General features: G+C 37.5%; 39 protein-coding genes and 2 pseudogenes. 14 read left to right on the forward strand and 27 right to left on the reverse strand.

The window, feature by feature from the left end; genetic code table 11:
- A partial coding sequence (locus FTV37_RS14405; protein ID WP_180026601.1) for a transposase occupies nucleotides 1-197 on the forward strand: 197 nt, incomplete at its 5' end.
- 229 nt (nucleotides 198-426) lie between these two features.
- Here FTV37_RS14405 and FTV37_RS14410 read toward each other — a convergent pair.
- The 13 genes from FTV37_RS14410 to FTV37_RS14470 form a co-directional block, all read right to left on the reverse strand.
- Nucleotides 427-1,314 (reverse strand): DMT family transporter, encoded by an 888-nt coding sequence (locus tag FTV37_RS14410; protein WP_180064158.1) that lies wholly within the window; start codon nucleotides 1,312-1,314, stop codon nucleotides 427-429.
- 241 nt (nucleotides 1,315-1,555) lie between these two features.
- Nucleotides 1,556-3,184, reverse strand: coding sequence for a long-chain-fatty-acid--CoA ligase (locus FTV37_RS14415; RefSeq protein WP_180064159.1), 1,629 nt, complete (start codon nucleotides 3,182-3,184; stop codon nucleotides 1,556-1,558).
- Between the two features lie 408 nt (nucleotides 3,185-3,592).
- Nucleotides 3,593-4,339, reverse strand: coding sequence for an OmpA family protein (locus tag FTV37_RS14420; RefSeq protein ID WP_257224353.1), 747 nt, complete (start codon nucleotides 4,337-4,339; stop codon nucleotides 3,593-3,595).
- A gap of 20 nt (nucleotides 4,340-4,359) precedes the next feature.
- Nucleotides 4,360-5,319 carry a type VI secretion system-associated protein TagF gene (gene tagF / locus FTV37_RS14425; protein WP_078190765.1) on the reverse strand — a complete coding sequence of 320 codons (960 nt, stop codon included), beginning with the start codon at nucleotides 5,317-5,319 and terminating at the stop codon, nucleotides 4,360-4,362.
- A gap of 57 nt (nucleotides 5,320-5,376) precedes the next feature.
- A complete protein-coding gene (gene tssM, locus FTV37_RS14430; protein WP_180012034.1) occupies nucleotides 5,377-9,207 on the reverse strand; it encodes a type VI secretion system membrane subunit TssM in 3,831 nt (1,276 codons plus the stop codon).
- A 28-nt stretch (nucleotides 9,208-9,235) separates the two neighbouring features.
- Nucleotides 9,236-10,681 carry a hypothetical protein gene (locus FTV37_RS14435; RefSeq protein ID WP_180064161.1) on the reverse strand — a complete coding sequence of 482 codons (1,446 nt, stop codon included), beginning with the start codon at nucleotides 10,679-10,681 and terminating at the stop codon, nucleotides 9,236-9,238.
- Between the two features lie 2 nt (nucleotides 10,682-10,683).
- Nucleotides 10,684-11,676: a type VI secretion system baseplate subunit TssG gene (gene tssG, locus FTV37_RS14440; protein ID WP_180005370.1), complete on the reverse strand. Its 993-nt coding sequence runs from the start codon at nucleotides 11,674-11,676 to the stop codon at nucleotides 10,684-10,686.
- Nucleotides 11,640-13,448: a type VI secretion system baseplate subunit TssF gene (tssF, locus tag FTV37_RS14445; RefSeq protein ID WP_180064162.1), complete on the reverse strand. Its 1,809-nt coding sequence runs from the start codon at nucleotides 13,446-13,448 to the stop codon at nucleotides 11,640-11,642. Before tssF ends, tssG begins: the two co-directional genes overlap by 37 nt.
- A gap of 15 nt (nucleotides 13,449-13,463) precedes the next feature.
- Complete coding sequence (gene tssE, locus FTV37_RS14450) at nucleotides 13,464-13,940, reverse strand: type VI secretion system baseplate subunit TssE (protein ID WP_078190770.1); 477 nt, start codon at nucleotides 13,938-13,940, stop codon at nucleotides 13,464-13,466.
- 70 nt (nucleotides 13,941-14,010) lie between these two features.
- On the reverse strand, nucleotides 14,011-14,514 hold the full coding sequence (locus FTV37_RS14455; RefSeq protein ID WP_078190771.1) for a type VI secretion system tube protein Hcp: 504 nt from the start codon (nucleotides 14,512-14,514) through the stop codon (nucleotides 14,011-14,013).
- A 47-nt stretch (nucleotides 14,515-14,561) separates the two neighbouring features.
- Nucleotides 14,562-16,046, reverse strand: a complete 1,485-nt coding sequence (gene tssC, locus FTV37_RS14460; protein ID WP_180064163.1) for a type VI secretion system contractile sheath large subunit — start codon at nucleotides 16,044-16,046, stop codon at nucleotides 14,562-14,564.
- Complete coding sequence (tssB, locus tag FTV37_RS14465; RefSeq protein WP_078193364.1) at nucleotides 16,039-16,542, reverse strand: type VI secretion system contractile sheath small subunit; 504 nt, start codon at nucleotides 16,540-16,542, stop codon at nucleotides 16,039-16,041. Before tssB ends, tssC begins: the two co-directional genes overlap by 8 nt.
- A 15-nt stretch (nucleotides 16,543-16,557) precedes the next feature.
- A complete protein-coding gene (locus FTV37_RS14470) occupies nucleotides 16,558-17,253 on the reverse strand; it encodes a hypothetical protein (RefSeq protein ID WP_180064164.1) in 696 nt (231 codons plus the stop codon).
- A 373-nt stretch (nucleotides 17,254-17,626) separates the two neighbouring features.
- Here FTV37_RS14470 and tssH point away from each other — a divergent pair, with 373 nt between their 5' ends.
- Genes tssH through FTV37_RS14500 form a run of 6 tightly spaced genes read left to right on the forward strand, consistent with a single transcriptional unit; the run spans nucleotide 17,627 to nucleotide 25,269 of the window.
- Complete coding sequence (gene tssH, locus FTV37_RS14475) at nucleotides 17,627-20,299, forward strand: type VI secretion system ATPase TssH (RefSeq protein WP_180064165.1); 2,673 nt, start codon at nucleotides 17,627-17,629, stop codon at nucleotides 20,297-20,299.
- Between the two features lie 19 nt (nucleotides 20,300-20,318).
- A complete protein-coding gene (gene tssA / locus FTV37_RS14480; protein ID WP_180064166.1) occupies nucleotides 20,319-21,449 on the forward strand; it encodes a type VI secretion system protein TssA in 1,131 nt (376 codons plus the stop codon).
- Between the two features lie 5 nt (nucleotides 21,450-21,454).
- A complete protein-coding gene (gene tssK, locus FTV37_RS14485; RefSeq protein WP_168379484.1) occupies nucleotides 21,455-22,819 on the forward strand; it encodes a type VI secretion system baseplate subunit TssK in 1,365 nt (454 codons plus the stop codon).
- A 9-nt stretch (nucleotides 22,820-22,828) separates the two neighbouring features.
- Nucleotides 22,829-23,632, forward strand: a complete 804-nt coding sequence (gene icmH / locus FTV37_RS14490) for a type IVB secretion system protein IcmH/DotU (protein ID WP_180064167.1) — start codon at nucleotides 22,829-22,831, stop codon at nucleotides 23,630-23,632.
- 12 nt (nucleotides 23,633-23,644) lie between these two features.
- Nucleotides 23,645-24,316: a hypothetical protein gene (locus tag FTV37_RS14495; protein WP_168379486.1), complete on the forward strand. Its 672-nt coding sequence runs from the start codon at nucleotides 23,645-23,647 to the stop codon at nucleotides 24,314-24,316.
- Nucleotides 24,313-25,269: a M15 family metallopeptidase gene (locus tag FTV37_RS14500; protein WP_180005377.1), complete on the forward strand. Its 957-nt coding sequence runs from the start codon at nucleotides 24,313-24,315 to the stop codon at nucleotides 25,267-25,269. The genes FTV37_RS14495 and FTV37_RS14500 overlap by 4 nt, the downstream gene beginning before the upstream one ends.
- Before the next feature lie 45 nt (nucleotides 25,270-25,314).
- Here the strand turns inward: FTV37_RS14500 and FTV37_RS14505 are convergent, their stop codons facing one another.
- The 10 genes from FTV37_RS14505 to FTV37_RS14550 form a co-directional block, all read right to left on the reverse strand.
- Entirely contained in the window at nucleotides 25,315-26,076 is a 762-nt protein-coding gene (locus FTV37_RS14505) for an alpha/beta fold hydrolase (RefSeq protein ID WP_168379488.1), read from the reverse strand.
- A 175-nt stretch (nucleotides 26,077-26,251) separates the two neighbouring features.
- Nucleotides 26,252-27,136, reverse strand: coding sequence for an MBL fold metallo-hydrolase (locus tag FTV37_RS14510; RefSeq protein WP_180064168.1), 885 nt, complete (start codon nucleotides 27,134-27,136; stop codon nucleotides 26,252-26,254).
- Nucleotides 27,136-27,555 carry a DUF6691 family protein gene (locus FTV37_RS14515; RefSeq protein WP_180008166.1) on the reverse strand — a complete coding sequence of 140 codons (420 nt, stop codon included), beginning with the start codon at nucleotides 27,553-27,555 and terminating at the stop codon, nucleotides 27,136-27,138. The genes FTV37_RS14510 and FTV37_RS14515 overlap by 1 nt, the downstream gene beginning before the upstream one ends.
- Nucleotides 27,556-27,557: 2 nt before the next feature.
- On the reverse strand, nucleotides 27,558-27,971 hold the full coding sequence (locus FTV37_RS14520) for a YeeE/YedE family protein (RefSeq protein WP_180005525.1): 414 nt from the start codon (nucleotides 27,969-27,971) through the stop codon (nucleotides 27,558-27,560).
- A gap of 241 nt (nucleotides 27,972-28,212) precedes the next feature.
- Nucleotides 28,213-28,458, reverse strand: a complete 246-nt coding sequence (locus tag FTV37_RS14525) for a hypothetical protein (RefSeq protein ID WP_180008109.1) — start codon at nucleotides 28,456-28,458, stop codon at nucleotides 28,213-28,215.
- Between the two features lie 40 nt (nucleotides 28,459-28,498).
- The gene (locus tag FTV37_RS14530; protein WP_180064176.1) at nucleotides 28,499-29,230 is read right to left on the reverse strand and encodes a zeta toxin family protein; all 732 of its coding nucleotides are present in this window, start codon (nucleotides 29,228-29,230) and stop codon (nucleotides 28,499-28,501) included.
- 27 nt (nucleotides 29,231-29,257) lie between these two features.
- On the reverse strand, nucleotides 29,258-29,518 hold the full coding sequence (locus FTV37_RS14535; RefSeq protein ID WP_180064169.1) for a hypothetical protein: 261 nt from the start codon (nucleotides 29,516-29,518) through the stop codon (nucleotides 29,258-29,260).
- Nucleotides 29,519-29,786: 268 nt separating this feature from the next.
- Nucleotides 29,787-30,179: a hypothetical protein gene (locus FTV37_RS14540; protein ID WP_257224352.1), complete on the reverse strand. Its 393-nt coding sequence runs from the start codon at nucleotides 30,177-30,179 to the stop codon at nucleotides 29,787-29,789.
- Nucleotides 30,180-30,182: 3 nt separating this feature from the next.
- The gene (locus FTV37_RS14545; protein WP_228200225.1) at nucleotides 30,183-30,539 is read right to left on the reverse strand and encodes a hypothetical protein; all 357 of its coding nucleotides are present in this window, start codon (nucleotides 30,537-30,539) and stop codon (nucleotides 30,183-30,185) included.
- Nucleotides 30,540-30,671: 132 nt separating this feature from the next.
- Nucleotides 30,672-31,181 (reverse strand): hypothetical protein, encoded by a 510-nt coding sequence (locus FTV37_RS14550; protein ID WP_180064170.1) that lies wholly within the window; start codon nucleotides 31,179-31,181, stop codon nucleotides 30,672-30,674.
- Nucleotides 31,182-32,212: 1,031 nt separating this feature from the next.
- Here FTV37_RS14550 and aroQ point away from each other — a divergent pair.
- From aroQ to accC, 3 genes are read left to right on the forward strand one after another with little or no spacing between them, the layout of a single operon-like run.
- Nucleotides 32,213-32,668 (forward strand): type II 3-dehydroquinate dehydratase, encoded by a 456-nt coding sequence (gene aroQ, locus FTV37_RS14555; RefSeq protein ID WP_078190789.1) that lies wholly within the window; start codon nucleotides 32,213-32,215, stop codon nucleotides 32,666-32,668.
- 15 nt (nucleotides 32,669-32,683) lie between these two features.
- A complete protein-coding gene (accB, locus tag FTV37_RS14560) occupies nucleotides 32,684-33,100 on the forward strand; it encodes an acetyl-CoA carboxylase biotin carboxyl carrier protein (protein WP_078190790.1) in 417 nt (138 codons plus the stop codon).
- Nucleotides 33,101-33,117: 17 nt separating this feature from the next.
- Complete coding sequence (gene accC, locus FTV37_RS14565) at nucleotides 33,118-34,479, forward strand: acetyl-CoA carboxylase biotin carboxylase subunit (RefSeq protein WP_180005521.1); 1,362 nt, start codon at nucleotides 33,118-33,120, stop codon at nucleotides 34,477-34,479.
- 71 nt (nucleotides 34,480-34,550) lie between these two features.
- On the opposite strand, the gene FTV37_RS14570 is transcribed toward accC, so the two are convergent.
- Nucleotides 34,551-35,033, reverse strand: a complete 483-nt coding sequence (locus tag FTV37_RS14570; protein WP_180064171.1) for a hypothetical protein — start codon at nucleotides 35,031-35,033, stop codon at nucleotides 34,551-34,553.
- 251 nt (nucleotides 35,034-35,284) lie between these two features.
- On the opposite strand from FTV37_RS14570, the pseudogene FTV37_RS14575 reads away from it, so the two are divergent.
- Nucleotides 35,285-36,716 (forward strand): annotated as a pseudogene (locus FTV37_RS14575) (diguanylate cyclase).
- A 24-nt stretch (nucleotides 36,717-36,740) separates the two neighbouring features.
- Here FTV37_RS14575 and FTV37_RS14580 read toward each other — a convergent pair.
- Nucleotides 36,741-37,901, reverse strand: coding sequence for an MFS transporter (locus tag FTV37_RS14580; protein ID WP_180064172.1), 1,161 nt, complete (start codon nucleotides 37,899-37,901; stop codon nucleotides 36,741-36,743).
- Between the two features lie 281 nt (nucleotides 37,902-38,182).
- Nucleotides 38,183-39,580: an iron-containing redox enzyme family protein gene (locus FTV37_RS14585; protein ID WP_180064173.1), complete on the reverse strand. Its 1,398-nt coding sequence runs from the start codon at nucleotides 39,578-39,580 to the stop codon at nucleotides 38,183-38,185.
- 248 nt (nucleotides 39,581-39,828) lie between these two features.
- Between FTV37_RS14585 and FTV37_RS14590 the strand changes: the two genes are divergently transcribed.
- The 3 genes from FTV37_RS14590 (at nucleotide 39,829) to FTV37_RS14600 (ending at nucleotide 41,259) form a co-directional block, all read left to right on the forward strand.
- Nucleotides 39,829-40,302 carry a CinA family protein gene (locus FTV37_RS14590; protein WP_180064174.1) on the forward strand — a complete coding sequence of 158 codons (474 nt, stop codon included), beginning with the start codon at nucleotides 39,829-39,831 and terminating at the stop codon, nucleotides 40,300-40,302.
- A 189-nt stretch (nucleotides 40,303-40,491) separates the two neighbouring features.
- Complete coding sequence (locus tag FTV37_RS14595) at nucleotides 40,492-40,878, forward strand: hypothetical protein (RefSeq protein WP_180064175.1); 387 nt, start codon at nucleotides 40,492-40,494, stop codon at nucleotides 40,876-40,878.
- A gap of 84 nt (nucleotides 40,879-40,962) precedes the next feature.
- Nucleotides 40,963-41,259 carry a hypothetical protein gene (locus FTV37_RS14600; protein WP_078193446.1) on the forward strand — a complete coding sequence of 99 codons (297 nt, stop codon included), beginning with the start codon at nucleotides 40,963-40,965 and terminating at the stop codon, nucleotides 41,257-41,259.
- 113 nt (nucleotides 41,260-41,372) lie between these two features.
- Here the strand turns inward: FTV37_RS14600 and FTV37_RS14605 are convergent.
- Nucleotides 41,373-41,462 (reverse strand): annotated as a pseudogene (locus tag FTV37_RS14605) (IS5/IS1182 family transposase); the annotation flags it as partial.

Genomic DNA, 41,462 nt, shown 5'->3' on the forward strand with positions numbered 1-41,462 from the left:
CCGAACTAAAAATCTATAATCAGGAAATCAATAAAAGAAGAATTGGAATTGAGCATGTATTTGGCAGTTTGAAAACCTTCAAAATTCTTGCTGAGCGATATCGCAATCGAGGCAAAAGACTAGCATTGAGATTCAATCTAATTGCTGGAATTTATAACTTGGAGCTGAGTGAAAAACGACTTATGAAAGAAATCTAATAATAATAATAATAAAATTAACGCTAAAATTCGAAAAATAAATATATAAATTGGACAAATTGAGCATTTTCAATCATGTTCAAAGTTTAATCATCCTTTAAATCATAAACAATTCCATGATAAATATCTTAGTAAACATTAATTTTTCTCATATTTTAATTAAAAAAATATTCGAAAATCTGACTTAAATTTGGCCTTTATTTTCCTTCATGACTGTTTAAAGCACATATTAAGCCCAAATCACCATAATCGCCGCAATCACCACTAAGGCTAATCCCCAATGATCGGTTCTTGCGAGTTTTTCCTTAAAGAAATAGGCAGAGATTAATAGGCTAAATAAGATTTCGATTTGACCTAGGGTTTTGACAATCGCAACCGTTTGCATACTCATAGCAGTAAACCAGCCCAAGGATGCTAGAAAGCTACAGACACTAACGCGAAAGGTCAGACCGACTCTATCCCACATGGCAATGAGCGTTTTGCGGCTAAATAGACTGAGGTACAGCAGCATAATCACACATTGAAAGCCAATTACACTCAACAACACCCATGCCGCACGATGCAAAGTCGGTAAATCACTTAGCTCTAAACTGGCTTCACGAACCAATAAAGAGGTAATTGCAAAACTTAATCCACTTCCTACACCGATGCATAACGTTGGCAGAGATAATTTTTGTCGTTGAGAACCTTTGCTTAAAAGAAAAACGGCAACACCACCAACCAAAACACCAATCCAACCAAATAAACTTAAATGTTCACTTAAGAAAATTACCCCAACAATGGCCGCAAAGATCGCTTCACTTTTCGCTAAACCGACGCCGATGGCATAATTCTTTTGTTTAAAAAGCAAGACCATTAAAATCGTCGCTAAAATTTGACTTAGCCCTGCAATCACCACATAAACCCAAAACATAGGTGTAAATGTGGTCACCTGAGTCACAGGCTGTTGCTGGTACAACACGAACAAATAAATACAGGCAAATGGGAGCCCAAAAATAAACCGTGCAAGGGTGACACCATACACATCAACAGTGGTACTGAGTTGCTTTTGAAATGCATTGCGCCATGACTGCATAAAAGCAGCCATTAAAGTGAATAAGATCCAAACTGGAAACATAAGAAAGGTGGTTTAACGGTGGATGCCTCATCAATTTACGCTTTTATTGAATTGAATGCGACCCAACACGGCTAGATTATTCATTGAACTTGGTTATAGATTCGTTGAAAAAAATTTATTTAAAAACCTGATATTAAGAACTTGGTATGTATCGAAAGGTAAGTTTTTATAAAAAAATGCAAAGGCATATCACCTTTGCGTTTTGCACTTTACCAACATTTAGTTAGTGACTTACATTAAGTTAGCTTTCTAGTAATACAGCACCAAATTGCTCACGTAGATCTTTTTTCAGCATTTTACCTGTTCCACTCAAAGGAATAGCATCCACGAAAATCACTTTATCTGGCACCTGCCATTTAGCAACTTTATCTGCATAATAATCCAAAATTTCTGTATCAGATAAATCGACATCTGGCTTTTTAATCGCAATCAATACAGGTCGCTCATCCCATTTCGGATGAGTCGCTGCAATCACTGCTGCCATTGCAATTTTAGGATGTCCCATAGCCAAGTTTTCTAACTCAACAGAAGAAATCCATTCGCCGCCCGATTTGATCAAATCTTTTGAACGGTCACTAATTTTTAAGAAACCATCTTCATTCAGGGTTGCAATATCCCCGGTATCAAACCAACCATCTGAGGTTAATGCAGACTCTGTTTTGCCAAAGTAATTGCCAATAATCCAATGCCCTTGGATCTGTAAATTACCTGTCGTTTCACCATCACGTGCAACTTCATATGTACCGTTTTCTTCATCGGTAATACGTAAATCGACCCCAAATGGTGGACGACCTTGTGACAAACGCACTTGTAATTGTTCTTCTTCAGATAATAACAAATGTTTGGCTTTAAACTGGTTTGAAGAACCTAATGGACTGGTTTCGGTCATGCCCCAAGCATGAATCGTTTCACAGTTAAATTGCTCTTTAAACACTTTCAACATCGCAGGTGGGCAAGCAGATCCACCAACCACATTACGCACTAAACTTTCGAGCTGACTACCTGCTTGTTGCGCAGCATTGATTAAACCCTGCCAAATCGTTGGAACACCCAATGCAACGGATACTTTATAGTCATCAATCATTTGCGTCAGGCTTGCTCCATCTAAACCTGGGCCTGGCAGCACTAAGGTGCAACCCACCATAGCCGCAGCATATGGCGTACCCCATGCATTGACATGGAACATCGGCACAACAGGCATCATAATATCTCGCGCTGAGATATTTAATGAATCTGGCATACAAATCGCATAACTGTGTAAGACTGTTGAACGATGACTATACAACACACCTTTAGGATTGCCTGTGGTACCCGAGGTATAACATAAAGAACTAGCCGATAATTCATCTAATTCTGGCCATGTATAGTCTGCAGATTGCCCCGCGATAAGTTCGTCATAAAATTTAACATCTGGCACAGCTTCGACAATCGCTGCATCTGGTGCATCTAAGCAAATAAAGTGCTCAACAGATTTTAATAAAGGTTTTACTGCTTTGATTAAAGGCAAAAAAGTTTTATCAAATAACATGACACGATCAGATGCATCATTGATGATAAAAACTAATTGTTCAGGAAATAGTCGAGGATTGATGGTGTGACAAACATAGCCACTACCAGAAATAGCGTACCAAGACTCTAAGTGGCGATGGTTATTCCAAGCGATCGTCGCAACACGATCCCCTAAATTTAAACCGAGTGATGCGAGAACATTCGCAAAACGTTTTGAATTTTTATGAACATCACCCCAAGTAGTTTTCGTAATCGTCGTGTCTGTATTTTTTGAAATTACTAAACTATCCGCATGATAGCGACCCGCATGTTCAATCATGCTACTAATCAAAAGCGGTTTAAACATCATATTACCAAGCATTCTTTGCTCCCACATTCATCCATATTGAGTTGTTGTTTTCCGCACTGTCCTGCAGATTTTTTAAAACTTTACGCCATGTCAAAAGTGATTATTCTTTAACGACAAGATTGAAAGCAGTAGATATGAAACGCATATCCAAAACTGATTCTTATGTTTTAACCTTAATTGATTTTAGAATCCACTGTTTTATTGCTCAAAATATGAATGCTTTAGTGGTATAGAATGCAAAAATTAATAGCTTCAGCCCAATTCAAAATATATTCTTAATGTGCGCGCACACCACTGCTTTAAAGAAATTTTTTTGTTCAAATATTAAATAATTGACTGAATCAGATTGGCATAAAAAAACCCAGTCTACATATACTGGGTTCATTCATCGCATTAGCCGTTGTAGTTAAGTTACAATAGTTACAGTACTTCAAACTCAATACGACGGTTTTTCTTACGACCTTCAGGCGTAGCATTGTCTGCTACAGGCTTATTTGAGCCCATCCCTTCAGTACTTAAGTTCGCCGTCGCAATATTTTTTGAAATCAGGTAGTTTTTAACCGCATTAGCACGTTCTTGGCTTAAACTTAAGTTTTTCTCAGGATTCCCCGAGCTGTCTGTGTGACCAATAATTCGTACTTTTTTCCCACCGACGCGATTCAGTGCGACAACCATTTCATCTAAGATTTGTACCCCAGATGGCGCTAAAATCGCGCTTCCAGATTCAAATTCGATAATACGATTACGTAAAGCCGCATCAATAATAGCCTGTTCAGCCTGATTGACAGAAAGCTGTGCATTGAAACGAAAAGGTGCTGTGACCAAAGACTGAAACTTGGTGGTCGTTGGTTGGATATCATTTTGATTTGACATCTTGCCACTTAAATCGACTTGCGTTCCACGTACAGAGAGTTTCCCCTGTTTTACTTTTTTTAAGTCATCATTAATCATTTGGCTTACGCTATTGCCCCAACCATTGGGTGCTGTAACCGCTCGAACCTGAATTTTATCAACCACATTTGCCTGACCATAGGTCAAATAGGCTTTATTTAATATTTCTTGCTTGGTTGCTTCATTCGGTACAGCACCTTCAATCACAATAGGCTCTGCCCAAAGCAAAGTCGAACAACCTAAAATGCACACACTCGCAAGAAATTTGGGCAACATTGGTAAGATTCTTTGCATCATTATTCTTCTATAAAAGTCTGTCTAAAAAGTTTAATGCCATGAATAAGGCTGATCTGACGCTCACTCAAAGACTGTTCCAAAACGGCTAAGCCTGCATTTTGTTCAAGATAAGGATCAATCCAACTGGCATCGATCAGGGAAACCCAATGATCACTTTGCATATTTTGGGTGAAAACATCACTGAGTGCAGTAATATCAGCACCTTGAAAACCAAACAGTAAAACTGGCGAATCACTGTGTAGGATGCCAATGAGTAACTCAGCATCCTGGTTTTCGACAAAGCGACTAATTAAATTGACCCAAAAAGCCGCAATTTCGTAACAGTAACTAATATTATTGATCGGTAAGATCAACACTTTATTCAACCGAGACGTACCCTGATGAATAATCGGTTGTAGCAGCAAACCGAGACCAATCATGCTTTGCGCCAACTGATAAGGCGTAAAATTCAATAAACGTGCAAATGAATGCAAAGTATGATGCTCATAAAAAGAAGAGGTTTCTTCTGTCCCGAACACTTGAATTTCGTTATTCAGTTTGCCTAATTTATCGAGCAAAATATCGGGATCGCGAATAGAACGCATCACTCGGTTACGCTGATATAAGTCAATTAAGGTTTGTTTATAACGATAAGGTGCATACAAAATATTATCGAAAGGATCATCGATTTCTAGCAGATGAGCCAGCACCATTGGAAATTGACGCTTTGAACTGTCTTCACTGCTAATCAAATTGGCAACCAAAAAACGCTTATCTTTTGGACTGGCAATAAAGAAATCTAATGAAGGCAGTGAGTTATACGCTGCATTAAAATTGTCTGAACGCATAGCGAACTCAAGCGCCTCCGTGATCCACTGATCGATTAACTGAATCAGTGAATATTGTTCACGGCTCTTTAAGAAGTCACCACGAGCTGGACATTTTCCATAATACAGCGGTGTCGTTCTCACTTCATACATCGTCACACTCCTTGTTCTTTTGCACGAATGCCACCGCTCTTATTTTTAAATTCATCATCATGGTGTTGCTGTTCCTTGTACAACACTCATCGGTGAAGTCGCTGGCGCTACAAGCGCTTGTCCTGCAGGCATCGTTTGCGCTGCGACGACACGAACACCTTTATTCGTCACCACTTGATCAACAAGAGTCATACCTGAATAGCCTGAACCTGTAGTTGGGCCAGATGCGTTACCACTAATCAAACGGAAGTTCACTTTAACAAACACTTTTGGATTTTGTTTGCTACGCCACACCATTTCAAATGAATTACCATTTTGTGTACGCTGAGCGCCTTCAACCAATCGGTTAATACCATATTCACCCGGCTCATCAAAAATCGTATGCGTTTGACCTTCCAAGTCAATTGCAGTAATACGTGCACCCGGAATTGCCCCTTTATTTGGCCAAACGAAGTTCACCCATTGCTGAACACCGTTTTCATACACCATACGCTGACCATCAATATCAATGGTATATGAAAGCAACTGTGTATTTTCTAATGGGAAGAACTGGAAGTTCGATTGATTGGTTGCCGCAGGTGCTGCTTGACTCAATTCCCCTGTAGCAACGCCATTACTTGGCGCAACATAGCGTTGGAAGTTCGCTACAAATTGTGGATTTAAACCAATGCCCAAATCTTTCCATGTTTTCGTGGTTAAGGTATAGCCACGACGAATCACCAATGGATCTAAATATTCTTTTACAAAGCGAGCGATACTTCCGTTTTCACCAAAAATTTGGCTAATTTCATTACTGGTTGCTTGTAAAGTTGCATTGCTATTAAATGGATATTTAGGCGCAAGATTAGTTGTAAATGGTTGATACGCCTGCATTGCCCACAACTTATTAATTTCGTTTTGAGCTGGAATCAAAAGAACTTCAAATGACTGAGTCACCGGCTGCATAAAGAGTTTTTGAATCAACTGTTGATCTAATTCATTTAGACCCACAGACATTTTTTCATCCACAAATTTTTGCGTGCTATTAAAGACAGAGCTTTGATCATTGATGGTTTGTTTCACCAATGTCATGCTTGCAGGGCCCATATCACCACCACTCTTTAAGTCATTGAACTTACTACGTACTTGACTCAAAGACAGCATGTATTCATCTAAAATAGATTTGTTTTGCTGATCATCACGCTTACGAACCAATTGATAGAACACATCAAATTCTTTTGCAATAACACCTTGACCGGCTTTTGAAGCCACTTGCTGTGCCTGCTGCGCATCATCACGGCTAAGGACTTTACGTTTAAACCACGCAATAAAGCCTTTCTGAGGTGCAGCCAGTTCTGCTTGAACAATTGGATTATCCCAACTGGTTTCTTTCGCAATACGGTCAACCACTTTACGAATTGGCGAATTTTCAGGTTCACCTAAAATATCGATAAAACGTGACTGCTGAGCGACATCTGCGCCTTTGCCATAATGCACAGCATTTAAGAATTTACGCCATTCAGCGATATATTCCTGCTTATAAAGTTCGGTTAACTGTTTACTGATCTGATCTGGACTGCCACTAAATGTCAGGTCATCAGAACGATTGGTATTGAGTACCCAATCTTGAGTATCCGTCGGATTATTCGCTGCTTGGTTAATCGCATCTTTTACATAATCATTCCATGCTTGGTAAGTAAAGATACCCGGCAAGGCATAACTACCCAACATGCTATTTTGGCCTGTTTCACCTAAAATTTGCTTCACTGTCACTGCAGGGAAACGTACTGAACCACGCATTTTAATTTCATTATAAACGCGGTCACGTGCAGGAATGCCCATAGTAACAGCCGTCAATAATTGACGTGTTTGATCAACCAATAAAGGATCAGATTCCATTTGCGGGAACGCAGGATCAGCAGCTAAAGTCATCGCATAAGATAAAACTTGTTCGGCTTTTTGAATCATTTCCCCACGTGGCATTTGACCACGATTTGAATCTAACCATGAACGCCAGAAACGAGTAACTTGGTCACTCAAATGGCTCGATTCCATATATTTATGATTGCTCATCATCAAATACGCCTTCAGTGCATTATATGCATCCTGAGGATTAGTATCCGATGGTTCTAAATAGGGCTGATTTGATTTCACCGCTTGAGTGATTTGCACATTGACGTGATTTTCTTTCAACGTCGCTTCATTGGCTTTAACGCGTTGTAAGTACTGCGCCATATTTTGCTGAGATGGTGCTAAAACAATTTGTTGAATACCTCGTAAATACTCAACTTTGAGTTTTTCACGAATCTTATTCCCTTGGTATAAACCAAAGCTGTATTTTAATGGACGATCTTCATCAAAATGATCGAGTTGTTGTAAATGCCCTTGTAATATCAGTAATGCATCCAATTGAGTTGAAAGTTCACTTCCGCTACGGCTTTCCATTTGCACAACTTTATCTAGGTCTGCCTGAACTTCCGCCACGAGTTGTTGGTTATTACGATACGACCAAACCCACAACCCAAGCACCACAGCAACCAATAACAATGCAGCAATAAATGCCATAAAGCGCTGACGTTTACGTGCAGGATTAATATGTTGTTTAACCAGATTTTTATCTTTTAAAATGACGGTTGAAAATAGTCCTTTTAAGAAATAACCATGATCTTGCGAAACAGAATTCGTAGGAATGCCAAACTCACTATCCGTACTTTTCACCAAATGAAAATCTTCAGCGATTTGCTCGGTCATTGGACTTTCAATCACACCTTCTTGCAACGCACTGGTGAAATAGAACCCACGGAATACTGGTTTAAACTGATAAGGGTTGTCTTGAAACAACGTACCAATAAACGTTTTTAACACTGGCTTTAAACTTTTAAACTCAAGTGGAAATGTCATTACACTTGGAGAAATATTTTGCGAATGACGACGACTCAAGTGCGTAGTACTGACGCTCTTCAAACCATCATATAAAATTGAATAATGCTTTTCGAACATCTCAACAGCATGTTCGGATGAGTCTGGATCATAAGGTAGCGTTGCACCCCAAACTTGATCAAATTCATCCTTATCATAACAATCAAAAAATTCAGTAAAGCCGGCAATCAAATCCATTTTTGAAAAAACGATATACACTGGCGCAAAAATTTCTAAACGTTCAGTCAAATCCTGTATACGTGCGCGTAAGTTTTTGGCTAATTTGATTGATTTTTCAGGGCTTTGACTGACAAGCTCAGCCACAGAAACAATCACGATTAAACCGTTAATTGGTGCTTTAGAACGGTTTTTTTTGAGAATATTTAAGAAACCTAACCATTCTGAATGGTCTTCGGCATAAACAGAATATCGACCTGCGGTATCGAGTAACACACCATCTGTAGAGAAAAACCAATCGCAGTTACGAGTACCACTTAGACCTGCCGACACCATTTTCTGATGAGTTTCTTCAAATGGAAATCTAAGACCAGAATTATAAATCGCTGAACTTTTACCCGCTGCTGGGTTACCAATCACCATGTACCAAGGTAATTCATATAGGGCTGCATTCCCCTTTTTGTCGCCGAGTTTTGATTTACGGATAAGTTGAATCGAGTCTTTCATTTGCTGATTGATCAGCGCAAGTTCTTCTTTATTTTTTTGTTTACCGTATTCAGCTTCATTATCCTTGGCAATCGCCTCAGCAAGTTCTTCGCCTTGCTGTTTATGACGATAATGCTGTACTAATTCATATATACCCCACAGAATTAATCCGAGAATATAAACAGCAACCACAATGTAAAAAGTCTTTTGCGGAATCGAATTATGCATAGCCACAATGGCCACAAAAAATGACAAAGCCACCATCGCTTTAGGATTGGTGACGTACTGCCAAACATAACCGAGGATCGTATAAAATAGTGTGTTCACAATGTTCTCAATTTCGTCTTAATTCTAATTAAACAGTTTCTTGTTCAAGTTCATCTTCTACTGAAAATGCTTGAATAAAAGCAAATGTCGATTCTTGGTCTGTGCTATAAATCATGGCAGTTAACTCTTCTGGCAAGTGCATACCCAACATGAATCCAAAAATTTTTGCCAATTGCTGGGTATTTCCAAGATTCTGTTTTGTATATAAAAAATGATAGGTTTCAATCGCGGTTTCATTAAATTTATACTGTAATTTTTTCACCACTTTCATATCCGTTGCATCATCTAACATCAATAAAAAGGGTTGTTCTTGATCATACTGATCTAAATTATTCAGTGCTTTAAGCTCTAAATGACGTTTCAACTCAGGCTCATGTGCCACCACTTGTAGCACTTTATTTGGAGTTAAACCTCGAACTTGAACGTCTGAAGCAGCCAAACACCAACTCGATGCAAACTCTGCAGCAATGTATTTTTCTTGTAACCACATCTTTTCATCAATCCATTCTTGGTCGATTTCAGAGTCAGCATTCAGAATCAAACTGACTTCAAACTTTTGTTTTGAAATCATCTCTAAAATGCTTAACCATTCTGAATAAGCGACTTGAGTGCCGATAAAATGTGGCTCGATATGAATTTGTTCGGGAATGATCGAAAATCCGTCAGATAGATACTGCTGAATAATTTGAGCATAATCATCATTCCATTGATGAATCAAATTATCAGCAAGCAAAATATGGACATTTAAACGATTTAAACGTGAAACTTGCTGTGCATTGTTCGCCAAATGTTCTGGATGTTCATCTTGCGTATAGTCTGGGTCCACCCAACCCGGATGCATACGATACTGATATGCCAATTCACTATCATAAAAGAGTGCTGATTGCTTCAGATGCTCAGCAATTAAAAATAGACTTTCAACGTGTTGCTCTAGTTGTTGCTGAATAAGTGACTGGATTCGTTTTTCACGCATGGTGATGGCACTATATTCATCATCCGCTTCTTCACTAGTAAGTTCATCTAAATCTTTGATTCGAAATGAAAGAACAGGCAAACCGTATGCATTGAATAATTTATCATCGAGTTCAGGACTTTTGAATTGTTGAATATCTTGGATAATTTGTTCGTTTTCACCAAAACTATGCCAAGCCGCTGAAGAATAAACATTTAAACGAAATTGCTGTACATCGACAGGCTTCGGTTTTGCTTGTTCAATGGCGTCAATTTGTTGTTGCTCAGCTTGTTCTTCTGCACGTTTTTCAGCTTCAAGTTTTTTTTCTTTTTGATGTTGAATGCCCTTATAAATCAAATAAGGAGACAAAGTAATTGCACATAAAGCGACAGGAAGAATTAGAAAATAGGTGACCAGATCAAAAGCTGTCGGGTCATAGCCTGTATCTCGCCAGTAAAAAATCACGAAAGCAGTACACAAAACAAAAAGCGTACTAAAGGTCCCAATTATTAATTTCAGCATTATTATAAATTCCCCATTAAGGCATAACAGGTTTCTGTATTATCGACCTGTTTATTCGGCTGTAAAAATGCTCCCTGAGCTAAACCAATTCCGCTCAAAGAATTTAAACACACCGGTTTTATTTCTTCTTTTTGTAAAATTAAGCGCACATCCACCATTAATGTTGGACTGCACCAAGTTTGAATCATTTGTTTTAATTTTAGGCTGCGTGCCTGATTCGGTAAAAATGTTAAATAATCTTCATGATTTAAAGGTCCAATCACGATTTCAATTTTTTCGTCAATCTGTTGAATCTTCTCACCACAAAAAGTATTCAGCCCCAATAAGCTCGGCTGAGATCCACCTAAACATGTTCTCTGATCTTCTTCAAATACAAAAGTTTCAGGGATAAATTCTCGAATATCAAATTTCTGCTTAAAGATACAATTCAGCATGGTTTTTAATGCATAAGCTGTATTGTTTTGCCCCTGCATTAAACCTGAGAATTCAGCAAAATAATCATCTAAATCTGGCTGATCATGCTGGCTACGGATATAACCATTTAATGCATGTAAAATATCAAGATAGTGATTATCCTGCTCGATTTCATAACGAATAGGTAAATGATAATTTAAACTGGCATCAACATAATGTGCTGTTAATTTATGATTAAACAGCCCTAAAAACTTTTGTGTTTCGTGTCGCTGATGTCGCCCGCTGAGCTTAATCTTATTGGTATAGCTATAAGGTAATGCACCTTGAATACCCGTTAAACCCACCATTAAATTTGTCAGTTCAACTTTCTCATCGTTGAACTCTAAACTTTCAATTTCAGTGTTCGGGAAGTTCAAATTAAGTGAACTATTAAACTCAAAGTCATTAGCCCAATGGACTTGAGCTGCTCCATAAGGTGCATGTCTTAACAAACGAGTAGCTTGAACAAACTCGTAGGCTTTCGGTTCTTGGAAAAGTCCGTCAATTACAGAGCTTTCTTGCCACCAACGTTCTGCACGCATTGGTATAACTCCTGTTGACTATTTGCATCAAAAACCGAGACATCGACAAAGCTGTTCATATTGACTTTTAAATTAAAGATATGGGCTAGCAATTGACTAAATATATACAGGCTATGCCCTCTAAATATATCCGCATCGATATCGAGCTGTACTTTTAAACCTCTGACAAATAATGGAAACGGTTTACTATCTACAAGTTTCTGTGTGGTAGAAAACTGAATATTTTTTATGGAGTCGATAATAATTTGGTTTTCTTTTGATTTAGGTAAATTATACAATTCCAAAAGTTCTTTAATATGAGAGACCGTATCGCCTTTCATTAAAGACATATTATTCAAAGATAAATGTGAAATGACCCGCCACTGTTCTTGTTTATTTTGCTCAAAATAATACGGTAACGACGGTCGTTTGAGCATCAGGGCACGACGGGCCAAATTACTATCATTCAGAGTTAATGCATTTTGATCTTTATTATAACTTTCGTAAGGTAACTCACGATTACTACATAGTAGTTCAGTACTAATAAAATCGGACTGAGTACTATGCGGGTCTAAAGCACGAGATATGATTGAATAGTTTAATTCCTGATGTTTATTCTTCATCTGCTGCGGATTTAAACTATAAAAAAACTGGACTTTATCCTGATGATAATGACTCATTGCAAAAAAAGGCAGTACCGGATAATACACTTCATCTTGGTTACTTTTTTCACGCACCATATTCATTTTTAAAATGCTATAGGCTTGAAAATATTCAGGATGGTGTGCATCTGTCACCAATGGATATTCCATTCGCTTATGATTAATCTTTTGCGGCTCTGCTTGTTTATTGAAAAGATTAACAATTGGTGTAGCAAACAATTTAAAATTTGCCGCATTTAATTCTGAATAATTTCGAATCGCCGCTTGATCATTTAAATTGAGTTTAAAGTGCATTTGAACATCAAATTCACTATGTTCTAAACTTAAAAACTTAATGAAATCTAAATTTAGATTTAAAAAATTGAATTTTTCAGGAACACAAAAATATTCCATCAATAAACGATATGCATGATGCGTATGCTGATCGATAGGTAGAACACTTTGAACTTCATCAAAGCCCATAATTTCAAATGGATTGGCAATATCAAAAATGTGCTGCCCCACACGAATCGAAAAACTCGTAGTCGATTTAAAAATACTATCCAAAACCTGCAAAGGAAAATTAGAAATAGCGTCTAAAAAGATCGGCAAAGTTTCATTTTTGAGTAAAGCGTGCTTATTCGAAAAAATTTCAAATCCTAAGCTCAATGTGGCATTTTGATTTAAATGCATATGTGCCGATGGATGAGTTTTGAAATTGAGCTGTTTTAATTGAATCGGCAATAATGTTACTTCTTGTACCGTCTGATATTCACATTGAACACCGCGCGTACTTTTGGCTTTTAGACTGGTCGCCTTTGGAATAACGTGTCGATCTGTTAATTGCTTAATTTTATTTATATCTTCGAAGCTCACCACAGAACATGCAGGAAATGGTTTTAAATATTGAGGAAACATCACCTCAAAAATTGATCGGGTAAAAACGTCATAACTATCTGCAAGTTTTTTATCAATCCGTGCAGAAATTAAAGAAAAGGCTTGAATTAAACGCTCAATATGCGGGTCATCTATTTGTTCTTGGTTTAAAGACAAACGCTGGGCGATTTTGGGGTATTTACTGGCAAACTCACGGGACTGTTGTCCAAATTCCTGTAGTTGTTTTTCGTAATACGGTAACAGCTCTTCAATCACAGATAACCCACTTCATTAAGCTCTTGGAGAAATAACATATTGTTGTGTTGTTGGTTTTAATAAGGCATCAAAAATAACTGGTTCGTATAAAGGATGAATATTTAAATATGCCTGAATACTTAAACATAGTGCCCCCATATTATGGCCATCCATGAGCATTTCGACGCGAATCTGTTTTAAACGCGGTTCATGTGCAGCAATCGATTGCTCAATTGACTGGCAAATTTTGTCGCGATCCGATGGATTTGCTGTCGATAAGCCCACAAAATCGATAATGCCAAATTGCAAAATAGACTTTTTTGCTAATGGAAAGTCATCAATCAGTTCATCTAATTTTGCCACACGACTATTGAGGAGATCCTCTAAATCGGAAGCAACAGATTCACGAAGTTCTTGCAAAGACAGACCTTGAGTCTGTTGAGCATCAGCTGGTAATAAGCGGTCAAATAATGTCGTTCTAAAACCATAAGGATAAAGCTGATCGAGATTCATATCTTCTTATAAATATTTAAAAAAATGAAAATAGAGGCTACCCAAGTTAGCCTCTATCTGAATCCATCTATTACGCTGCGTATGAAGCAGTGTTGTTAGATAATGACCACTTCTTAGTAACAGCACCTTTCGCAGTACCGTTAATATCTTGTTGGTTATATGTCCACTCTACTGCAGCATATTTCAAACCAAATGATTCGTGTGGAACACCTTCATCATTTACAGTTGGTGTCACGCTAGAAACCAACACATGTTTCAGTTTGATTTGAAGATATTTAATACGTTTGTCGCCATTCGCACGGTAGAAATCAATTTGAACTTCATCAAATGTATAACCTGCTGAACATGCTTCCCAAAGTTTAGGGCTTGTCGCGTCTAAATCTTTAACAAACACCATATCAGAATGTTCTACACGTTCTGCAGTGTGACCACCCACGCTTGAAGAAGTCGCAGATTTAGGTTGACGGATGTTATGCGTCCAAGAGTTTACTTCTAACCAACTCTTGTGCTCTGCATCACGAGATTCGCCGTCTACTTTGTACTTACCACGAAATTGAATGTATATATCTTTCATTGTTCTGAATACCTATTTATTTAAAGTTATTATAGTGTTGACCCAAATTAATTTGAGGACTGAGGTAACTCGGTCACAAGTCGTAATGAAACAGACAACTCATCCAACTGGAAATGTGGTCTTAAGAAAACCACAGATTTGTAGTGACCAGGCAAAGCTGGATTTTCTACAACTTTTACAGAAGCTTCACGCAATGGATACTGAGCTTTAGCTTCTTGAGATGCACCATCATCAAGTAATACATATTGCGACAACCATTCATTTAAGAAGGTCTCAACATTACCCGCTGATGCAAAACTACCCACTTTGTCACGCATCATTGCTTTTAAATAATGTGCAATACGTGAAACTGCCATGATGTATTGGATCTGGCTAGACAATGCAGAGTTGGCATTTGCTGTATCGCTATCATATTTTTTAGGTTTTTGCGTCGATTGCGCACCGAAAAATGCTGCATAATCCGTATTTTTGCAGTGTACCAACGGAATAAAACCAAGGTCACTCAGTTCTTTTTCACGACGGTCAGTAATGGCAATTTCAGTTGGGCATTTAAAGACCACTTCGCCATCATTGGTTTTGAACGTATGGACAGGCAAGCCTTCAACTAAACCACCACCTTCTACACCACGAATCGCAGCACACCAACCATGCATATCAAATGCATTGGTTAAACGCGTACCAAAGGCATAAGCCGCGTTCATCCATAAATATTCATTATGATTTTCACCTGAAACTTCTTCAACGAAGTTAAATCCTTCAGTGGCAATGCCTTCTTTTGGATCATATGGCAAACGACCCAATACACGTGGCATTGTCAATGCAACATATCGTGCATCGTCACTTTCACGGAATGAACGCCATTGTACATATTCTGCTGTTTCAAAGATTTTAGATACATCACGCGGACGATCAATATCAGTAAAAGACTCTAGTCCCAACATATTCGGGCTAGCAGCCGAAATAAACGGTGCATGTGCAGCCGCCGCGACATGTGAAATTTGCTCAAGCAAATACATATCAGAAGGTGTACGGTCAAACTCAAAATCACCAATCAGTGTTGCATAAGGTGCACCACCGAATGATCCATATTCTTCTTCATAGATTTTTTTGAACAATGTGCTTTGGTCAAAATCGGTCGCACCTTGGAAATCTTTAATCAGCTCTTTTTTCGTCGTATTTAACATACGAATTTTTGTTAAAGAATTTGAAGGTGTTTCTTGGCAGAAATAATACAAACCACGCCATGTCGATTCAATTTTTTGAAATTCAGCATGGTGCATGATTTTACTTAACTGAGATGAAATCAACGCATCAATTTCAGCAATACGCTTATCAATTGATAAAGTCATATTGTCTGAAACGGTAATGGTACCTGCCATGACTTCTTTAGCAAGTTCACCAATCAAACTTTTTGCACGATCATGTTCTTGATCTGTACGCGCGATACGACTTTGTTCGACAATTGAATCTAAAAGTGAATATTCTTCGGTTGCTTCAAGGTTTGCAGCAGTTGCAGTATTATAATTACTCATTTTCTGCCTCCACGCTCAACTTACGAATTTGATCAGTGTTATGTAACACTTCATCCAATAAATCTTCTAGGCGTTCATTATTTGAAATTTTATTACGCAAGTCAGACAGACGCTCACGCGCAGCAACTAACTTTTGTAGTGGATCAACCTGTTGCACAACTTGCTCGGGAGTAAAATCGGCCATGCTCTTAAATGTAAGATCTACCGACATTTTTCCACCGTCTTCAGTCAAGGTATTTTCAACTTGAAAATTAGCACGTGGTGCTAAAGACTCCATGACTTCATCAATATTATCTAAATCAACATTAATGAATTTCTTGTCTTTTAATTTGGTTTTCTCTACTTCAGATGCCGCTGAGAAATCACCTAACACCCCTACAACGAATGGTAATTCTTTAATTTCTTTACCGTCGCCAACTTCAACATCGTAAGTCAATTGAACACGAGGAGGACGAATTCGTTGAAGTTTTTTCTGTACACTTTCACGTTTTGCCATGAGTGCTTTTCCTTGTTATTTATTTTTTAATGTATCGAAAGGTGAACCACTGGCAGCAGGTTTTTTCGCTGTAGTCTGCGTTTTTGCTGTCGTGGTAGTTTTCTTTTTGCTTGCTGCTGTAGTCGTTTGTTTAGACTTGGTAGACGCTGTATTGGTTCGTTTTTTAGCTGGTGTTGTCTGTTTAGGTTTCACATTGCTCGAAGATTCTGTACTTTTTTCACGAACATCTGCTGCAGCAGACGTAGATTTATCAATCGTCGGCTGAATATAACGAATATTATCCGACAACACTTTGGCAGGAGAATAGGTCTGTTCATCTAGAGTACGATTTTCATTACTCCGCATATGATTCAGCGCATTATAAGAAATAGCGATACCTGCTAAAAAAGTAACATCAGTAAGTTCAGGCGACTGATAGTTCTTTTCTCGCAGCAGATTGACCGCTTGCAATGCTTTTAAATTGTAACCATTAGCTTGATATTTTTTGGCAATATCTACAAAAATTTCATTTTTTAAGTTCTCATTTTTCTTATTTTTTTTGTCACATAACTGATTATAAAAACCAATAATCTCTGGATCTGTATCACCTACTGCCAGTGGATAATCCTTTAAACAGGATTTTTTCACAGATGCCGCTTTATCTTTTGCAAAAACGGTTTGTGTTAAACTGGCTGCTAAAATTATAGGTAATAAAACACTAAATTTATTCAAAATTGCCTCTGTATTTCTACGTGCTAAAACTTAATTTATGTGGAGAAATCACCACTTATTTTCCCGCGGGTTTTCTCTTCATTTATCAAAATTAAAAATATGCTGCAGATTTAACAAAAAATAAGCACATAGAGTCAATACAAAAATGTGCCAAATACTCCAAAGTTTGTTGACTATTTGTTTTTTTTTGTTTCATTTTATAAAAAAATCTTTTTCCTTTTTTTATTTAGTCTGTATTATATCGCCTAAAGCAAGACACTAATAATATATAAGGTGTTGATTTTAAAGTTTTTATTTTTATAGCAAGAAAAAAGAGATCACAGTCAAACTTGTAAAATTTTGTACTGTGGATTCTAAATTTGATGAGTTATTTATGAATAATTTAAAAGTTTTAATTACTAAACTTTCACCTCACGCCCGCATTTCACTCGAAAAGTCAGCCAATACATGTATTTCACAGCAAAATTATGAAATCGAAATTGAACATTTTTTACTCGAATTATTAACCTATAACAATAAAAATGACCTTCAAATACTCTTAGAAAAATACAAAGTTTCTGCAGATGGTTTGGCAGATGACCTCAAAGAAAGTATTGCTCAACTTCCAAAAGGAAATACGCGCACTCCTATTTTTGCCCAATCCATTGTGCGCTTACTTGAACAAGCTTGGTTATTAGCATCTGCTGAACAAGATCCACAAATTCGTAGTGGTCATTTACTTGTTGCGCTCCTTACCGCGCCAGATTTATACCAAATTGCAGCAAGAGCTTCTTCTCTTTTCGATTTATTACCTATCGATACGATTAAACATAAATTTTTAGATCTTTGCCTAAAGAGCATTGAAAATGAAGATTTAGCAACTGCATCACCAGATGAAAAATCAGCAGCACAAACGAATGCAACTACGCCAGTTAAAACACCTGCTCTAGACCAATACACCATTAATCTTACTGAAAAAGCTAAAAATGGTGGCATTGATCCTGTGATTGGTCGTGAGTTTGAAATCCGCTTAATGCTCGATATTTTGATGCGTCGTCGTCAAAACAATCCGATTTTAACGGGTGAGCCTGGTGTTGGTAAAACGGCCGTTGTTGAAGGTCTGGCATTAAAAATCGCAACCAACCAAGTTCCAGATGCTTTAAAAAACGTCAGCATTCATACTTTAGATATGGGCTTACTACAAGCGGGCGCCAGTGTTAAAGGTGAATTCGAAAATCGCTTAAAACAAGTCATTCATGAAGTTCAAGCCTCTGCACATCCAATCATTTTATTTATTGATGAAGCACACACGTTGATTGGTGCGGGTGGTCAAGCAGGTCAAAATGATGCAGCAAACCTGTTAAAACCGGCGCTTGCACGTGGTGAGTTAAGAACCATTGCCGCAACCACATGGGCTGAATATAAGCAGTATTTTGAAAAAGATGCCGCATTAAGCCGACGCTTCCAAGTAATTCAGGTTGAAGAACCGACTGAAGAAGTCGCAATCGATATGCTGCGTGCCATGATTCCCGTGATGGCAAAACATTTCAATTTACAAATTGACGATGAAGCTATCGTTACTGCAGTCCATGCTTCGCACCGTTATATCACTGGCCGTCAATTGCCTGATAAAGCGATAAGTGTCTTAGATACAGCTTCTGCGCGTGTTGCGTTAACGCAAAATGCACAACCAGTAAAATTGGATCAACTTCAAGCTCAATTACATAATTTGAAGCTTGAATTGGCGATTCTTGAAAATGAACATAAGAATATTCCGATTCACCACGAACGCATTGAAAGTGTAAAAACACAAATATCCGCGCTTGAACAAGAAATTCAGTCAACAGAAACGCAGTGGAAAAAAGAACTCGAAATCATTCAACAGATTAAAACACTTGAACAAGAGTCCGAGCAAAAACCAGAAAATATTGAAACTTTAAGCAATATTCGTAACCAATTGGCAACGTTACAAGGTCAAACGCCGCTTGTTTTTGAGCGTGTGAATGCACAAATTATTAATGAAATCATTTCAGACTGGACCGGTATCCCTGTTGGGAAAATGGTTAATGATGAAATTCAGCAAATTTTGAAGCTTGAAGCACAGTTAGAACAACGTGTGATGGGTCAAGATTATGCACTGCATCAACTGGTACAAGGCATTAAAACCTCCAAGGCAAAATTGGAAGATCCAAATAAACCTCAAGGCGTTTTCATGCTGGTTGGCCCAAGTGGTGTGGGTAAAACCGAAACTGCACTTGCGTTAGCAAACGAGTTATATGGTGGTGAGTCTCATTTAATCACCATTAACATGTCTGAATATCAAGAAGCACATACCGTGTCGTCTTTAAAAGGTGCTCCTCCAGGTTATGTCGGTTATGGCCAAGGTGGCGTACTGACAGAAGCAGTTCGCCGTAACCCATATAGTGTGGTTTTACTCGATGAGATTGAAAAAGCACACAGCGATGTTCAAGAGCTATTCTACCAAGTATTCGATAAAGGTACTTTGGAAGATGGTGAAGGTCGTGTTATTGACTTTAAAAATACCACTATCCTGCTGACTTCAAATGCTGGCTCTAGTGCCATTATGCAGGCTTGTTTAAATCAGCCAGTAGAAGAATGGCCGTCAGCAGAAGAACTTCTAGATGTATTAAAACCAGCTTTATATAAACAATTTAAGCCGGCATTTTTAGGTCGTATGCGTATTGTGCCGTATTTCCCATTGCACGATGATCTGCTCGTACGCATTATTCAGCATAAATTAGGCAAAATCACCGCGCGTATTGAAAAACAATATGGTACGCAAACACGTTATACCGATGATTTAGTCGAATTATTATTAAGTCGCTGTACTGAGGTCGATAGTGGTGCGCGTAATGTCGATAACATTTTAAATGCGACGGTCTTGCCTGCTTTAGCCACTGAATTACTCATGGCAATGAGTGAGCAAAAGATTCCATCGGTCATTGAAATCGATGTCAAAGACGATGAAATTATTTATGTTTTAGATCCTAAAAGTAAACCTGCGAAAAAACGCAGCAGCAAAAAGACTAAAACCTTAGAAGCATAAGCTAGGAACGATGTAGAATATGAGTTTAGAGCTCGACGCTTTATTGCAACCGATTACGGATGATTTACCTTGCGGTAGTGATTTTTCATTTTCCAATGATTTTCATGCAATTAAAAAAGCTAAAACACAAGATGACCCGCTATTGGATCAAGGCGACTGGATCGCAGAACCGAAACAAGCAGATTGGGGCTTTGTGCACCAAAAATCGTCAGATCTACTTCGCGAACAAACTAAAGATATTCGCTTATATGGTTGGTTGCTTGAAGCGTGGACTCACATTCATGGTTTCGAAGGGATTGCCAAAGGGATTGAACTTACACAAAAAAGTTTGCAAGACTTTTGGCTACAACTTCATCCTGAAATTGAAGATGATGACCTTGATCAACGTCTAGGTCTATTACAAGGGATGATTAATCAAATCCCGACATTAATTAAATCAGTTTCAATCGTTCATGGTGCGGCAACGTATTCACTGTCTGACTATGATCGACTGCTCCATGTTCAAAACCAAAGACGTAAATCCAACCATGAAGATGATGATCAAGAAGAGTCTTTTAATGGTATGGAACAGTTTGAACATGCCTTGTTCAATACGTCAAAATCAATTCAATACCAGTATTACCAACAGTTTTTAGATATTTTAAATCATTGGGAAAACTTAAAAACGACTCTTGATGATTTGATGGGTTTAGATGCGCCAAGCTTTGCTGGCATTGACTCTCAAATCGATATGATTCACTTGAGCTTGAAAAAAATCTATAAAGCAGATGCTTTTATCAATTCATCGAGCGCTGAACAGGTTCAATCAAATTCTCCAATTGAAAGCCAAACACTTTCCACTGTAACTTCCGTGCAGAATGATATGCAAATAATACAACAACAGCATACACAGCAATTTAAACCTCAAGTGCAAAATCATCTTGAAAACCGTGAACAAGCCATGAAAGTCTTGCAAGATATTGCGGACTATTTCCAAGTGAATGAGCCGCATAGCCCTGTCAGTTATATGCTGCAAAAAACCATTAAATGGTCACAAATGCCACTGCATGAATGGTTAACTCATGTGATTAAGGATGAAAACCCTCTTGAAGCTGTACAAGAAATGTTAGGTGTTCAGCAACAAAGTAATGAATCGAATAGCGACTGGTAAAAACAATGTTTAAAGCAGAAAAAATTTTATGGGGTGAAGGATTATTTTTACGCCCACAACACTTTCAATTACAAGATGCTTATCATGAACAGCGTTTAAACCATACGGTTCGCGCAACGATACCGTTCGCTTATGGTATTCAAAGTTTAATTTTTGATGAATCGCAACTCAGTACCAACACATTAGCTTTGAATAAAGTTGAAATGATTTGGCAAGATGGCGAGATTTATCAAGCACCTGCACAAGACTTATTACCTGAGCCTGTACTACTTGATTCATTAAATTTACGCGGTGAAATGCAAATTTATTTAGCATTACCAATCGTTCAACCGAATAAACGAAACGTCAATTTTGAAGAAAATACCCAATCGAGTCGCTATCATTCACATTTGACTGAAACTCATGATTTGTTTACAGATGCAACGGCTGCTGAAATTACCTTATTACGCCGCCGTGCAGAGTTCAAAATCTTTGAATTAGGCCAAGAACCACAGCACAATCTTGATGGTTTTCTTTATATGCCAATAGGCCGCATCAAGCGCCAAAGCTCTGGTAATTTTGTTTTAGATTATCAATTTATCCCACCAATATTACATATTAGTTCGTGTGATTCGCTGATTACTGGGCTTAAACGAACGCTCAATATTATCAAAGCTAAAATTAAAACCATTCAATCGAATAATCGTGAAAACGAACAAAAGTTAATTGAATTCCGTTCAGGTGATATCGTGTCATTTTGGTTGGTTAATGCGCTAAATACTGCGCATGCGACCTTAAATCATTTATTGCAATATCCACTGATTCATCCTGAACGTTTGTATTTTGAATTATTGCGTCTGACAGGTTCCTTGCTCACCTTCTCGACAGCTTACGAAGTAGATCAGCTTCCACAGTATCAACATCATAATTTGCAAGAAAGTTTTACTCAATTAGATGTGATTTTACGTGAGTTGCTCGATACGATTATTTCAAATCGATATATCAGTATTAACTTGAAAGAAACCCGTCAATCCTACTGGGTGGGCAGTCTTGAAAGTGATAAAATTACTCGTGATTCTCGCCTGTATTTAGCTGTTTCAAGTAGCGTGATGCCTACACATGACATTATTTCTTATGTACCGCTGCGCTTTAAAGTCGGCAATACTGTCGATGTTGAACAGCGAGTCATGGCGGCATTACCGGCTGTGCCATTGCAACATATGATGCAAGTGCCAACAGCAATTCCGGTACGTTCAGGTGTGAGTTATTTTGAAGTTGAGCCAAATAATGATTTGTATCAACGTATGCTTGATTCTGAATCCATCTGCGTTTACATACCAGCTGGCTTCCAAGATATCTCGATTGAACTTATTGCTGTGATGAATGGTTAAGGAGCAATCATGAATATTTCAAATAATGCCCCTTCACTTTTTGACGACGGTCAAATAGGATTAGGCTCTTCAAAACCAAGTGCTGAACCGACAATCAACAGTTCAACCAATTTAGTTGATCTACTGCATGATGGGTTTTACATTGTTTTCTTACTCAAAAATCAATATGTTCCATCCAGCCCTGAAAGTTTCAGGACAAAAATTATGGATCTATTAAACCGATTTGAAAGCCAATCCCGTAAGCTTCAATTCAGCAATGAAGATATCACGGACGCAAAATATGCCTATTGTGCTTTATTAGATGAAACCATTGTCACCCAACAAGATGCACGCTTTTTTGATTTACAAAACAATTGGATGATGAATCCACTGCAATTAAGTCTTTTTGGTTCACAGCTAGCAGGTTATCGTTTTTTTGAAAATTTAGAGCAAATTCGTTCTAAAAATAAAGATCGATTAGCTGCACTTGAAGTTTATCATTACTGCATGCTCCTTGGTTTTCATGGTAAATACCGCCTTGAATCGATTGAAATGCTCAATTCACTCGTTGCACGTGTCGGCGATGAAATTGATTATATGAAAGGTAAAAAGGCGTTTTCGCCTTTCGCGGCATTACCGGATCAAATTAAAAACATTATTCACCGTGAATTACCATTTTTTTGGATCATTATCTTTTGGGCTTTGTTTGCTGTATTAGCATTTGGTGGACTGAGATATATGTTATCTAGCCAAAATAATCAGGCGTTATCACAATATCAAAACGTCATAACTGCCCCATCGGAACAGGCTTATATCACCATTCATTTACCATAAGACTTAGACACCATGGCAAACGAAAAATCGAATAACGTTAGAATTTTACAGTCGACTCAAAAAAATAATTTACCGCCTTTAGCTCATGCTGCTATCGGCTTTCTTGTTGGTGCAGCGGTGATTATTGTTGTTGGCCTGGGATATTTTTATCTAAATTCTGACGATCAGCCTACAAATGCAGAAATGACTACTTCTGCCCCAACTGAAGATAAAGCTGAAACTGAGGCATCCGCTGTACCTCGTCAAAACGAAAATGAGCAAGCTTCAGCTGAAAAAGCGCAGCAAACCGTTCATGCAACTGAAGAAAAAGATCCGGATAATGACTTATATTCGAATGATTTAGCTACTGCTTTCAATCATGGTAACACGGCTAAGGCAACTCAGCCTGTTCAAGCTGTGGCGAATAACCGTTCACCTTTTGAAATTACCCAACCGCAGCGCCCTGTTGTAGCTGCTACAACAACCGTTAAATCACATATTCCAAATACTATAGCGAAACCAAAAGCTTCGCCAACAACGGCCAAGGTGACCAAGCCTACAGAGCCATCTACGAAAGTAGTGAAAGAAGATGAGCACTTCGAAGAACCGATGGGCGGAACGCAAATTTCTGAAACCAAACGTCCAAAAGTGGTTGCTGCAACAAGCACTGCCAATGCGACTGTGAGCGCTACAGTTTCTCCATGATCATTTTTTTGGTTAGTTGTTTCTTTGTCTTAGCACTGGTGACAGTGCTTTGCTTTTCTTATGAGCTAAGAATTAAAGTTCAAGATTTTTTCTTTCAAATTATTCCACAAAGTAAAAAAAGAATTCAACACGCCAAAAATTTTGCTTATGAACTGAACTATGCTGCAGCACCACAACAGATTCAATCACACTGGCATTTACAACAATGGTGGATTTTATTTGCAGGCTTTTTACTGTTTGCCAGTATTTTATTATTTGCTTTTACTCGCCCGATTACTGCAAGTAAAGTAGAAGCAGATTATTTACGCAAAGTCGATCCTCAAATTTACTCGATGCTCGATGGGCAAGTTTTAGATGCCCCTCCTGAAGTCGAAGAATATCTTGTTCAAGAAGCAATTGCAGAAGAAGCTGCAATGATTGAGCAGCCATCTGTTATGGCCTCAAGCTTTAATCCAGAAGTTCAAGATATCCATACGCATTCATACTCTACGGATGTGCCTTCAGCAGATCGTAAATGGCATAAAATGAACCCTCGTTATAAGCAGCGTTTATTGATGGTGTTCAAAATCATGCGTGAACAACATGGCTATGAAATGATTTTGCTTGAAGGTTATCGTAGTCCAGAACGTCAAAATAATTTAGCCACCAATAAAAATACCACTCGTGCGCGTGGCTTCCAAAGTTATCATCAGTTTGGTTTAGCAGCCGATGTCGCCTTTAAACGCAATGGAAAAGTGGTCATTACTGAACGAGACCCTTGGGCTATGCGTGGTTATCAACTTTACGGTCAAGCCGCTGAGTCTGTCGGTTTAACATGGGGCGGACGCTGGAAATCCATTCAAGATTATGGCCATACAGAATATCGTATGCCAGGCCTGAAAAAAACTGCAGAGATGGCGGCACTACTCACCTCTGAAGGTCAGCTTCAAGCCAATAATATTTCAATTGAGTAATATTTCGATGTTGTGCCTTCAAAATATAATTGAAGGCACATTGTATTATTCTAGATAATTTTGTATTTGCTCTATTACTTCAGTTGTTTTTTCTGCATGTAACCAATGGCCTGCGCCTTCTATCTCTACAATTTTCGCATTTGGAAATTGTTGTTCTATCGTATTGGTATGTTCCACTTTTGAAATATAAGGTGACTCTCCACCTTTGATGAACAATACAGGCTGTTGCCAAGTATTTTCAATATTTTCCCAACCAATAATCTGGTCATATTGTTTATACAACGCATCTACATTAAACAACCATTGTCCTTTGCTAAAAGACTTGAGCAGAAACTGTATCACCATATCGAAATGAATATACTCACGCATAATTTCAACCGCTTGTTGTCTAGATTGAATTTGTGCATTTTGTACAGCGATCAAAGCTTTAAATATTTCATCATGATGACGTTCTTGATATGCAAAGGGCGCGATATCCAGTACAACAAGTTGCACTACCCGCTCTGAGATTAAAGCCAATTGCATTGCGACCTTTCCTCCCATGGAATGGCCAATCACTGAAAACTTATCGATGCCAATTACATCTAATGTCTCAAGTACATCGTTTGCCATTTCACGATAATTCATTTCTGTACTTTGAGGTGATTTACCATGATTTCGTAAATCGAGCTGAATCACTGAATGTGAATTTTGAAAAGCTCTGGCAAGCATCCCTAAGTTGCTCAGGCTGCCAAATAAACCGTGAATAAAGACTAGTGGATGCGTTTCGCCTTCTAATTTTTGATGATATTCGTAATTTAGGATCATTTCTGAATACTATGTTAAATTGACATTATGATGCCTAGTTGATGGAATGAAATCAAATGACCGTTAAAATTTATTAATCACACTTAGGCTATTTTATGTAACAACTATTTAATTTGCTTAGGCTATTTAATAAAATGAAATAGCGAGCTACATTCAACCTAAAGGATTTTTGTCTTTAATTTGCAGATTTAAAGTGATTAAAAGGAATTTTTAAATAGCGAATACCATTCCCTTCTGGTTTTGGAAATTTACCTGCATCCATATTGATTTGTATTGCAGGTAAAATCAGTTTTGGCATAGCCAAATTTGCATCACGCTGAGTTCGCATTGTGACAAAATCTTCTTTTTTCGTACCAACGTGAATATGAATATTCTGCTCCTTTTGTGCATGTACACTGCTTTCACAGCAGTATTCTGACCGATTTTCTGGTAAATAGTCATGGCATAAAAACAAGCGCATTTCAGGTGCTAACTGATAAATCTTTTGTACTGAATCGAATAATACTGCTGCACTGCCCTTGGGAAAATCACAGCGTGCTGTGCCATAATCAGGCATAAATAAGGTATCACCGACAAACACAGCATCATCACCAACCACATAGCTCAGACAAGCAGGTGTGTGTCCAGGCGTTGGAATGTTATACGCATTTAACTCGCCGATTTTAAATGCTTCATGATCTGCAAATAAATAATCAAAAGACTGATGTGAATTAAAATATTTCACATCAAAATTATAAATGGCACTGAATGTTTCCTGCACAATCTTGATGTTATGGCTCATCGCAATTTTGCCACCAAGAACCTGTTTTAAATATTGTGATGCCGTTAAGTGATCTGCGTGCACATGCGTTTCTAAAATCCATTCTACGCTTAGGCTATTTTCTTGGATATAACGAATAATCAAATCTGCATGCTTAGTTTGAGTAGTTGCGGAAGCAGCATCATAATCCAATACACTGTCTATAATCGCACATCGGTTTGTTTGCGGATCAGATACCACATAACTGAATGTATTGGTATTTTCATCAAAAAAAGGTTGTACCTGTGCACGCTTTGACATTAATTTGCTCCCGCAAATTTTCGATGTAGATAGACGCCTGCAAACATCGCCACAACAAAATAAATTGCTTGATAGTAGCCAAGTCCAATCAAAGTAAAGGCTGGCGCTGGACAGATTCCTGCAATTCCCCAACCTATTCCAAAGATAACACTCCCCATGATGAGTTTTGCATCAATTTGATTATTACTCGGTAATTCAATCGCCGTCCCATCAAAGGTTGTCGGTTTTGATTGACGAACGGCCATTTGAAATGGAATAAATGCAACTGCAATGGCTCCCATCATCACAAAAGCTAAACTCGCATCCCACTGCCCTGTTATATCAAGGAAACTTAAGACCTTTTCTGGATTAGACATGCCAGAAATCATTAAACCTAATGAGAAAATTCCACCAAAAATAAAAGCCAATATATTTTTCATCATTAAGCTCCGATTACATGTCTCATTACATAAACTGTGATAATCCCTGCCAACATAAAACTAGCAGTTGCAACGAATGAACGCTTAGAAAGACGACTAATACCGCAAATGCCATGTCCGCTTGTACAACCTGAACCTAATCGCGTTCCGAATCCAACCAATACCCCGGCAATGATCATCATCCATGGGCTTGCATCCAGTTCAATTGTCACAGAGGTCATTTTCCCGTAGATAAAAGGCACAATAAAAAGTCCCGCTAAAAACCATATCGCAGGTGTTTTTAAAATCGTTTGAGGATTCAACATTTGCGCAATTAAACCACTGATACCGGCGATTCGACCATGTACGTATAGGTAGCCAACTGCGGCTAGGCCCAATAAGGTCCCGCCGAGAAAAGCGGTTAGAAATGGATGCATATTCATCAGCCACAAAAACAATATATGTTTTTATAATATGTTATTTAAAAAAAGATGCAAGCTCTCCAATCGAAATATTCGTTCTGACTTGCCTTTTCCTGATTGAAAAATTCAACGTTTCAAGAGTGTTTGATTAATTTATTTAGAAATAATTTATAAACTTGAAAAATCACGAAATATATCCTCGGAGATTTTTCAATAAAGGCTGTTTATTATGAAGTTAATTGAAATAATAGATAGTTTATAGATCAATACTGATATCGCTGAGTGCATCGCTCACCCACGTTAAAGCATCTGAACCCAATTCTATAATATTCGAACCAATTTCAGCTAAGTCGGTCAAATCTAGAGAAGATAAAGGATCAAATGATGAATTGTTTTTTTGCTGTTCTTGTTCAGCTTGCTGCTCAATGACTTGATCTAGATCCGTTTGATCTAATGGAGATGAGTTTGAATGTTGTTGTAATTCATTGTCTATATTTTGCATAGAGTTATCCTGTTGTTTTTTATATCACTTACGATTGATATTACTTCGGTTCAAACTCTTTGAGCACCTTATCTACAAACCACCACGGTAAACGCTGAATACCCGAATTCATCTTTAAAATTTCAGCTTGTTCAATTTCCGCAATGAAAGACGCATGCTGTCCATTGGCAGAGTTATCAAATAAATAACTTCGATCCGTTGCTTCTACCGCCTGCATTAACAAATCCATACTTCGATAATAACGTTCACGAATTTTTTGTTCTGGCACGCCATGTCCACCCGTTTTCACTCGGTACTGAACACGTGAAATATTGATAACAGGATCAATAGTGGAAACATAATACAGATAGGTTCGAAAGCCTTTTCTTTTTGCTTCGCGTAGAAATTCCACCTTTGAAATATGGGACATCACCGTTTCAAACGTAAAACTAATTTTTAACTCTAAAAACTGCAAACGGATGTAATCAATAATTCTTGCACAAAGATATGAATCAATCTGATCTGGATGAAATTCAATTTTCCAGGGATCTAATATCTGAGGTTTACGTGCTAATAGCGGAATAAAGTCTCCATCAGCGGGACGTTTTTTCGTATCGAGAAAGTTAATTAATGCTTCTGATTTTAAAGCGGGATGATAATCCAACAAATTGAGCCGGTGTGAATGTTTCAGTTGAGCTTCAAGTTCATCCGCGTTTAAATATGCCCCAATATGATGGGGCAATAAATATTCTTTAACTGTGCTTTTACCTGAACCATTTGGACCCGCGAACATTCTAATGCGAGGCTGTGGAGGCATGTATTAAACAATTTCCTCTATTTTCTTTTTACGTTTTAAAATTTTAGGTAGATCATCCACTTGTACAAAGTCGGCTGAAACATCTTTTATTTGTACTTCTTGACCATTTTGCAGACGTTGAACCAGTTGTAGACCTTTTACATAAACCACAGTGGATGACGCACTTGCTTGTTCAAAAGCATGGCGAAATGCATGTATAGCAAGGCCCGGGATCATATCATCCTCATATTGGCTTGCTTTCATTACTGAAGTATAAGCTGTCATGTAAACAACTCCTCAAACATCAAAAATAATGTGTTCAATCATCTTATCATACTCGCAATATTTGTCTATTTATCCATCAACCATACTGAGAGAAACTCGATAAAAATTCAAAGTGATTAAATCATTTGATTATCGTACTCGAATAGAATGTCGTATATGAGTAAATGTGTGCGGATGCTACATCATGAATCATGTAAAGGTTATCCACGTTAGATTTATCACCGAATAGAATCCAAAAAGTTTTAGAAGAAAAAGTTTACGTCTCAATTTATTTTGTAGGACTCGAACAAAACGCACTTTCGTTTAGTCCAGACGACTGCATACTTTGTTGCTGTTGTTGTAAATAATGCTGTGAAGCCACTTGCATTAGATTGGCCATTTCAAGAGCTGAATTTTGTTGAGAGATTTCTAAAATCTGTCGATATGCATTCAATCTTAAACAAAAAGCTTGAGTTTGCTGCTGACCAGTTGCTGTAGAGGCTGGGTCATCCAAAATGGCTTTGGTTGAATTAATTTGCTCAGTATATGCTTGTATCTGAGCATTATATTCAGCTTGAGTCAGTTGTGGAGTAAACGCTTCATTCACATTTGCATGTATTACAGATGCAATAAACACAGAGAAAATAAGGACATAAATTTTATACATCATCGGAGAATGCATAAATTAAGCCTCATCACCCTCTTTCCAAACATCTTCATAATCATCTGAGTCAATCATAAAGCGGTAACCCGTGTCTAAAGCTAAGTATGGCAGTGCTTCAGGAAATTCTTTCGCTAATTCCTGAACGCTGATTAATTCAAAGAAGTCCTCAGCTCCATCCAATTCACCGCCGTAGATAAACCAAGAAACATTGTTTTCATCTGGCAGTTTACGCAAGCCAACAATCGGTTCTTTATTTAAGGTATGCAAAGCAATGGCAATGATATCCGTCTCTTTTACAGCGCGATATGCAGAGTCAAACTCTTCACACAAAAGCTGCTGTTCTTCAATTAAGTCTTTGTCCAATACCATTGCAATCATTCTACGGGTGTTAAGTTCAAAATCAGTTTAAGGCTTTCAAAGCCTAGTTACAACGCAATAAAGCTTAGAATAGATAATAAAAAATCACAGGAATTCAAGTCCAAAGCTTATAAAACAATATTGCTATTCGGCTTATTTTTGAGCAATTGATTTTAGTTGCTGATACAGCAAAGACTGTTTGCCATCTTTATAGATATAACGTTTTAATGCACCTTGATCAGTATGAACCGTAAGAGAAATATTTTTACCGCTATTCAATTCTGTAAAAATTTTACTAGGCACAGTTATGCTGTTTTTTGAACGATGCATGCCTAAAAATATATCATATTCAGTTTTTTGCACTGCAGCATACTCAATATTTTTTTGAGCATTGCTTAGAGAAATTTTTTGAATGTCATAATTTTTATTCGCACTGTTTAATGCCACGTAAATACTGGCTGTATCTTTCAACTGTTCATTCCAAGCCACAGTCACCACAGGACATAATTCATTAGGTTCGCAAATCAATAAACCTGCTGTTGCGCTCTCCGTTTGCAACGTATTACATCCGCTTAGAACTACCGCAGATACAGCCAACCCCATACCGCATATGAACCATTTTTTCATAAAGCTCTCTCTTATTATCCATTTGACGGCTAACACATTTTCATGCCAGCGCTTTGTTATCCCATAAAACCCGATATTATCAAGTTTTATCTATAAAAACATATCAGGTTTTGAGCATAACATAAGTTCCGAAAAATCATTGGAGTAGCATGCTCACTTTTGGCTAACAATCTCTTGCTTAAGTGTAAGGCACGTCTTGAGGCTGTATTTAACGATTGTTCACTTTACAATCTATTTCAAAAACTTTTGCCACTATAAGCTTGTACATATGTGCAGCTTCATTACGCATTTTGCCTACAGAATTGAAAGAAATAGTCATTCACTTCAATGCTGAACTTTAGACAAAAGTTTATCATCGTGAATTATCAGTATTTATGCCCTGCTTCCTAAATATTAGATTATAAGTATCCTTTCATTTAGACAAATCAATAACGGTATATAAATACAAGAAAGATCCCTGATCAAAAACCATGGCGCTATTCTTTTTATTTAGCCCAAACCCAATATGCCCAATAACACACCAAAGGAATAAAAACACTTAGGCAAAAAACACAAAATCCATATCCAATTGTTTTATAAAATATTTATAAGATTAAAAGTTTAAAAATGGCTTATTTTGTTCCTTAAATGATCCGCTTTAAAACATTTCTAAATAACAGTATTCTTAAACATCGCTCAGGTACAGGAAAAAAGCGGCTGCTAGCTAACCGATAAAATAAGGCTAATTATATAAAATAAACGATACCGCACAGCTTTTTCTACCAACATCAAATTTATTCATTGCGCATCATTGAAAATTTTTTACATCGTTTCCTTTACATAAAAGATATCAACAGTTTTAGCCAATTGGGTTTAAAATGATGCCCTACAATATAATGATAAAAAATGTAATCTTTTAACATTGCCAATTCTCTGCAAAGTTCGCATTATATAGCCCATTCTCGGCACATGCTTTTCACGTCAATTCAAAGAAATTATAAAAAAAATGTGGAATTTTATGCCATAATGAGCAAACTTTGCAGGTATCTTGCAAAGTAAATTTGCAACTTTTTATTGGAGCAGGCTGAATGAGCTCGACCATTTTGGTCATTCATGGACCGAATCTCAACTTACTGGGAAAACGTGAACCCGAAGTTTATGGCTATCTAACACTCGAAGATATTAACCAAAAACTGATTTCACAGGCTCAAAACGCTTCCATTTCTCTCGACACTTTCCAAAGTAATTGGGAAGGCGCTGTCGTCGACCGAATTCATCAAGCGCAACAAGAAGGCGTTCAATTTATCATTATTAACCCAGCAGCCCTAACACATACTTCGGTTGCTGTGCGTGATGCCCTTCTAGGTGTAGCCATTCCGTTTATCGAAGTACATCTATCAAATGTCCACGCTCGCGAAGCATTTAGACATCACTCCTATCTATCTGATAAAGCCGTTGGCGTTATTTGTGGTTTAGGTGCAAAAGGTTATGCCGCAGCACTAGACTTCGCCATCGAAAAAATTCAACCAACTTCTCAATCTTAATTAGGAATACTGTTCATGGATATCCGTAAAATCAAGAAACTCATCGATTTGATGATTGAATCTGACTTACAGGCGATTGAAGTTAAAGAAGGCGATCAATCGATTGCTCTAACTCGTCGCAATCCAGTAGTTGCTGCCGCTGCGCCTGCTATGGCTGCACCTGCCGCTGCGCCTGCTGCACCTCGTTCACCACGTGGTGCTGTTGAGCCGTCTCCTATGGTTGGTGTGTTCTATGCTGCGCCAAATCCAGGTGAAGCACCATTTGTGAAAGTTGGTCAAACTGTATCTGCTGGTGAAACACTCGGTATCATCGAAGCAATGAAAATCATGAACCCAATTGAAGCAACTCAAAGCGGTGTAATTGAAGAAATTTTGGTTAAAAATGGCGAAGTGATCCAATTCGGTCAACCATTATTCCGCTATCGCGCTTAAGACCACGGGGAATCACAATGTTGCAAAAAGTTTTAATTGCAAACCGTGGTGAGATTGCGCTCCGCATCACCCGCGCTTGCAAAACTTTAGGAATTAAAACCGTAGGGATTTATTCCGATGCCGACAAAGACCTAATGCACTTACGCTTCTGTGACGAAGCAGTGTGTATTGGACCAGGTGCCAGCAGCGAAAGTTATCTCAATATCCCTGCCATTATTACAGCGGCTGAAATCACCGGTGCAGATGCCATCCATCCAGGTTATGGTTTCTTATCTGAAAACGCTGAGTTTGCAGAAATTGTAGAAAACTCAGGTTTTATCTTTATCGGTCCGCGTCCTGAACACATTCGCTTAATGGGGAACAAAGTTTCTGCCATTATTGCGATGAAAAAAGCCGGTGTACCGACTGTTCCGGGTTGTGACCATGCTGTAACGATTCACAATGCATTGGCAGAAGCCAAAGAAATTGGATTTCCATTGATCGTAAAAGCTGCCTCTGGTGGTGGTGGTCGTGGTATGCGTATCGTTGAACGTGTAGACACGCTACTCGAATCTGTACAAGCTGCTCAACGTGATGCGGAAATGTGGTTTGGTGACGACACCGTTTATATGGAACGTTTCCTTCAAAAGCCACGCCATGTCGAAGTGCAAGTTCTTGCAGATGGTAATGGCCATGCAATTCACCTTTATGATCGTGACTGTTCATTGCAACGTCGCCATCAAAAAGTGCTTGAAGAAGCGCCTGCACCGGGTTTACCTGAAGAAGCACGTGCGCATATTCTTGAAGCGTGTGTAAATGCTTGTAAATTAATGCAATACCGTGGTGCTGGTACATTCGAGTTCTTATTTGAAGAAGGTGAATTCTTCTTTATTGAAATGAATACTCGTGTACAAGTAGAACATCCTGTTACTGAGCAAGTGACTGGCGTAGATATTATCGAGCAACAATTACGCATTGCTGCCGGTTTAGGTTTGGATCTTCAACAAGAAGATATTCAACTTAAAGGTCATGCGATTGAATGTCGTATTAATGCGGAAGATCCATCTACATTTATGCCTTCACCGGGCAAAATCGATCATTTCTATGCACCGGGTGGCGCAGGTATCCGACTAGATTCTCATATCTATCAAGGATATAGCATCCCACCATACTATGATTCAATGATTGCAAAACTCATTGCGCATGGTAAAGATCGTGAAACCTCTATTGCGCGCATGAAACAAGCTCTAGAAGAGATTATCTTAACTGGCGTGAAAACCAATATTCCGCTACATAAAGATTTGATTCTTCAAGATAAAAATTTCTGCGAACAAGCAATGGATATTCACTATCTTGAAAAACATCTATTAAAGAAAGTCGAAGGACATGAAGAGAAATAAAACTTCAGCGTCAAAAAAACCACTCAAATGAGTGGTTTTTTTATTTTCATAAGAAAGATCTATAGTCATACTTAAGGTAAAACTCGACGCAATGTCGCAAAACACTGTTGACCCTGATCATTGGCACAGAAATTAATAACAGATGGACTTTTCCACTTTACAAAGTACTGTGAAATTTCGCCGGTTTGATCTTGAATATTGCCCGAACAATCCATCTGATTATTGTCATATTTCACTTGTAAAATCAGTGCTGGAATTTGCACATTCGGATCTTGCGCAGGTTGATAGTCATATACCCCAGATGACCACTCTTCACCGCTTTTGATCACAACATCATTATTGCTCTTAAAATTATAATATTCAACGCACTTTTTATTGGTCGGAATTTCCATACCCCATAAGCCGACCAATTCAGAACGTGTTGTCACCCTAAAGCTATTCACCGCTTCAACTTGATTTTTAGCCTCTGAATTTTGAGTTGTATTCTTATTATCTGCCGCCATCACCAACGATGAACTTAACATGAGTAAAACTGTAAGATATGCTATTTTCATACATTTAATCAGTCATATAAATCATGCTCTTAAAGTAACACATTTTTTTACAAATCCGCGGTTTATCACATTTTCATAACAATCATTTTTCATCTTTATCCAGAAAATCAATCTCCGTTAACGAAACTACAAATCAGCTAAATGCCAAACAAATCACACTATTTACAATAAAATAATATAAAATCTTTTTTATCGTTTAATATACGAAAAAAACGAATTCTCCCATATTTAACCTAGGCTTACATAAGCTAATGAAACTGCATTCGAATAGTCTTGCTCCGCTTAATACACGCCACAGCATGGCTTTTGTCATAGTCGCTGCAGTTATTTTTTGCTGCTGCTTAGTTGGTATTTTCAGCCGCCCATTAAGCTATTTAGCGATTTTTTTGGCCTGCGAATGCAGTATTGCTAGCAATATTCTTAAGGTTTCCCAAACTGAGTAATCTGGGGGGATGGTTAGGTGCATTTACCGGTTATATGCTCGCAGATTTAGTGACAGGCAATTATTTCCAACTCACCCTATTTCTTACTTTTTCAAATTTAACCAACAGCATGGTATCGCTATTTTTTATGCGATATTTTCAGGTGAACTATCAAAACTATAATAAAGGTTTCACATTTCTGACCATGATTGTCATCATCGCCTGCGGTGGATGCCTTGCGGGTGCTCTTTTTGCTATTTTCACCGTGCCTTATATACCCTATACGTTTATGTCAACCGATCGATTGTCGATTGATTTTGGTATGTGGTGGATTACCGAAATATTAAATGCGCTGATTATATTGCCACTTATTCTGTCTTTTCCTAAACTGGCCGATCTGAAACTTTATTTCAAAGATCGACGCCATCAAAGCTTTCAGATCAATAAAATATTTCCAGCTATTGCAGTTGTCTTCTGCGTATTTTTAACAGCCGTTTCTACAGGCCCAGGGGCAATTCTCTACCCTTTAGCGGCTTTGATTTGGGCAGCATTAACCTATCGCTTATTTACATTATCACTGATTAATGCCGTAGTCATTTTAGCGACCTATTACAATTTAAATGCGTTCTACTTACACGATTCTTCATCAGCCTATTTATCGACAGCAATTTCAGTCCGTATCGGCCTAGCCATGCTGATTCTCTCGCCGTTGATTCTTTGTATTATTAGCCGAAATCGGCACGAACTATATAAAGAGGTTTTATACCTTGCAAATCATGATAGTTTAACGCATGCGATGAATCGTCGATATTTTTTCGAGCAAGGTGAGCTTTACCTACAAAACCAAATTCAGCTTAACTTTTCCATTATCATGATGGATATTGATCATTTTAAAAAATTAAATGATCAATATGGGCATTATGTTGGTGACCAAGTTTTACAAGAATTTTCGAGCGTTGTGCGTAAGAATTTACGTGAAACAGATTTATTTGCACGTATTGGTGGTGAAGAGTTTAGTGTATTACTCACGAACATTGCAGCAGCTGAAGCTCAAGGTATTGCTGAGCGTATCCGAAAAGTCGTTGAAACTACGCCTATTTTTATTGATAAAAAAAATACGATTTATATTACGGTGAGTATAGGTCTGATTCATCAGTCTTTGCCCAATGCTCCAAGTTTGCAAAGTATGATAAATCAAGCCGATCAGGCCTTATATCAAGCCAAAGAGCTCGACCGTAATCAGGTGATTTTAGTTCATTGAGATTTATCAAAATACTGAATTGTTTTAAGCTTGCTTTTGGATCGTTTTAGGCAAGCCCACGACCAAAAACATGGCAGGTATAACCACCAGTCCTGCGATCATAAAAATAACGGGTCCCGAAAGCATGTCCCAATATCGGCCTGCTAAAATACTGCCACTCGCAACACCTAAGCCCCACATGGTACTGTATAGCGCTTGACCACGCCCTTGTTGACTCGCAGTAAAATTTTGAAAAATGATTCGCATCGCGATTAAGTGGAATAATCCAAAACTGAAGGCATGAATCGTTTGCGCAGCAAATTGAGTGATAAACACCGCCGGATATAAGCCTACAATCAACCATCGCATCCCTGTTAGCCCCAAACAAATGAGCACTAAGTTACGCCAAGAATATCGATTAAAAAAGACATTGGCATAGGCAAACATAATGATTTCCGCAATGACTCCGACAGACCATAAAAAACCGATTTGGCTCGTCGAAAAATCGGCCTGCTTAAGGTAATTGCTATAAAAACTATAAAACGGTGCATGCGAAAAGAGCAGAAAAAATTCAATGATAAAAAAACTCGCTACAATAGGCCGTTTTAAGATAGGCCAAAGTGGTTCAAGTTTTTTCTGTGAAGATGGTGCAGTAGCGGGCTCTTTAATCGTAAATGACCAAATAAATGCGAGAAATGCAATGCATAACAACATGATAGGAAGCATGGAAACAGGTATTATTTCTAGCAAAGCCCCTATTCCAAATACCCCAACAATGAAACCAACTGATCCCCATTTTCTGACTTTTCCATAAAGTTCTGCACGCCGCTCAGCTAACCAAAATAAAGTTACTCCTTCAAATTGAGCCAATATGGCATTTTGAAAGAAACTAAAAACCAGCATGAGTAATGCAACAGACTGAAAACTGTTGGGAATTATAAAAATCAGAAACCAAATACAGGCTTCCATCCAAGTTGCAATTCGAACTAAAAGCATACGCTTGCCGGATTTATCCGCAATCCACCCCCAAATAAATGGGGCAAAAAAACGTGTCACAATTGCAATCGAAGATAAAACACCTATTTCTTGATAATTAAACCCTTGATCCTCTAAATACAAACTCCAATACGGCATGAATGTACCCACTATTGAATAATAGAAAAAGTAGAATCCACCGAGTTTGGATTGGATTGGAATGTTAAGCATCAAACTGTATTCCTTAGTATTTACAGTAAGTTATAAACTTTTCAGAGTTGTATGCTTTTGCATCTAAAAGGCTTGGTTAGGATATGGCGAGTATACAAATTTATTTTAATTAAATTATTTCAAAATTTGTATACTTTTACAAAAAACTAAGCATTATTTTATTTTTTTATTAATAAACATGTATTTATTTTTATCTTTAGAATTATCACATATTAGTAAAAAACCGCCCGAAGACGGTTGTTATTAACGATAAAAGTTATAAAACTTTTTGAGCATTCATTTTATTGACGAGCTAGAGATGGAAATAAACACTCAACAATACGTTGGGTACTCCATAAACCAATTTCTTGATGATGCATATGAGGTGCTAAATACTTTAGAAGTTTGTTGATCTTGTATCCTGTATTCGTACTTCCATCAAATTGTTTCTTAAGCTCAGCCATTTCATGGTTCGCTAAATAACTAAATGAATTGGTCTCTAGGAAGTTTTTTACAAACTCATTATTTACTTGATTTTGTTTGGAATCTACTGATTTACCTGCAATCCAGTCATAAATAAAAGTTTTTTCAACAGCATTAAACACTCCAAACATTTTACCGTCTTCGTCGTGAATCATCTGCCAAAACCTACTCTCTTCAGGTGGTCGATTCAATTTTATCCAGCCCATACTGACAAGTTCAAAAATAAACTCTTCAACACTATCATCTTCAGACAGCCATTCATTCGTTGTTTTATTATTAAACATGCACTTATTGCTATGCATGTGTTTACCAACGATCGCCTTTTTCTTAAATATTTCTAGCACCATCTTTTCAGTGCTTAAATTTTTAATTATCTGAACTGAACTCATTCCCTTGTTATTTAGGAGGTATCCAATTTTGAGTTTACGAATGAACTCATCTTTAGATCTGTACCTTGTAGAAAGTTTTTTAATAGCATTGGTTGCAAGCTGCGCATGCCCATTATCAAAATTATCTATCGTGATATGAACATTAAAATAGTGTGCATCAATTCCAAGTTCTTTTAACTCGTAATTGCTTATTAGCAAATGTAAAGGAAGTTGTTCATAGCCTAAATTAAAACCTGCTATCTCTGGTATAAACTCTGAAGGTGCATATGCAAGCGCAAGCTGAATTGCTGCCTGATGGTAATAGGCATCAGATAAATTTAAAGATAGTTGATTCAAACCATGTGCCAGTAGTAGGTTTTCGTACATTCTCACGTGATTGGCTTTTTCTGAACCGAGACCAAGTTCCTCTAAATATATCTGGATAAAATCTCTAAATACTGGATCATTCCAATACTGAGTAAAGCTATATAGCCATGAACCATCCACTTTTTTTGTGGGTGCAACCTTGTATAAAAACTCATAAGCTTTACTAACTGATGAAAAATACTCTCTTCCTCTACCTTGCTTTCGTCTATCTAGGTATTCTTTATAATATTCACACTGTGTACGGTTATTATGATGAATCCAATCGACAAGATGGTCTATCTCATTTGGCATCTCATCAATGTGTTCGAGAGTTATAATTTCATTCTCTAAAACCTTAAATGCCTTTAATTCTTTGGCAGAATTAGGTATTGAAGCATCTAAGAAGAACTCAACAATTTCGAAATATTTCTGATGATCTTTGGTTATTAAATTTAAGATTCTTTCTTTTACTGCTGTAGGCATTATAATTCTCACGCGGTAAATGATTCTTCTTAACCATAGTTCAGAAAATAAGTAGTATTTGTTAATTTTTTTTAATAAAAATTTAACGCAATGTAATATTTTAAAAATTTTAATATATAAAACACACCTTTAGCATAATTTTTAACAAGTTTTTAAAAAGTAACATTTTTTTGATGTGACTTAATTCACATATTCATATTTAAATATCAATTATGATTCTTTTATAAAATATTCATAGGATAATTTATATGAAATCAATTTTTGACTTTATTTCTAAAAAATCCCTATCGATAACGCTATTTGAAAGTGCGAGTGCAGGTTATTTAGCATATAGAATTTCACAAGATAAAAACTCTGGAATACTTCTGGATGGTTCTATTGTTAGTTATGACTTACTATTCAAGAAGCGTATTTTAAATATAAAACAATCACTTATAAAAAAATATACAGCTGAGTCTCAACAAGTCACCACACAATTGATAGTGAATGGTAAAAAACTTTTTAAATCAGATATTTATATTTCTTGCACTGGGCTGTTAAAGCGTGGAGGATCTGAAAACAAATATAAACCTGTAGGTACTTTTTTCTATTGCATCTACTTTAAAAAAGACTTCTATAACTTCAAAATTACAACTAAAGGAAAACCTACTAAAAAATTAAAAATTCTATATAAAGCTATTATGAAATCACTTTCAAAAATATTAAAAAATTATTATTGTTAGCTTCATGTAATTAAATAAAACCCATTTATCCATATAAAACAGTACCCAATAATTTACTTTTAAACACAGTGAAACCTAATACAGATTATGTAACATCTTAAATATTTAAATTTATAATATTCATGTTATTAATAAATCATCTACTGTAATTGAGTAGATTATCTAATTAATCTTTGAAGGAACAGTATTATGTCTATTTATAACCAAGATCAAGAGAACAACAACACTCAAAAGCCGCTGCACCAACAAAATCAGCAGTCTGATCAACAGCGTCAGCAAAATGGTCAGCAACAGCAGCAGCAACCCCAACATCAACAAAACCAGCAATCTGATCAACAGCGTCAGCAAAATGGTCAGCAACAACAACAGCAACCGCAACACCAACAAAACCAGCAGTCTGATCAACAGCGTCAGCAGAATGGTCAGCAACAACAGCAGCAACCCCAACATCAACAAAACCAGCAGTCTGATCAACAACGTCAACAGAATGGTCAGCAACAGCAGCAGCACCCCCAACATCAACAAAACCAACAGTCTGATCAACAGCGTCAGCAGAATGAACAGCAAGACCAGTAGTCAAAGTAACAACAGTAATTTTTATTTGCAGAAGTAGCCCAGGGATCACTACTTTTGCAATTTATTAAATAATTTATCGGAGTTATTACTATGAACGACCATCAAAATGAACATCCAATACATCATGACTGGCGTACGGATTACTCCAATAGACCGTACTATGGCGATCTTCAACGAGAAGTACCCGATATTGACTATGACCGTGATCTAAGGTCAGCTTATGAGCTTGGTGAGCGCGAACGTCATTTATACGGTGAGAATGCGCGTTTCGAAGATTCTGAGCCGGATTTACAAACCAAATGGGAAGAGTTTAAAGCAGATTCCCGTTTGAAATGGGAACATGCTAAGCATGCTATTAAGGATGCTTGGGATAAAATTTAAATCATTGTTTAAAAATTAGAATTACTAAAATGTATTAAACATGGACTTCATAAAAATAATTCTGCATGACACCTCTTTTAGGGTGTGTTGACATTTACAGCCGATAAATTGAGCTAAAGAGGCAACCATATAAATATACAAGCTAAAGCAACAGCGCTTTGATAGTTACGTTTTAGCTTATCGTATCTTGTGGCAATTCCTCT

This window comes from Acinetobacter sp. YH16042 (genome assembly GCF_013417245.1).
GTDB lineage: Bacteria > Pseudomonadota > Gammaproteobacteria > Pseudomonadales > Moraxellaceae > Acinetobacter > Acinetobacter amyesii.

Coding starts and splice junctions, on each gene's coding strand:
- FTV37_RS14410 (WP_180064158.1), bottom strand. CDS start 1,314: ATGTTTCCAGTTTGGATCTTATTCACTTTAATGGCTGCTTTTATGCAG.
- FTV37_RS14415 (WP_180064159.1), bottom strand. CDS start 3,184: ATGCTTGGTAATATGATGTTTAAACCGCTTTTGATTAGTAGCATGATT.
- FTV37_RS14420 (WP_257224353.1), bottom strand. CDS start 4,339: ATGTTGCCCAAATTTCTTGCGAGTGTGTGCATTTTAGGTTGTTCGACT.
- tagF (WP_078190765.1), bottom strand. CDS start 5,319: ATGTATGAAGTGAGAACGACACCGCTGTATTATGGAAAATGTCCAGCT.
- FTV37_RS14435 (WP_180064161.1), bottom strand. CDS start 10,681: ATGCTGAAATTAATAATTGGGACCTTTAGTACGCTTTTTGTTTTGTGT.
- tssG (WP_180005370.1), bottom strand. CDS start 11,676: ATGCGTGCAGAACGTTGGTGGCAAGAAAGCTCTGTAATTGACGGACTT.
- tssE (WP_078190770.1), bottom strand. CDS start 13,940: ATGAATCTCGATCAGCTTTATCCTTATGGTTTTAGAACGACATTATTT.
- FTV37_RS14455 (WP_078190771.1), bottom strand. CDS start 14,514: ATGAAAGATATATACATTCAATTTCGTGGTAAGTACAAAGTAGACGGC.
- tssC (WP_180064163.1), bottom strand. CDS start 16,046: ATGAGTAATTATAATACTGCAACTGCTGCAAACCTTGAAGCAACCGAA.
- tssB (WP_078193364.1), bottom strand. CDS start 16,542: ATGGCAAAACGTGAAAGTGTACAGAAAAAACTTCAACGAATTCGTCCT.
- tssH (WP_180064165.1), top strand. CDS start 17,627: ATGAATAATTTAAAAGTTTTAATTACTAAACTTTCACCTCACGCCCGC.
- tssA (WP_180064166.1), top strand. CDS start 20,319: ATGAGTTTAGAGCTCGACGCTTTATTGCAACCGATTACGGATGATTTA.
- tssK (WP_168379484.1), top strand. CDS start 21,455: ATGTTTAAAGCAGAAAAAATTTTATGGGGTGAAGGATTATTTTTACGC.
- icmH (WP_180064167.1), top strand. CDS start 22,829: ATGAATATTTCAAATAATGCCCCTTCACTTTTTGACGACGGTCAAATA.
- FTV37_RS14495 (WP_168379486.1), top strand. CDS start 23,645: ATGGCAAACGAAAAATCGAATAACGTTAGAATTTTACAGTCGACTCAA.
- FTV37_RS14500 (WP_180005377.1), top strand. CDS start 24,313: ATGATCATTTTTTTGGTTAGTTGTTTCTTTGTCTTAGCACTGGTGACA.
- FTV37_RS14505 (WP_168379488.1), bottom strand. CDS start 26,076: ATGATCCTAAATTACGAATATCATCAAAAATTAGAAGGCGAAACGCAT.
- FTV37_RS14510 (WP_180064168.1), bottom strand. CDS start 27,136: ATGTCAAAGCGTGCACAGGTACAACCTTTTTTTGATGAAAATACCAAT.
- FTV37_RS14515 (WP_180008166.1), bottom strand. CDS start 27,555: ATGAAAAATATATTGGCTTTTATTTTTGGTGGAATTTTCTCATTAGGT.
- FTV37_RS14520 (WP_180005525.1), bottom strand. CDS start 27,971: ATGCATCCATTTCTAACCGCTTTTCTCGGCGGGACCTTATTGGGCCTA.
- FTV37_RS14525 (WP_180008109.1), bottom strand. CDS start 28,458: ATGCAAAATATAGACAATGAATTACAACAACATTCAAACTCATCTCCA.
- FTV37_RS14530 (WP_180064176.1), bottom strand. CDS start 29,230: ATGTTCGCGGGTCCAAATGGTTCAGGTAAAAGCACAGTTAAAGAATAT.
- FTV37_RS14535 (WP_180064169.1), bottom strand. CDS start 29,518: ATGACAGCTTATACTTCAGTAATGAAAGCAAGCCAATATGAGGATGAT.
- FTV37_RS14540 (WP_257224352.1), bottom strand. CDS start 30,179: ATGCATTCTCCGATGATGTATAAAATTTATGTCCTTATTTTCTCTGTG.
- FTV37_RS14545 (WP_228200225.1), bottom strand. CDS start 30,539: ATGATTGCAATGGTATTGGACAAAGACTTAATTGAAGAACAGCAGCTT.
- aroQ (WP_078190789.1), top strand. CDS start 32,213: ATGAGCTCGACCATTTTGGTCATTCATGGACCGAATCTCAACTTACTG.
- accB (WP_078190790.1), top strand. CDS start 32,684: ATGGATATCCGTAAAATCAAGAAACTCATCGATTTGATGATTGAATCT.
- accC (WP_180005521.1), top strand. CDS start 33,118: ATGTTGCAAAAAGTTTTAATTGCAAACCGTGGTGAGATTGCGCTCCGC.
- FTV37_RS14570 (WP_180064171.1), bottom strand. CDS start 35,033: ATGAAAATAGCATATCTTACAGTTTTACTCATGTTAAGTTCATCGTTG.
- FTV37_RS14580 (WP_180064172.1), bottom strand. CDS start 37,901: ATGCTTAACATTCCAATCCAATCCAAACTCGGTGGATTCTACTTTTTC.
- FTV37_RS14585 (WP_180064173.1), bottom strand. CDS start 39,580: ATGCCTACAGCAGTAAAAGAAAGAATCTTAAATTTAATAACCAAAGAT.
- FTV37_RS14590 (WP_180064174.1), top strand. CDS start 39,829: ATGAAATCAATTTTTGACTTTATTTCTAAAAAATCCCTATCGATAACG.
- FTV37_RS14595 (WP_180064175.1), top strand. CDS start 40,492: ATGTCTATTTATAACCAAGATCAAGAGAACAACAACACTCAAAAGCCG.